This is a genomic window from Mesorhizobium sp. M0491, from assembly GCF_040321265.1.
GTDB lineage: Bacteria > Pseudomonadota > Alphaproteobacteria > Rhizobiales > Rhizobiaceae > Mesorhizobium.
Window position 1 is genome coordinate 1 of record NZ_JAMYRE010000028.1, and the last position, 54299, is coordinate 54299.

General features: G+C 61.7%; 61 protein-coding genes (1 of these 61 running past the window's edge). 11 read left to right on the forward strand and 50 right to left on the reverse strand.

The features are described from left to right. Positions 1–134 precede the first annotated feature (134 nt). The 6 genes from NKI69_RS28600 to NKI69_RS28625 form a co-directional block, all read right to left on the reverse strand. Entirely contained in the window at positions 135–500 is a 366-nt protein-coding gene (locus tag NKI69_RS28600) for a PRC-barrel domain-containing protein (protein ID WP_127294419.1), read from the reverse strand. A gap of 86 nt (positions 501–586) precedes the next feature. Next, on the reverse strand, positions 587–790 hold the full coding sequence (locus NKI69_RS28605) for a dodecin family protein (protein WP_127294417.1): 204 nt from the start codon (positions 788–790) through the stop codon (positions 587–589). A gap of 96 nt (positions 791–886) precedes the next feature. Further along, positions 887–1747, reverse strand: coding sequence for a 3-deoxy-8-phosphooctulonate synthase (kdsA, locus tag NKI69_RS28610; protein ID WP_031213495.1), 861 nt, complete (start codon positions 1745–1747; stop codon positions 887–889). After that, entirely contained in the window at positions 1744–2634 is an 891-nt protein-coding gene (locus NKI69_RS28615) for a VOC family protein (protein ID WP_352441536.1), read from the reverse strand. Before NKI69_RS28615 ends, kdsA begins: the two co-directional genes overlap by 4 nt. Positions 2635–2747: 113 nt before the next feature. Next, the gene (locus NKI69_RS28620) at positions 2748–3038 is read right to left on the reverse strand and encodes a Dabb family protein (protein WP_352441562.1); all 291 of its coding nucleotides are present in this window, start codon (positions 3036–3038) and stop codon (positions 2748–2750) included. A 91-nt stretch (positions 3039–3129) separates the two neighbouring features. Beyond that, complete coding sequence (locus NKI69_RS28625; RefSeq protein ID WP_023812051.1) at positions 3130–3264, reverse strand: hypothetical protein; 135 nt, start codon at positions 3262–3264, stop codon at positions 3130–3132. A gap of 332 nt (positions 3265–3596) precedes the next feature. Here NKI69_RS28625 and NKI69_RS28630 point away from each other — a divergent pair, with 332 nt between their 5' ends. Next, on the forward strand, positions 3597–4853 hold the full coding sequence (locus tag NKI69_RS28630; protein WP_352441537.1) for a class I SAM-dependent methyltransferase: 1257 nt from the start codon (positions 3597–3599) through the stop codon (positions 4851–4853). Between the two features lie 85 nt (positions 4854–4938). On the opposite strand, the gene NKI69_RS28635 is transcribed toward NKI69_RS28630, so the two are convergent. After that, positions 4939–6918: a bifunctional 2',3'-cyclic-nucleotide 2'-phosphodiesterase/3'-nucleotidase gene (locus NKI69_RS28635; protein ID WP_352441538.1), complete on the reverse strand. Its 1980-nt coding sequence runs from the start codon at positions 6916–6918 to the stop codon at positions 4939–4941. Between the two features lie 146 nt (positions 6919–7064). Beyond that, positions 7065–8330 (reverse strand): NAD(P)/FAD-dependent oxidoreductase, encoded by a 1266-nt coding sequence (locus NKI69_RS28640; RefSeq protein ID WP_352722994.1) that lies wholly within the window; start codon positions 8328–8330, stop codon positions 7065–7067. A gap of 163 nt (positions 8331–8493) precedes the next feature. Between NKI69_RS28640 and NKI69_RS28645 the strand changes: the two genes are divergently transcribed. Continuing rightward, complete coding sequence (locus NKI69_RS28645) at positions 8494–9147, forward strand: 5-formyltetrahydrofolate cyclo-ligase (RefSeq protein ID WP_128304443.1); 654 nt, start codon at positions 8494–8496, stop codon at positions 9145–9147. A 364-nt stretch (positions 9148–9511) separates the two neighbouring features. On the opposite strand, the gene NKI69_RS28650 is transcribed toward NKI69_RS28645, so the two are convergent. Continuing rightward, positions 9512–9985 carry an Lrp/AsnC family transcriptional regulator gene (locus NKI69_RS28650; protein WP_352722995.1) on the reverse strand — a complete coding sequence of 158 codons (474 nt, stop codon included), beginning with the start codon at positions 9983–9985 and terminating at the stop codon, positions 9512–9514. 155 nt (positions 9986–10140) lie between these two features. Here NKI69_RS28650 and ald point away from each other — a divergent pair, with 155 nt between their 5' ends. Beyond that, complete coding sequence (gene ald / locus NKI69_RS28655; RefSeq protein WP_023812057.1) at positions 10141–11256, forward strand: alanine dehydrogenase; 1116 nt, start codon at positions 10141–10143, stop codon at positions 11254–11256. 207 nt (positions 11257–11463) lie between these two features. Continuing rightward, on the forward strand, positions 11464–12771 hold the full coding sequence (locus NKI69_RS28660; RefSeq protein WP_352722996.1) for an outer membrane protein: 1308 nt from the start codon (positions 11464–11466) through the stop codon (positions 12769–12771). A 236-nt stretch (positions 12772–13007) separates the two neighbouring features. Here NKI69_RS28660 and NKI69_RS28665 read toward each other — a convergent pair whose 3' ends face one another. The 6 genes from NKI69_RS28665 to NKI69_RS28690 form a co-directional block, all read right to left on the reverse strand. Continuing rightward, the gene (locus tag NKI69_RS28665) at positions 13008–13475 is read right to left on the reverse strand and encodes a DUF1203 domain-containing protein (protein WP_352722997.1); all 468 of its coding nucleotides are present in this window, start codon (positions 13473–13475) and stop codon (positions 13008–13010) included. Between the two features lie 132 nt (positions 13476–13607). Then, complete coding sequence (locus NKI69_RS28670; protein ID WP_128305998.1) at positions 13608–14165, reverse strand: OmpA family protein; 558 nt, start codon at positions 14163–14165, stop codon at positions 13608–13610. A 111-nt stretch (positions 14166–14276) separates the two neighbouring features. Then, entirely contained in the window at positions 14277–14840 is a 564-nt protein-coding gene (locus tag NKI69_RS28675) for a GNAT family N-acetyltransferase (protein WP_023812061.1), read from the reverse strand. 5 nt (positions 14841–14845) lie between these two features. Continuing rightward, on the reverse strand, positions 14846–15697 hold the full coding sequence (sseA, locus tag NKI69_RS28680) for a 3-mercaptopyruvate sulfurtransferase (RefSeq protein WP_352722998.1): 852 nt from the start codon (positions 15695–15697) through the stop codon (positions 14846–14848). Between the two features lie 39 nt (positions 15698–15736). After that, positions 15737–16480: an alanyl-tRNA editing protein gene (locus NKI69_RS28685; protein WP_352722999.1), complete on the reverse strand. Its 744-nt coding sequence runs from the start codon at positions 16478–16480 to the stop codon at positions 15737–15739. Continuing rightward, positions 16480–17514: a cysteine synthase A gene (locus NKI69_RS28690; RefSeq protein WP_352723000.1), complete on the reverse strand. Its 1035-nt coding sequence runs from the start codon at positions 17512–17514 to the stop codon at positions 16480–16482. Before NKI69_RS28690 ends, NKI69_RS28685 begins: the two co-directional genes overlap by 1 nt. Before the next feature lie 225 nt (positions 17515–17739). Here NKI69_RS28690 and NKI69_RS28695 point away from each other — a divergent pair, with 225 nt between their 5' ends. Together NKI69_RS28695 and NKI69_RS28700 are read left to right on the forward strand one after the other, a co-directional pair. Then, on the forward strand, positions 17740–18561 hold the full coding sequence (locus NKI69_RS28695) for an SDR family oxidoreductase (RefSeq protein ID WP_023812065.1): 822 nt from the start codon (positions 17740–17742) through the stop codon (positions 18559–18561). Between the two features lie 78 nt (positions 18562–18639). After that, complete coding sequence (locus NKI69_RS28700) at positions 18640–19614, forward strand: alpha/beta hydrolase (protein ID WP_352723001.1); 975 nt, start codon at positions 18640–18642, stop codon at positions 19612–19614. A 101-nt stretch (positions 19615–19715) separates the two neighbouring features. On the opposite strand, the gene NKI69_RS28705 is transcribed toward NKI69_RS28700, so the two are convergent. After that, positions 19716–21137 carry a DEAD/DEAH box helicase gene (locus tag NKI69_RS28705; RefSeq protein WP_352441547.1) on the reverse strand — a complete coding sequence of 474 codons (1422 nt, stop codon included), beginning with the start codon at positions 21135–21137 and terminating at the stop codon, positions 19716–19718. Positions 21138–21545: 408 nt separating this feature from the next. On the opposite strand from NKI69_RS28705, the gene NKI69_RS28710 reads away from it, so the two are divergent. Then, a complete protein-coding gene (locus NKI69_RS28710) occupies positions 21546–23078 on the forward strand; it encodes an acyl-CoA carboxylase subunit beta (RefSeq protein ID WP_023812067.1) in 1533 nt (510 codons plus the stop codon). Between the two features lie 43 nt (positions 23079–23121). Here NKI69_RS28710 and NKI69_RS28715 read toward each other — a convergent pair whose 3' ends face one another. Both NKI69_RS28715 and NKI69_RS28720 read right to left on the reverse strand, forming a co-directional pair. Continuing rightward, complete coding sequence (locus NKI69_RS28715; protein WP_352723003.1) at positions 23122–25125, reverse strand: hypothetical protein; 2004 nt, start codon at positions 25123–25125, stop codon at positions 23122–23124. Continuing rightward, positions 25126–26667 carry a bifunctional ADP-dependent NAD(P)H-hydrate dehydratase/NAD(P)H-hydrate epimerase gene (locus NKI69_RS28720; RefSeq protein ID WP_023812069.1) on the reverse strand — a complete coding sequence of 514 codons (1542 nt, stop codon included), beginning with the start codon at positions 26665–26667 and terminating at the stop codon, positions 25126–25128. It abuts the gene before it with no gap. A gap of 359 nt (positions 26668–27026) precedes the next feature. Between NKI69_RS28720 and NKI69_RS28725 the strand changes: the two genes are divergently transcribed. Beyond that, positions 27027–27365, forward strand: a complete 339-nt coding sequence (locus tag NKI69_RS28725) for a P-II family nitrogen regulator (protein ID WP_006205430.1) — start codon at positions 27027–27029, stop codon at positions 27363–27365. Between the two features lie 64 nt (positions 27366–27429). Further along, the gene (gene glnA / locus NKI69_RS28730) at positions 27430–28839 is read left to right on the forward strand and encodes a type I glutamate--ammonia ligase (RefSeq protein WP_112395089.1); all 1410 of its coding nucleotides are present in this window, start codon (positions 27430–27432) and stop codon (positions 28837–28839) included. A gap of 739 nt (positions 28840–29578) precedes the next feature. Here the strand turns inward: glnA and NKI69_RS28735 are convergent. Beyond that, on the reverse strand, positions 29579–30619 hold the full coding sequence (locus NKI69_RS28735; RefSeq protein WP_023812071.1) for a glutamine synthetase beta-grasp domain-containing protein: 1041 nt from the start codon (positions 30617–30619) through the stop codon (positions 29579–29581). Between the two features lie 315 nt (positions 30620–30934). On the opposite strand from NKI69_RS28735, the gene NKI69_RS28740 reads away from it, so the two are divergent. Further along, the gene (locus tag NKI69_RS28740; protein ID WP_023812072.1) at positions 30935–31132 is read left to right on the forward strand and encodes a DUF2735 domain-containing protein; all 198 of its coding nucleotides are present in this window, start codon (positions 30935–30937) and stop codon (positions 31130–31132) included. 104 nt (positions 31133–31236) lie between these two features. Here NKI69_RS28740 and NKI69_RS28745 read toward each other — a convergent pair whose 3' ends face one another. From NKI69_RS28745 to NKI69_RS28795, 11 genes are all read right to left on the reverse strand, one after another. Then, positions 31237–33123: an MFS transporter gene (locus tag NKI69_RS28745; protein WP_023812073.1), complete on the reverse strand. Its 1887-nt coding sequence runs from the start codon at positions 33121–33123 to the stop codon at positions 31237–31239. 191 nt (positions 33124–33314) lie between these two features. After that, a complete protein-coding gene (locus tag NKI69_RS28750; protein WP_023812074.1) occupies positions 33315–34106 on the reverse strand; it encodes an ATP12 family chaperone protein in 792 nt (263 codons plus the stop codon). An 11-nt stretch (positions 34107–34117) separates the two neighbouring features. After that, positions 34118–34990 carry a DMT family transporter gene (locus NKI69_RS28755; protein WP_050592714.1) on the reverse strand — a complete coding sequence of 291 codons (873 nt, stop codon included), beginning with the start codon at positions 34988–34990 and terminating at the stop codon, positions 34118–34120. Between the two features lie 62 nt (positions 34991–35052). Further along, complete coding sequence (locus NKI69_RS28760; RefSeq protein WP_023812076.1) at positions 35053–36033, reverse strand: RluA family pseudouridine synthase; 981 nt, start codon at positions 36031–36033, stop codon at positions 35053–35055. A 62-nt stretch (positions 36034–36095) separates the two neighbouring features. Further along, positions 36096–36470, reverse strand: coding sequence for a fluoride efflux transporter CrcB (gene crcB, locus NKI69_RS28765; RefSeq protein ID WP_023812077.1), 375 nt, complete (start codon positions 36468–36470; stop codon positions 36096–36098). A 76-nt stretch (positions 36471–36546) separates the two neighbouring features. After that, positions 36547–37506: a hypothetical protein gene (locus tag NKI69_RS28770; protein ID WP_352723004.1), complete on the reverse strand. Its 960-nt coding sequence runs from the start codon at positions 37504–37506 to the stop codon at positions 36547–36549. Further along, complete coding sequence (locus NKI69_RS28775) at positions 37473–38204, reverse strand: hypothetical protein (RefSeq protein ID WP_352723005.1); 732 nt, start codon at positions 38202–38204, stop codon at positions 37473–37475. The genes NKI69_RS28770 and NKI69_RS28775 overlap by 34 nt, the downstream gene beginning before the upstream one ends. 160 nt (positions 38205–38364) lie before the next feature. Further along, the gene (locus NKI69_RS28780; protein ID WP_127295791.1) at positions 38365–39195 is read right to left on the reverse strand and encodes an aspartyl/asparaginyl beta-hydroxylase domain-containing protein; all 831 of its coding nucleotides are present in this window, start codon (positions 39193–39195) and stop codon (positions 38365–38367) included. Positions 39196–39356: 161 nt separating this feature from the next. Then, the gene (locus tag NKI69_RS28785) at positions 39357–39536 is read right to left on the reverse strand and encodes a DUF930 domain-containing protein (protein WP_502900203.1); all 180 of its coding nucleotides are present in this window, start codon (positions 39534–39536) and stop codon (positions 39357–39359) included. Between the two features lie 64 nt (positions 39537–39600). After that, the gene (locus tag NKI69_RS28790; RefSeq protein ID WP_352723006.1) at positions 39601–40908 is read right to left on the reverse strand and encodes a replication-associated recombination protein A; all 1308 of its coding nucleotides are present in this window, start codon (positions 40906–40908) and stop codon (positions 39601–39603) included. Positions 40909–40955: 47 nt separating this feature from the next. Then, complete coding sequence (locus tag NKI69_RS28795; protein ID WP_352551987.1) at positions 40956–42443, reverse strand: DegQ family serine endoprotease; 1488 nt, start codon at positions 42441–42443, stop codon at positions 40956–40958. A gap of 84 nt (positions 42444–42527) precedes the next feature. Between NKI69_RS28795 and NKI69_RS28800 the strand changes: the two genes are divergently transcribed. Further along, a complete protein-coding gene (locus tag NKI69_RS28800; protein WP_352723007.1) occupies positions 42528–43232 on the forward strand; it encodes a hypothetical protein in 705 nt (234 codons plus the stop codon). A 22-nt stretch (positions 43233–43254) separates the two neighbouring features. On the opposite strand, the gene rplQ is transcribed toward NKI69_RS28800, so the two are convergent. The 20 genes from rplQ to rpsC form a co-directional block, all read right to left on the reverse strand. After that, positions 43255–43686 carry a 50S ribosomal protein L17 gene (rplQ, locus tag NKI69_RS28805; protein ID WP_013531439.1) on the reverse strand — a complete coding sequence of 144 codons (432 nt, stop codon included), beginning with the start codon at positions 43684–43686 and terminating at the stop codon, positions 43255–43257. Between the two features lie 104 nt (positions 43687–43790). Then, positions 43791–44801 carry a DNA-directed RNA polymerase subunit alpha gene (locus NKI69_RS28810; RefSeq protein WP_023812081.1) on the reverse strand — a complete coding sequence of 337 codons (1011 nt, stop codon included), beginning with the start codon at positions 44799–44801 and terminating at the stop codon, positions 43791–43793. A gap of 102 nt (positions 44802–44903) precedes the next feature. Then, a complete protein-coding gene (gene rpsK / locus NKI69_RS28815; RefSeq protein ID WP_006205444.1) occupies positions 44904–45293 on the reverse strand; it encodes a 30S ribosomal protein S11 in 390 nt (129 codons plus the stop codon). Positions 45294–45454: 161 nt separating this feature from the next. Then, the gene (gene rpsM, locus NKI69_RS28820) at positions 45455–45823 is read right to left on the reverse strand and encodes a 30S ribosomal protein S13 (RefSeq protein WP_013531437.1); all 369 of its coding nucleotides are present in this window, start codon (positions 45821–45823) and stop codon (positions 45455–45457) included. Between the two features lie 210 nt (positions 45824–46033). Beyond that, positions 46034–46630 (reverse strand): adenylate kinase, encoded by a 597-nt coding sequence (locus NKI69_RS28825; RefSeq protein WP_023812082.1) that lies wholly within the window; start codon positions 46628–46630, stop codon positions 46034–46036. Then, positions 46627–47967 (reverse strand): preprotein translocase subunit SecY, encoded by a 1341-nt coding sequence (gene secY / locus NKI69_RS28830; protein WP_023812083.1) that lies wholly within the window; start codon positions 47965–47967, stop codon positions 46627–46629. The genes NKI69_RS28825 and secY overlap by 4 nt, the downstream gene beginning before the upstream one ends. 192 nt (positions 47968–48159) lie before the next feature. Next, the gene (rplO, locus tag NKI69_RS28835) at positions 48160–48636 is read right to left on the reverse strand and encodes a 50S ribosomal protein L15 (protein WP_013531434.1); all 477 of its coding nucleotides are present in this window, start codon (positions 48634–48636) and stop codon (positions 48160–48162) included. A 22-nt stretch (positions 48637–48658) separates the two neighbouring features. After that, positions 48659–48856, reverse strand: a complete 198-nt coding sequence (gene rpmD / locus NKI69_RS28840) for a 50S ribosomal protein L30 (protein ID WP_006205449.1) — start codon at positions 48854–48856, stop codon at positions 48659–48661. A gap of 24 nt (positions 48857–48880) precedes the next feature. Next, the gene (gene rpsE / locus NKI69_RS28845; RefSeq protein WP_006333394.1) at positions 48881–49444 is read right to left on the reverse strand and encodes a 30S ribosomal protein S5; all 564 of its coding nucleotides are present in this window, start codon (positions 49442–49444) and stop codon (positions 48881–48883) included. 131 nt (positions 49445–49575) lie between these two features. Further along, positions 49576–49935 (reverse strand): 50S ribosomal protein L18, encoded by a 360-nt coding sequence (rplR, locus tag NKI69_RS28850; RefSeq protein WP_027038735.1) that lies wholly within the window; start codon positions 49933–49935, stop codon positions 49576–49578. A 139-nt stretch (positions 49936–50074) separates the two neighbouring features. Further along, the gene (gene rplF / locus NKI69_RS28855; protein ID WP_013895694.1) at positions 50075–50608 is read right to left on the reverse strand and encodes a 50S ribosomal protein L6; all 534 of its coding nucleotides are present in this window, start codon (positions 50606–50608) and stop codon (positions 50075–50077) included. A gap of 89 nt (positions 50609–50697) precedes the next feature. Next, on the reverse strand, positions 50698–51096 hold the full coding sequence (rpsH, locus tag NKI69_RS28860) for a 30S ribosomal protein S8 (protein WP_013531431.1): 399 nt from the start codon (positions 51094–51096) through the stop codon (positions 50698–50700). 12 nt (positions 51097–51108) lie between these two features. Then, a complete protein-coding gene (rpsN, locus tag NKI69_RS28865; protein WP_013895695.1) occupies positions 51109–51414 on the reverse strand; it encodes a 30S ribosomal protein S14 in 306 nt (101 codons plus the stop codon). 27 nt (positions 51415–51441) lie between these two features. Beyond that, complete coding sequence (gene rplE, locus NKI69_RS28870) at positions 51442–52041, reverse strand: 50S ribosomal protein L5 (RefSeq protein WP_013531429.1); 600 nt, start codon at positions 52039–52041, stop codon at positions 51442–51444. Beyond that, on the reverse strand, positions 52034–52348 hold the full coding sequence (rplX, locus tag NKI69_RS28875; protein WP_013531428.1) for a 50S ribosomal protein L24: 315 nt from the start codon (positions 52346–52348) through the stop codon (positions 52034–52036). Before rplX ends, rplE begins: the two co-directional genes overlap by 8 nt. A 12-nt stretch (positions 52349–52360) precedes the next feature. Continuing rightward, positions 52361–52729 carry a 50S ribosomal protein L14 gene (rplN, locus tag NKI69_RS28880; protein WP_006205457.1) on the reverse strand — a complete coding sequence of 123 codons (369 nt, stop codon included), beginning with the start codon at positions 52727–52729 and terminating at the stop codon, positions 52361–52363. Positions 52730–52812: 83 nt separating this feature from the next. Then, positions 52813–53052, reverse strand: coding sequence for a 30S ribosomal protein S17 (rpsQ, locus tag NKI69_RS28885; protein ID WP_010909280.1), 240 nt, complete (start codon positions 53050–53052; stop codon positions 52813–52815). Between the two features lie 11 nt (positions 53053–53063). After that, the gene (rpmC, locus tag NKI69_RS28890) at positions 53064–53264 is read right to left on the reverse strand and encodes a 50S ribosomal protein L29 (RefSeq protein ID WP_006205459.1); all 201 of its coding nucleotides are present in this window, start codon (positions 53262–53264) and stop codon (positions 53064–53066) included. 13 nt (positions 53265–53277) lie between these two features. Next, entirely contained in the window at positions 53278–53691 is a 414-nt protein-coding gene (rplP, locus tag NKI69_RS28895) for a 50S ribosomal protein L16 (protein WP_013531427.1), read from the reverse strand. Between the two features lie 27 nt (positions 53692–53718). Next, a protein-coding gene (rpsC, locus tag NKI69_RS28900) for a 30S ribosomal protein S3 (RefSeq protein WP_013531426.1) crosses the window boundary here: on the reverse strand, positions 53719–54299 show its 3' portion. The gene runs 145 nt beyond the window's last position; the window shows 581 of its 726 coding nt (coding positions 146–726); the start codon falls outside the window, past its right edge — the gene reads right to left on this strand; it ends in the stop codon at positions 53719–53721.

Here is a 54299-nt window from a genome sequence, read left to right on the forward strand (position 1 = left end):
CGGCGGGCGCCTCCCCCGGCGCTGGGGCCTCCCCCGCGCGCCCCGCGCGCGGCGGCGGCCCCCCTTACCCGGCGGCCCCACCCCACCATCCACCCCCGACCCGCCCGGGGGGGGGGGCCGCTTTGTGGTTGCTGTTAATGCCAGTAAGGCGTGACCTTGTAATAATTGTAGGATTCGTCGCGGGCCGCCTCACCATCCGCCCCGGTCAATTCGTTGATCGAATAGGCAGGTGCCGCCCTGAGTTGTTCCTTGGAAAACGGCACGACATACCCGCCTTTGTCCTCATCGTAGTCGAGGCTTGCCCACGGAATGGCGTGATATTTCTCGCCGATACCGAGGAAGCCGCCAAAACCGATGACCGCGAACATGATGCCGTTCGTCATCTTGTCAAGCATCACATCCTCGATGCTGCCGATGCTCGTGCCTTCGGTATTGTAGACCGATGTGCCGATGACCCGCGAAGCGGCGATGGCTTGGGTGTGACCTGTCTGGGTTGCCATGATTGTGCTCCTCATTGTGGTTTCGAACCATACTTGGACAATGAGGGGCGCGGGCGAAGGTTCCCGACTTTTTCGGCGTCGACCGTTCACTCCGCGAGGATGAAGGTAACCTTCATATTGACGCGATAAGCAACAATCTTGCCGTCTTGGACGACGATCTTCTGGTCCTGGATCCAGGCGCCCTCGACGTTCTTCAGGGTTTTGGATGCGCGCGCAATTCCCTGTTCGATGGCGTCCTGAAAGCTCTTGTTCGACGAGGATGTGATTTCGGTGACGCGGGCGACGGACATGGCTTCCTCCTGCCAAAACGCTCTTTTGCCAGCCAAGCGTATAGCCGGCTCGTGCCTTCCACAAGCGCCGGCAGTCAGCGGAGTATGCGTCCGCCCTTAGAGGCCCTTGGCGATGCGGTCGAATGCCATCAGCCGCTCGAGCAGGGCCGGCATGTCCTTCAACGGGAGCATGTTCGGGCCGTCGGAAGAGGTCGAGTTGTCGGGATCCTGATGGGTCTCGATGAACACGCCGGCAACGCCGACAGCGACTGCCGCGCGGGCCAGCGTCTCGACAAAGCGGCGCTCGCCGCCCGAGGAACCACCCTGCCCGCCCGGTTGCTGCACCGAATGCGTGGCATCGAAGATCACCGGCGCGCCGATCTCGGCCATGATGGGCAGAGCGCGCATGTCGGACACCAGCGTGTTGTAGCCGAAGGACGCGCCGCGCTCAGTGGTCAGCACATTGGCATTGCCGGATCCGGTGATCTTGGCGACGACGTTCTTCATGTCCCAGGGGGCGAGGAACTGCCCCTTCTTCACATTGATCACCTTGCCGGTCCTGGCGGCGGCGACCAGCATGTCCGTCTGGCGCGACAGGAAAGCCGGAATCTGCAGGACATCGACATGCGGCGCGACGATCGCGCACTGCTCCTCGGTATGGACATCGGTCAGCACGGGGAGCGAAAATTCCTTGCGCAACTCGTCGAAGACGGGAAGGGCTGCGTCCATACCGGCACCGCGCGTCGCCGACAGCGAGGTGCGGTTGGCCTTGTCGTAGCTGGTCTTGTAGACGAGCCCTATGCCGAGCCTGCCGGTCAGTTCCTTCAGCGCGCCGGCCATATCGAAGGCGTGCTGGCGTGATTCAAACTGACAAGGGCCGGCGATCAGCGACAGAGCCGCCTTGTTGTCGAAGACGACATTGCCGACGGTTACCGACGAATTGGGCGCCATCGAATTGGACGCTTGCGGCTTGCTCATGGGATCTCCCGGAAGATGAAGGCCGCGCCCTGTCCGGGTGCAGGCCGCACGACGATATCATTGCCCGCTATATCGTGTTGGACGGAATTGGCTGCAAGCAGCCTCGATGTCACATCGGCGTTCCCAACCGAAAAGACCACCGCTGCGAAGCGTAGATCTGTCGGCGCGCCGGCAGGCAGGCCGAAGCGCGCGGTGAAAGCCGCGCCGTCAAGCACGCTCAAATCTGCATTCGGCAAGGGAAACCTGCCGCCCTGCCTGTCGGCGGCCGGATCGTCCACCGCCACGGAAATAAGCCCATGCTGCTTTCCGGGCGCATCGCTGATCGCCAAGATCTCGACAATTCCGGTCGCGCCGTTGGCGTGGGCCTGCAAAGCCGTACGGTCAACATCAGGCGCGTTGACGCGCTCGCAGGCAAACAGGAAGGCGTCCGTGGCTTCGGCTCCGGCCGCGAAGGCGAGCTTGAACGATGCGATGTCGCTTTTGCCGGCCGGGTCGGTGAAGGCGCGCGAAAAACCCAGCATGTCTCCCGCCGAGATGCCGGCACCGACATAGCGTGCATGGTCGGCGTCGGCATTGCCCGTGCTTAGAACAATGGCGGAAAATCCCTCGTCGCCGTTGCTGTCGCGATAGGCGCGATCACGCGTGACGAAGACATTGCCGTCTGCGATAGCCTTTGTCGCCACCTGTTCGTCGCCGACCGCGAGCGGTTCGAGATACGTGCCGTCGGCCAGGAAAACACAGCAGTTTTCCGTTCCGAAGGGATGGATGCCGGTCGGGGCCACGACGAAGCCAAGCGCGGTGAGCCGGGCTCGCGCCACATCGAGGCTGTGCGTCGGAAGCACCAGATGATCGAGCGGATGAGTGCCTGCGGCTGCGGTTTTGGTCATGCAGGCGCGATGTGCATCATTCCGCAAAGCGGTTCAAGACTTGATCGCAATACCGGCCAGTTCGCCCGTCAATTCACCGGACGTCGAAAGGCGCCCCCTGGAGCAAGGTTCGATCAGCTCCCCGCGACGACATCGGCAGAATAGCGCAGCTCACGCATTGGTTTGACCTTGCTGGTGGTCTGCGCATAGAGCGGGTGCGCTTTGTAGGCGGCCAGCGCGGCGTCGTCGGCGAACTCCGCATAGACGACCACGTCGACCTCATTGGACAGTGGATCGACCTTGGTGTTCAAGGTGACCTCGAAAAGGCTGGAATGAGGAATGTCGCCGAGCGCCAGCAAGCCGGTGCGCACAGCCTCGACATCCTCTTTTCGCCGCGCGCTGAAGAAAACGATATGCCGGATCAACCCCGCCTCCTCGATCAAAGTGCTGGGGTCTTTTGTGACGGCAGGACGTTGGCGTCAATCGACAAGGATGTCGCGGCTGCAGCCGCCGGAGCTAAACCTTGCCGGTAGCATATCGCACAATGCGGCTAAGTTCTCTCACCGTGGTGTCGAGATACCGGCCCTGATTGTACATGCCATCCCAGATCAGGAAAAACGCGATGGCGGCAATGACGATTACATAACGCATGGCTAAATCTATCGCACAAGGAATTCTGCGGCCATAGGCGTTTTTTGACGCGCTGCGCCTTGGCTGTCCAAAGGCACAGATGCCCGCCGGCGCGAGCAATCTGCTTGGCACAGCCCCGCTTGCAGCCTGCCCCTTGAAGTTTCCCCGCATGACGTGGAAGATTGTCGCACGGATTCACCGGGAAGCGCTGAAGCTCTGGTAGGGGGCGCGCACTTCATTCGAGCCCGCTCGCCGACGAACCGGTCGCGGCGGCGTTCGAAGCTGGCGAATGGTCCAAGAGAACCGTGGCTCGGCAATCTGCCCCGACACCGCGGAAATCCAGGGGGCATGAGATGGCACAAAAGGAACTTTTTGGTGCAGCATTGAGCGACGCGGTCAGGCTCGATGAGTTCAATTTCGCCGAGATCGTCAAAGGTCTGCCGGCGAAAGCGCGCATGGTGCTGTCGGCGGCGATGAACCTGCCGCGCGGTTCGCTCAAGGTCAGGCTGCCGGACGGCCGTGCCGTCCTCGTCGGCGGCAAGGGACCTGGCCCAGATGCCGAACTGGTGTTGAAGAATTGGCGCTTGCCGGGCCGCGCCTTTTCCGGCGGCACGATCGGCGTTGCCGAATCCTATATGGACGGCGATTGGGAAAGCCCTGATGTGACCAGCTTCCTGGAGCTGTTCGTGGTCAATTCGGTCATCGGCGAGCGTATCGCGGGCGGCACCAGTTGGCTGATCAACACCGTCCAGCGCATCCGCCACTGGTTCAACCAGAACACGCGCACCGGTTCGAAACGCAATATCTCGGCGCATTACGACCTCGGCAACGCCTTCTACAAGGAATGGCTCGATCCGAGCATGACCTATTCTTCGGCGCTCTACACGACCGGTGCCAACGACCTGGAAGGCGCCCAGGCCGCCAAATATCGCGCTCTGGCGAAGGATACAGGGATCGGTCCGAAGGACCATGTGCTGGAAATCGGCTGCGGCTGGGGCGGCTTCGCCGAATTCGCGGCGCGCGAGATCGGCTGCCGCGTGACCGGGCTGACGATCAGCCGCGAGCAGCACGATTTTGCCACGGCTCGCATCGCCAAGGCTGGCCTTGCCGACAAGGTCGACATCAAGCTGCAGGATTATCGCGACGAAGCCGGCACCTATGACCGCATCGCCTCGATCGAGATGTTCGAGGCGGTCGGCGAGAAATACTGGCCGGTGTTTTTCGGCAAGATGAAGGCCTGCCTGAGGCCTGGGGGCACTGCCGGCCTGCAGATCATCACCATCAACGAAGCCGCCTACGACACCTATCGCGCAAGGCCGGATTTCATCCAGCGCTACGTCTTCCCAGGCGGCATGCTGCCGACACCGTCGATCCTGAAGGCACTGGGCAAGGATCATGGCCTCGCCCACCTGCGCGAGCGCGTCTTTCCCGACGACTACGCGCGCACGCTCGCCGAATGGCGCCACCGGTTCCGGGCGTCATGGGAGAAGATCGTTCCGCTCGGCTTCGACGACCGCTTCAAGAAGCTCTGGGAGTTCTACCTGCACTATTGCGAAGCCGGCTTCCGCGCCAGCTACATCGACGTGCGCCAGGTGGTCTACAAGGCGTAAATCGACACGCTCTTCGATTTTCATTGCCGCTGACCAAGCGATGTCGAGCACGATCTCGACATGGCCGCGCGGTCGCCGTCACCCTTCAAAGCAGGATGCGGTATTTCGCGAATCCTGCCTCGCCCTCGCCCGCCGGCTCGATCTTCGGCGATTTCACCTGCGCAATAAAATCCTTGGCCTTGGGGCCGGTTTCGAACACGGCGCTGGCTCCAGGCAGCGGTGCGAACGACCAGTTGTCGTCCGCCGACGGATTGATCGTGCCCTCGCTGACGATATAGCGGACGATGACATCGCGATTGGTGTCCGGTGCTTCGTAGATGATCTTCGAGGCATTGATGTCGGGGAAATTGCCGCCGCCACCAGCCCGGTAATTGTTGGTCGCGATGACGAATTTCTGTTTGGGATCAATTGGTTTTCCATCGAAACTCAGGTCGACGATGCGATTGGCGCCAGCGTTGGCCAGCCCGCCCTTGGCATCGTATTTCGACGGCTGCGACAGATCGATCTTGTAGGTGACGCCGTCGATGACGTCGAAATTGTAGGACGGAAAATCGGTGTTGATGAGGGCCTGGTCGGCCTTCCCAGGCTCGATCCGGTTGAAGATGCCAGCCGACATTTCCAGCCATTCCTTGACCTGCGCACCGGTGATTTCGACCGCACGCACGGTGTTGGGATAGAGGTAGAGGTCGGCAACATTCTTGATGGCGATGTCGCCTGCCGGCACGTCGGTATAGTAGTCGGCGCCGTTGCGCCCGCCGGCCTTGAAGGGAGCGGCGGCCGACAGCAGCGGCACGTCCTTCCATTGCGTGTTCTTGAGAATTTCCTTGAGGTACCAGGTCTGCGCCTGGCTGACGACCTGCACCGACGGATCGTCGGCGACCAGCGCGAAATAGGAATAGAGCGGCGCGGAGGTCTTGCCGACAGGGCGGCGCACATAGGCCAGTGTCGCCTGGTGGTCCTGTTCGAGGGCCGCGATGATGCGCTTGTCGTCCGGGACAGTCGGCTTGTTCTGGTTGTCGACGCGTTCGAAGATCGGCCGCGCCTCGGAAGTGGCTGAAACGATCTTCCATTTCGATCCGTCGCGTTCCAGCATCAAGTCGATCAACCCCATATGCGAGCCCCAGAAGCCGCCCATGACGGCGGGCTTGCCCTGCAGCGTGCCTTTCTGCGTGTCGACACCATCGAGCGACTGGAAATCCTTCTTGCCGGGGAACACCAGATGCTGGTGACCGGTGAACACCGCATCGATGCCGTCGACACCGGCGACGAAGAACGAGGCGTTCTCCATCATCTCGCCCTGCTTCACGTCGATACCGGAATGCGACAGCGCAATGACGATGTCGGCGCCCTCCTCCTTCATCTGCGGCACCCAGGCCTTGGCCGCCTCGACGATGTCGCGCGTCTTGACGTTGCCCTCGAGGTTCTTGAGATCCCAGACCATGATCTGCGGCGGCACGAAGCCGATGATGCCGATCCTGATCGGCTGCTCGGCGCCCGAACCGTCCTTGATCTTCTTGTCGAGGATGACATAGGGCTTGAGATAGAGCTTGTCGTCGCGCGGGTTAGCGGCAAGCTCGGTCCCGCGGATCAAATTGGCGCAGACGAAGGGAAAATTGGCACCGGCCAGCACCTTGTCCAGGAACGACAGGCCGTAGTTGAACTCGTGGTTGCCCAGTGTCGAGCACTCGTAGCCGAGCAGGTTCATGCCTTTCATGATCGGATGCAGGTCGCCGTCCTTCAGCCCCTTCTCATAGGCGATGTAGTCGCCCATCGGATTGCCCTGCAGCAGGTCGCCATTGTCGATCAGCATCGAATTCACGGCTTCCTTGCGCACAGCATCGATGAGAGACGCCGTGCGCGACAGGCCCAGCGTGTCGTTCGCTTTGTCGGCGTAGTAGTCGTAAGGCAGCACGTTCACATGGATGTCGGTGGTCTCCATGATCCGGAGATGCGCTTGGTTACCTTGAGCCCTGGCTGAGAACGGATGCAGCATGATCAGTGCCCCTGCGGCGGCGGCACCCGCAAGGAGATCGCGGCGGGATACGGGATGGAGCAGTTGCGACATGTTTTCTCCTCGACGACCTGACAAGCCCTGCCCCGAAGCGAACTTCGCTCTGAAACCTGCTTAAGTCCATTCAACAAGTCGCGCGCATGAAGCCGCCACTCGATCAGCAACAGATGACGTGCGGATGAACGATCCCGGCGAAGAAATCAGCCCTTGTCGTCGTCGCCCTGGGTGATCAGCCGCGCGCTACGTTGCCCCGTCGCGTAGATCCATAGCCAGCTCAGCGAAACCGCAAGCCGGTTGCGAAAGCCGATCAGGAAATAGATGTGCGCCACTCCCCACAGCCACCAGGCGAGCCAGCCGGTGAGCTTGATCCAGCCGAAATCGATGGCAGCGGCGCGTTTGCCGATCGTCGCCAGATCGCCGGCATGCCTGTAGTGGAAAGGACGCGCGGTCGTGTCGCCGCCGAGCCTGGCCTTGATGGTGGCCGCAACATGTCGGCCCTCCTGTTTGGCGGAAGGCGCCACGCCGGGAACCGGCCGCCCGTCCGGCCGCAGCACATGAGCGGCGTCGCCGATGACAAAGATCTCCGGGCTGCCGGGCACGCTGAGGTCAGGCTCGACCAGCACCCTGCCCGCGCGGTCCGCCTTCGCTCCCAGCCATTCAGCGGCTGGCGAAGCGGCAACGCCGGCTGCCCACAGGATCGTTCGGGCTGCCAGTTGCTTATCGCCAAACACAACACCTTCGGCGTCGCAGCGCGTGACGGCCCGGCCGAGCTCGACCGTCACGCCGAGCCGCTCGAGCGCTTTGCTGGCATAGTCGGAAAGTTTCAGTGCGAAATTGGCCAGAATGCGGTCGCCGGCCTCGATCAGCACCACGCGCGTCTGCCGCGTGTCGATGTTGCGGAATTCGCCGCGCAGCGTGTCATGCGCCAACTCGACGATGGTGCCGGCAAGCTCGACGCCGGTCGGCCCGCCGCCGACGATCGCAATGGTCAGCAACGCCTGGCGTTCGGCGGGATCGGTCTCCCGCTCGGCCTGCTCGAAGGCCAGGAGAATTCGCCGCCGAATGCTGGTGGCGTCCTCCAGCGTCTTCAGGCCAGGCGCGAACGGCTCCCATTCGTCATGGCCGAAATAGGCGTGGCGGGCACCGGTGGCGAGCACCAGCGTGTCGTAGGCGACCGCGCTGCCGTCATCGAGCAGCACGCGCTTGCCGGCGCGGTCGACACCGGTGACATTGGCGAGCAGCGTCGTCACATCCTTGCGCTTGCGCAGGAGGTGGCGGATCGGCCAGGCAATTTCGGAGGTGGCCAGCGCCGTCGTCGCCACCTGGTAGAGCAGCGGCTGGAAGAGGTGATGGTTGCGCTTGTCGATCATGGTGATACGGACCGGCGCGCCAGCAAGTGCACGGGTGAATTCGAGGCCGCCGAAACCCGCGCCGACAACGACGACATGATGCCTGGCTTCGTTCATTTCGTTCACCCCGATAGCAAGATTGCCTGTCCTGGATGTAGGTATTTTTGTGCAATGCAACAACAGATGGACAATACCCGAGACTCGTCGTTCCATGTCGTGAATGCACATGTTGTATCGTATCGCGAGGTATAGCGTCATCGAACACGCGATGAGGTGAGGCATGGCCAACGATCGTGACGACGATGCTCCGGCGCAATATTCTTCGCCGCCCTGTTTCATGCACGAACTCGATCCGCAATTCCGTGCGCCTTCGAGCGACTGGACCGATGTGAGACGCTGGCGCAAAGCCGAGCGCGAACGCCTGATCGCCGCGCGTCTTGCTGTTTCGGCCGACGCCCGAACGGTAATGTCGCAAAGCATTGCGGAAAGCCTCGACGCGATGATCGGCGAGATCGCCGGGCGCATGGTCAGTCTCTATTGGCCGTTTCGTGGCGAGCCGGATTTGCGGCCTTGGATGGCGTCCATAAACGAACGCGGCGGCCGCACCGCCCTGCCCATCGTCATCGAGAAGGGGCAGCCGCTGATCTTCCGCGTCTACAAAGCGGGCGACCGGCTGGAGAAAGGTGTCTGGAACATCCCGATCCCGGCCGAGGGCGATCCGGTGCTGCCGGACATCGTCATCTCGCCGATCGTCGGCATCGATCCCCAGAACTACCGTCTGGGTTATGGCGGCGGTTTCTTCGACCGTACGCTGGCAGCGATGCCGTTCAAGCCGCTGGTCATCGGCGTCGGCTACGAATTGCAGCGCATCGCGACCATCTACCCGCAGCCGCACGATATCCCGATGGATCGGGTGGTAACGGCGGTCAGCTAGCCCAGGCCCCACAGGGTGGTTAGCGGCCTGTCAGCAGCCAGGTTGTCATGGTTCGTCTCGATGGATCGCAGAGGCATTCGGGATTGACCCAAGGCACCCACCTTCGTCATCCACGGGCGAAGCAGGAGCGAAGCTCCGTCGCGGAGACCCGAGGATCCATGCCGTGACCTTGACCAAGGAATGCAGCCGAGCAGAACTCTGCACCGTAGTGACGCTTTGAAGTCGCGGCATGGATCCTCGGGTCTGCGCTGCGTCGCTACACTCCTTGCTCCGCCCGTGGATGACGAAGTGACGCCCGTTTCCGCAAATCGAAGGCAGGTGGTTTGTCTATGCAGCGACCCGTCAGAACTTCTGTGTCGAGGAACTAGGCCATCTCCGGCTTCATGCCCATGGCCGTACGGTCGACGATCTCACGCAAGGCGAACGACGAATTGATCTTGGTCACATGCGGCATCGCCGACAGCCATTCCTTGTGGATTCGCTCATAGTCGACGAGATCCTTGGCCGCGATCCTCAGGATGTAGTCATATTCGCCCGACATCAGATGGCAGGACAGCACGTTCGGGCAGCGTTTGATCGCCGCCTCGAAATCCGACAGAGTCTTCTCGAACTGTCCCGACAGCGATATGTGCACGATCGCCGTCATCTGGTGGCCAAGTGCTGTATTGGAAAGCCGGGCATGATAGCCACGGATGGTTCCGGATTTCTCCAGATTGTCGAGCCGGCGCGAACAGGCCGACTGCGATAGGCCGACCTTTTCGGCAAGTGCCGCGTTGGGTATCCTGCCATCCTTCTGCAATGCCTCAAGAATGGCGATATCAATCCTGTCGAGCGGCATTATTCGTGAATCCTGCGAATATCTTGTTATTTCGCGCAACGATTATCGAAACCGGCCGGTTGGCGCAAGCGCATTCGCAAACACCTGCGCAACGATTCGTGGTTCACTCCATTCATACAGGGAACGAGCCCAAAGGGCCGGATCAGGAGAAGAAAATGCGCGTCGGCTGCCCCAAGGAAATCAAGAACCACGAATACCGCGTAGGCCTTACCCCCGGCTCTGTCCGCGAATATGTCGCCCATGGCCACGAAGTGCTGGTCGAGACCGGGGCCGGGGCCGGCATCGGCGCCGATGACAACGCCTATCGCGCCGCCGGCGCCACGATTGCCAAGACGGCCGCCGAGGTGTTCGCCAGGTCGGACATGATCGTCAAGGTCAAGGAGCCGCAGCCCAGCGAATGGGCGCAGCTTCGCGAAGGCCAGATCCTGTACACCTACCTCCACCTGGCGCCGGATCCGGAGCAGACCAAGGGCCTGCTTGCGTCCGGCGTCACGGCAATCGCCTACGAGACCGTGACCGACGACCGTGGCGGCCTGCCGCTGCTGGCGCCGATGTCGGAAGTTGCCGGACGCCTGTCGATCCAGGCCGGCGCCACGGCGCTGCAGAAGGCCAATGGCGGCCGCGGTGTGCTGCTGGGTGGCGTGCCTGGCGTGCTGCCCGGCAAGGTCACCGTGCTCGGTGGTGGCGTCGTCGGCCTGCACGCAGCCAGGATGGCGGCCGGCCTTGGCGCCGACGTCACCATCATCGACCGCTCGATCCCGCGCCTGCGCCAGCTCGACGACCTCTTCGCCGGCCGCGTCCACACCCGTTACTCGACTGTCGAGGCGCTGGAAGAAGAGTGTTTTTCAGCCGACATCGTCGTCGGCGCGGTGCTGATCCCGGGTGCCGCGGCACCAAAACTGGTTTCGCGCGAAATGCTCTCGGGCATGAAGAAGGGCTCGGTGCTGGTCGACGTCGCCATCGACCAGGGCGGCTGCTTCGAGACCTCGCACGCCACCACTCATGCCGAGCCGACCTATGAGGTCGACGGCGTCATCCATTATTGCGTCGCCAATATGCCGGGTGCCGTGCCAGTCACTTCGGCCCACGCGCTCAACAACGCGACGCTGCACTATGGCCTGCAGCTTGCCGACAAGGGCCTCAAAGCGCTGGTCGACGATCATCATCTGCGCAACGGCCTCAATGTCCATAAAGGCAAGATCACCAACCGGGCAGTCGCCGAGGCGCTCGGCTACGAACTGGTCGAGCCGAAAGCCGTTCTCGCCGCCTGATTTTTCGCGAAAACAGCTCCTTTCAATCCAGCCCGCCGGTTCCATGCCGGCGGGTTTTTTCTTGCGAGCCTGTTTTTCAGGCAAAGCATGGCGTGGAAAAATGTGACGCTACGGCACTTTGCTCATCATTGTTGCATATTTGTCATTCCCGTGCCGGCCGACTCCCTGCTAGAGACATTCTGGGTTTACTCATTGGGGTACGGGCATATGTTCATTCGCACATCCGCGAAATCTTTTCTTCTTGGTGCTGTTTCTGCTGTAGCTTTGATGTCTGCTGCTCATGCAGCTGACGTCGTGCAACCAGTAGAAGAAGCTGCCGGCTTTAACTGGAGCGGCCTCTACGTTGGTTTTGGCGTCGGTGCCGGTGCCAACGTACACAAGCTCGGCAGCGATTTTATTCCAATCTCGCTGAACGGCATTGGTGGCGAAGGCGTCTATGGTGAGCTGACGGTTGGCTATGATTATATGGTCTCGCCCCGGTTCCTCATCGGAGGTCTGCTGGACGCTCACGTCGGCAACATCGGGACCACGCTGGACATTACGGGGTTCGACGCTTCGATCAAGGAAACCTACGGTTTCGACGCTGGCCTGCGTCTCGGCTACCTCTTGACGCCGAACACTCTGGGTTACGTGCTGGGTGGCTATTCCTGGCAGAAGTACAAGCTCGATACGAACGCCGGCTTCGACTTTGATTGGGATCAGAGCGGGTATTTTGTCGGAGGTGGCATCGAAACGGCCATCAACAGCAATTGGACGATCAAGACTGAGTATCGCTATACGCGCTTCGGGACCAAGGACGATCTTCTTTCCGACGCTGGCCTTGTCGGAGTTCCGGACGGTCTCCTCAATCTTGACACCTCGCGCCATACTTTCCAGATCGCAGCCAATTACCGCTTCGGTGCGCAGAACGGCGGCGGTGCTGCCTTCGAGACGCCAGCCTACAACTGGACCGGCTTCTACATCGGCGGCGCTGGTGGCGCCGGTGCGTCCGTGCATCAGATCAACGTTCCGCCGCTCGGCGACCTGGAATTCAATGGTCTCGGTGGCGAAGGTGCCTTTGGTGAACTGAACGTCGGCTACGATCATGACTTCGGTAGCTGGGTCGCAGGCGTCATGGTCGATGCACGCTACTCCGGCATGACTTCCGAGCTGGAGCTCGGCGGCGGATCGATCAACGTCGATACCGACTATGGGTTCGATGTGTTGGGCCGCGTCGGCATGAAGATGAACGAATCGACCCTTGCCTATGCGCTTGCCGGCTATAGCTGGCAGCATTTCGATCTGAACGCTTCCGACCCGATCGGCGACATCCTCGACTGGGGTTCCAGCGGCTTCTCGGTCGGTGGCGGACTGGAAACAGCTCTGTCCAGCAACGTCACCCTTGGTCTCGAATATCGCTATTCGCAGTTCGCCGAGAAGGATTTCTCTTCGGAGTTGGCGCTGCCTGACGACACCATCACCTCCAAGTCTTCCTTCCATACGGTGCGTCTCGGCGCAAAGTACAAGTTCAACTAAGCTAAGCCCTCCAGGCAAACAGTCTGAGCCCGTCGGCCATGCCGGCGGGCTTTTTTGTTGCGCGGAATACCTCGGCGCAAAGCCCAGGCAACAAAAAAGCGGAGCCAAAGCCCCGCTTCCTCGATGTCGAGATTTACCGCCGGTTCATCCGCGGTCGGCAAATCGATCGACAATGGCTTTCTATCGCGAATATGCGACGGGAGTACGACAACCGTTTCCAGCGGCTAATCTCAGCCTCAAGCGCGCTCGATGCGGCACTGGTAGCAATTGTTGCGCGCCGAACGGACATGGACGTAGGCAATCTCGTCGCATTCCAGCAAGGTCTTGGCCCGCGCGGTGATGTCTCCGGTCGGGATGACGCCGCCGCTGCCATAGACGATACGATCATCCCTGCCATAGCCGCGCACGATGTAGTCAGGGCTATCGAGAACCTCGGGCAGCGCCTCGCTCTCAGCGGCACCATCGCATTCCTCGGCATGCAGGAAGATCGGCCCCGTTTCGGCGTAGGGCTGAAGGCTAGGGAATGGCCTGTATGCCAGAACAAGGTAGGCATCGCCGGCTCCTATATTCTTCAAGCAATGCCGGCAAGGCATGCCGTCACCGTCGGAGATCTTTCGCTCGGGCATTTGGCCATAAGCATCGATCCCGCCGCGCTGCAACGTCCTGACATCTTCGGTCGGCAAAGCTTTGAACTGGATGGTCATCGAAAAATCTCCGGTGTCGTGACTGGAAATTATGTCCTTGAACCCTCGCCGCCCACCCGATTCCTGCCAAATGTCGAAGAGCCGGTCGCCCCTCGGCGATCGGCTCTCATCAAGTCCCGTCGGAGCTGCGGCTCAACGGATGAAATCGTCGAAGCGGCGCAGCGTCACCCGGCGATTCTGCCAGTTTTCGGTCTGCGTCCGCACGAGCAAAAACTCCTCGCCGTAACCAACAGTTTCCAGGGCATGGCCGGGCACGCCGAATTCGCGCACCAATGTGCGCTTCAGCGAAGCGGCGCGCTGTTCGGACAGAGCCTGATTCGACTGGAAGGAGCCGACGGCGTCGGTATGGCCCTCGATCAGCACGCGGGCGCCGCGATCGCGGCGCAGGATGCGCCGTAGCGCGTCGGCAATGGTCTCGATCTTGTCGTATTGCGAACTGGAAATGGCCGCCGAACCGAAGGCGAAGTTGATCGACTGGATATCGATCGAGCGGGCCATGCGGCGCAAATCCGGGCGCCGCTTGAATTCGCGGATGGTGACGCGCTCGTTCGGCCGCAATTTCACACGCGGCGCCGCCTCGAGCTTCCGCTCGATCGTCGCGGCCGAAGGCGTTGTCGCCTGGGCTGCGGCCAGGCTTGGCATGGCAATTGCCGCGATCAGCGCGGCGGCAAGTGTACGGCGGGTCAGCATGTCTTCGTCTCCTTCGGCCTTGGCCGCATTGATGGTGCCGGCAACATGCCAAAAACAGCCTGAAGGGCCGATGAACGACGGGTTCAGATTCGAGCTGGTATTAGCTTCCGGCTAGGGCCGCATGACGCTGGCCGCGCGCTCGGTGAAAGGCAGCGGATGGACGATTTCCCTCTTTTGCGCCACCGGTGCGAAGCCGAGCTTCTGGTAAAGCGGCAGAGCCGCCGGATGATCGAGCGTGCAGGTCTGCACCGTCACCCGCTTCGGCCCATGCGACCATGCGGCAGCGATCGCGGAGCCCAGGAACCAGCGGCCGATGCCTTGCCCGGTCGCATGTTCCATCATGCCGAAATAGGCAAGCTCGACTTCCTCCGGCAGATGCGGCTTGAGGTCGAAGAAACCGGCGGGGGCGCCATCGAGGTAGAGCACCCTGATGTCACGGTCCTCGCGATGGATGCCGGCCGAAAGCTCGTCGTCATCCAGCCTCAGCACATTGACCCAGTGCCATTTGCGCCCCACCCGGTCCATCAGATAGCGGTAGAAATGCAGCGGAATGTCCTTGGTCTTCAGCAGCGCGACCTGACGGTTATACGGCACAGGCGGCGAATAGGCCGGCGGCACATGCATCTCGAGGAACGTCACCGTGACGTCAATGTCTTCCAGCGTGCCGTTTTCCATCGTCTTCATTCCTTGCCGGTCACCACAGGCGTGTCGGAAAGCCCGCCCCACTCCGTCCAGGAGCCGTCGTAAAGCCTGTTGTTCGTATGGCCAAGCGTTTCCAGCGCCAGCGTCACCACCGCCGCGGTAATACCGGAGCCACATGAAGTGACGACAGGTTTCGACAGATCGATGCCGGCCCCCTCGATCGCCTTGCGCAGGCGGTCCTTCGACAACAGCTCGCCATTTTCCGACAGCGCCGAATAGGGCAGATTGCGCGCGCCAGGCATATGGCCGGAGCGGATACCCGCGCGCGGCTCAGGTTCAGTGCCGATGAACCGGCCCGGCCCCCGGGCGTCGGCGATCTGGCTTGCCCCGGTGTCGACGATCCGGCGCATGTCGGCGAGGCTGGCGACGCGCCCGGGGTCGAAATCGGCATGAAACACGCTTGGCGCGATCTTGGTCGGCTCAGCCGTCACCGGCCTGCCGGCGGCTTTCCAGCCATCGAAGCCGCCATCCAGAATATAGGTCTGGAAGACGCCCATCACCCGGAACATCCACCACGCCCGGGGCGCCGAGAAGAAACCCGGACCATCATAGACGACGATGGTGTCATCGGCCGAAACACCCATGGCGCCGACATACTGGGCAAAATGCTGCGGCGACGGCAAGGTATGCGGCAGGGGCGAATCCGGGTCCGAAACGGCATCCTGATCGAGAAATCGTGCGCCCGGGATGTGGGCCGACTCATACTCGCCGCGCGCATCGCGCTTCTGCGCCGGGAGATACCAGGATGCGTCGATGATCGTCAGGCCCGGCTCGCCGAGTCGTTGCTGCAGCCAGTCTGCGTCGACGGTGAAGGGGCTGTCCTCGGCCATTTTGTTCTCCTGCTCGCTTTTTGGCGATCACTGTCCTGTTCAGTTTGCCGTCATCGGCCCAAAGCGGATGCGGAAGCGCCGGTTCTCGCGGCCCTTCTTCTCGATCTTGCCGATGTGGATTTCGCCGACTTCGCCGGTGCTCTTCACATGGGTGCCGCCGCAGGGCTGGCTGTCCACCGAGGCGTTGTCGCCGATACAGACCAGGCGGATCTTGCCGGTGCCCACCGGCGGCCGGACGTTCTTGGATTTCACCAGGCCGGGATTGGCAGCCAGATCCTCGTCACTGATCAGCCTGACAAAGATCGGATGATCGGCCCGCACCAGCTCCATCAGCCCGGCAGTGACGTCCTCCTTGGTGAAGCCGGCATCCGGAGCGTCGAAATCGACACGGCTGTCGTCCTCGGAAACCGAGGCACCGGTGATCGGGAACGGGCAGACGACGGTAAGCAGGTGGCAAGCCGCGTGCATGCGCATCAGGAGATGCCGCCGCTCCCAGTCGATCGCCAGCCTCAGCGCCTCGCCGGGCTGCGGAACCGCCTGCTCCGGCGCTGGCACGTGGATGATCTCGTCCTTGGTCTCACCGGTGAGGGTGGCGGCAATGGCGATGCGGCTGCCATCGCCGCGTTCGAGATACCCGGTATCGCCCGGTTGGCCGCCCGAAGTGGCGTAGAAGATCGTCCGGTCGAGGATGATACCGCCGCGATCATTGACGGCAACGACCGTTGCGTCCGCCGTCCGCAGGTAGGCATCGTCGCGAAACAGGGCGTCCGTCCTGTTTGCCATCACGCGACCTTTTCGAACGGCACCGGAATTGTGCTCTTCAGCTCCATCCAGCTTGGCACCGGCAGCTGCTTCTCGCGCAGGAATTCCGGGTTGAACAGTTTTGATTGATAGCGCGTGCCATAATCACAAAGAATGGTCACGATGGTGTGGCCGGGACCCAATTCCCTGGCCAGACGGATCGCGCCGGCTATGTTGATGCCGGTCGAGCCGCCGACGCAAAGGCCCTCTTCCTGGATCAGGTCGAAGACGATCGGCAGCGCATCCTCATCGGGGATCTGGAATGAAAAATCCGGCGTGAACCCTTCGAGGTTGGCGGTGATGCGCCCCTGCCCGATGCCTTCGGTGATCGAGCTGCCTTCGGACTTCAGCTCGCCGCTGGTGTAGAAAGAATAGAGCGCGGCCCCCAGCGGATCGGCGAGCGCGATCTTCACATCCCGGCTTTTGGCTTTCAGTCCGGAGGCGACGCCGGCCAGCGTGCCGCCCGAACCGACCGCCGAGACAAAGCCGTCGACCTTGCCGCCGGTCTGGTTCCAGATTTCCTCCGCCGTGGTGCGGATATGGCCGTCACGGTTGGCGACATTGTCGAACTGGTTGGCCCAGATGGCGCCGTTCGGTTCTGTCTTTGCCAGTTGCTCGGCCAACCGCCCCGACAGTTTCACGTAATTGTTGGGATTCCTGTAGGGCACGGCCGGCACTTCGATCAGTTCGGCGCCGAGCAGTTTGATCGTGTCCTTCTTCTCCTGGCTCTGTGTGTCCGGGATGACGATGACGGTGCGATAGCCGAGCGCCTTGGCGACCAACGTCAGCCCGATGCCGGTATTGCCCGCCGTTCCCTCGACGATCACACCGCCGGGCTTCAGCAGCCCGCGCTTCTCGGCGTCGCAGATGATGAACAGGCCCGCGCGATCCTTGACCGACTGGCCCGGATTCATGAATTCGGCCTTGCCCAGGATCTCGCAACCGGTTTGTTCCGAAGCTTTGTTGAGGCGGATCAGAGGCGTGTTGCCGATCGCGTCGATCACAGAACGGGGCATTCAGGATTCCTTGTGTGCGTGCGCCGAAACCCTAGAAACCCGAAGCTTCGGTTTCAAGGCAAGAATTTGCCTGGCCCAGTCGCATTTGCGGCACTGTTGTTGCGTCGGCGCTTCCCGAGGCTGGCCTCATGCGCCACTGTTCATTTCAGGCTGACGTTGAAAAGCAGCTTTTCATTCGATTTCTTCACCGCTAGAGCAAAGCACCAACATTTCGCAGGGCGCAGCATGACACTCTACCGGGCCAACCCGAAGCACGGCGTCGCCTGGATCACGGGCGGCTCAAGCGGCATCGGCCGAGCGCTGGCCAGGGATCTTGCGTCCCAGGGCTATGCCGTCGCGGTGACGGCGCTTGACGACGATCCGATCGACACGCTTGTCGTCGAGACCGCGCAGATGCCGGGCAGTGTCACGGCCTTTCCTTGCGATGTCACCGACGAGCCGCGCATGGCAAGAACCGTCGCCGCGATCGAGAAGGAACTCGGTCCCATCGTGCTCGCCATCTTCAATGCCGGGAACTACATTTCGACGCCGGGGGAGAATCTTGTCGTCAACGACTTTCGGCGGTCCTTCGAGGTCAATTATTTCGGCATCATCAACGGCCTCGTGCCCGCGGTCGAACGCATGCGTGTGCGGGCGCGCGGCCATGTCGTGCTGGTCGGCTCGGTGACATCCTATTTCGGCTGGCCGACAACGGCCGCCTATGGCGGCACCAAGGCGGCCATCAACATTCTGGCCGAGTCGCTGAAGTATGATTTCGACAAGATGAACGTGCGTATCCAGGTGTTCAATCCCGGCTTCATCGACACCCCGCTGACCGAGAAGAACATGCTGCCCATGCCGGGACTGATGCCGGTCAGCCGCGCATCGCGCCGCATGGCGCGGGGCATCAAGTCCGGCGGCTTCGAAGTCCATTTCCCGCGCCGGACAAGCTGGCCCCTGAAACTGCTCGGCCTGCTGCCGAGGCCGCTGTGCAGAGGGTTTATCAGCCTGATGACCAGTTGGAAGGCGCGGCCTCTGCATTACGACCGCAAGCCGCCGATCGAATAGGACGCCTGCGAAATTGGCAGGCTCCCCGTTTCGGGCCGCCATCGCCATGGTTGAGACAAGTGCCGCGTGGAGTCTGCGATGGGGCGACGGATCGTGCTTGCTGTGCTGGGCCTTATCGCCATTCTCGCACTGGCCTTCGTGCTCGGCACGCGCGTTCGCGTCGACACCACGATCCGTTTCGATCCCTCGCTCATCGCTGACGATCCGCAGGCCTATGTGGCAAAGGCGGAAGCCGCCATCCCCGGAATCCGTGACGGGCTGGAAAAAGAGATCGTCTGGGCCGATCCGTTGGTGCATGCCACGACCCCGCTGTCGATCGTCTACATCCACGGCTTTTCCGCATCGAAGGGCGAAATCCGCCCGCTGCCCGATGAAGTGGCGGAACAGCTTGACGCCAATCTCTTCTACACACGCCTTACCGGTCACGGGCAGGATGGCGCGGCGATGACGCAAGGCAGCATCAACGCCTGGATCAACGACTATGAGGAAGCACTCGCCATTGGCCGGGCGATCGGCGACAAGGTGATCGTCATCTCGACTTCGACCGGCGGCTCGCTGGCGGTCTGGGCGGCAACGCAGTCCGGTGCATCGGACGGGGTGGCGGCGATCGCGTTCATCTCGCCGAATTTCGGCGTCAAGGCTTCGGGCGCCGAGATCCTGACCATGCCGTGGGGCAAACAGATCGCCAGGCTGGTCGCCGGCAAGGAACACAGCTTCGTGCCGCGCAACGCGCTGCATGAAAAATTCTGGACCACCCGCTATCCGATCGAAGCAACCTTGCCGATGCAGGCGCTGACCGAGCTTGCCTATGGCGCGCCGGTGGAGAAGGCGACCATCCCTGCTTTGTTCATCTTTTCTGATTCGGACAAAGTGGTGTGGGCCGACCGCACCCGCGAGATTGCCGGGCGCTGGGGTGCGCCGCATGAACTGGTTCCGGTCGACGACACCGGCGACCCGGACAATCACGTCATTGCCGGCGACGCGCTGTCGCCATCGACCACGGCGTTTCTGGCGCAAAGGATCGCCGTCTGGATCGAAGCGGTGGTGAAGTAGGCGGACGAAAAAGGCGACCGAAGCATCGCTTCAGCCGCCCTTTCCTTGGTCTGTCCCGGCAATCAGCCAGCCTGAGCTTGACTGACTACAACGCTGGCTACTTACGCAGCCCGCGCCGCCGGGCGCTTGCCGCCGAAGCGGCGCTTGTTGTTGCCCTTGAAGGCCGGCTTGGCGCCATCCGGCTTGCGCTCGCCGGCGAAGGCCGGCTTGTCGCCGAAGCGCTTCTTGCCAAAGCCGTTGCCCTTGTTCTCGCCACCGGGCCGCCTGCCGTCGCGACGCCCATTGCGGTCGTTGCGGTCATTGGCCGGCTCGAAGCGCTCGTTCTTTTCAGCCGGATTGCGCAGCGGATCGGGGCTGCCGAGATGGTCGGCAACGATCGGCAGCTTGGTACGGATGATGCGCTCGACTTGGCGCAGCTTGCTGTTTTCCGAAGGATCGCAAAGCGTGATCGCGATGCCGTCCATGCCGTTGCGGCCGGTACGGCCGATGCGGTGGACGTAGCTCTCGGCTTCATCAGGCAGGTCGAAATTCACGACATGGCTGATGCCGGGCACGTCGATGCCGCGCGCCGCGATGTCGGTCGCCACCAGAATGCGCACCGAACCGTCGCGGAAATCGTTCAGCGCTTTCTGGCGGGCGTTCTGCGACTTGTTGCCGTGGATGACGGCGGCCTTGAAGCCGTCGCGCTCGAGGTCCTTGGTCACCCTGTCGGCACCATGCTTGGTGCGCGAAAAGATGATGACAGACTTCATCGCCTCGTCGGCGAGCATCGTCGACAACACCTGGCGCTTCTGCTTGGTGCGGGCAAAGACGACGCCCTGCACGATCTCGGCCGCCGCCGTGCTTTGCGGCGCGACTTCGACACGAATCGGGTTCTTCAGCAGGCCCTTGGCCAGTTCGGCGATTTCATTGGGCATGGTCGCCGAGAACAGCACCGTCTGACGGTCGGGCGCGGTCGCCTTGGCGATGCGCTTGACGTCGTTGATGAAGCCCATGTCGAGCATGCGGTCGCCTTCGTCCAGCACTAGCCATTTGGTGTCGGCAAGCACGAGGTCGCCCTCACGCACCAGGTCGGTCAACCGGCCGGGCGTGGCGATCAGGATGTCGACGCCGGGAGCAACCTTCTTCACCTGGCTGAAGCGGGACACGCCGCCGAGCACGAGCGCGGTCGAGACATGCGCGCCCTTGGCGAGGATCTTGATCGTGTCTTCGATCTGCACGGCGAGTTCGCGCGTCGGCGCCAGAATCAGCGCACGTGCCGTCTTCGGCCGGCGCTTGGTGCCAAGCGCAATGATCTTCGACAGAATCGGCAGCGCGAAGGCCGCAGTCTTGCCGGAGCCGGTCTGGGCGATGCCGAAAATGTCACGGCCTTCCATCTGCGGCGGGATCGCCTGTGCCTGGATCGGCTTCGGCTCGGCGAAGCCGGCGTTGTGGGTGGCCTTGAGCAGCGCGCCCGTAATACCCAGTGCCGCGAAACCCGTGAGTTCCGCAGCGCTACCGGGCAAAGTGTTTTCGTTGGTCAAAATAATCTTCTTTCACGCGGCTTCTGGCCGCAAACATCGATGGCGGCAGGGCGCAACCTGCCGTCGAAAAATCTGTGATGAACGACAAGGCGGGCGGACGGGTTCGTCCACTCGGCTGCGCTGTCGTGCCCGCAGGCATCATGCCACGGGGCTTTTTCGCCGCTTTGTGATTTACCGGAAAAAGGGCCGATATACCGGAAAGAGGGAAAACAGACGCAACCAGTCTCATTCGTCGAGAAGGCCGGATTCGTTCCCGGCCCAAGCGCCTATGGGCTGCATATGGCTGAGTTCGCCCTCAATTGCAAGGGGCTTCATGTTGCAGCGCAGCAAAGCCCGTGGCGCAAGCGCCGCTTGCGCTCGCTTGCCGGCACGATTACGACGAAATGCCGCTGGCTTGGGAGGTAATCGATGAAAGACGTTCTCAAGGAACTCGAGCGCCGCCGCGAGATCGCCCGCATGGGCGGCGGCCAGGTCCGCATCGATGCCCAGCACAAGAAGGGCAAGCTCACCGCGCGCGAACGCATCGAGGTGTTTCTCGACGAGGGCTCGTTCGAGGAATTCGACATGTATGTCGAGCACCGCTCGACCGACTTCGGCATGGAGAACACCAAGATCGCCGGCGACGGCGTCGTCACCGGCTGGGGCACCGTCAACGGCCGCCCGGTCTACCTCTTCGCCAAGGACTTTACCGTATTCGGCGGCTCGCTGTCGGAAGCGCATGCCGAGAAGGTCATCAAGGTGCAGGAGATGGCGCTCCGCAACCGGGCGCCGATCATCGGCCTCTACGATGCTGGCGGCGCGCGCATCCAGGAAGGCGTGGCAGCACTCGGCGGCTATGCCGAGATTTTTCAGCGCAACGTGCTGGCCTCAGGCGTCATTCCGCAGATTTCCGTCATCATGGGACCGTGCGCCGGCGGCGACGTCTATTCGCCTGCCATGACCGACTTCATCTTCATGGTGCGCGACACTTCCTACATGTTCGTTACTGGGCCGGATGTGGTGAAGACCGTGACCAACGAGACGGTGACCGCCGAGAGCCTCGGCGGCGCCTCCGTCCACACGACGAAATCCTCGATCGCCGACGGCGCCTATGACAATGACGTCGAGGCGCTGTTGCAGATGCGCCGGCTGGTCGACCTGTTGCCGGCCTCCAACACGTCGGAGCTTCCCGAGATCGAATGCTACCAGTCGGTCACCGACCATGATTTGTCGCTCGACCGGCTGATTCCCGACAACGCCAACAAGCCCTACGACATCAAGGAACTGATCCTGAAGGTCGCCGACGAAGGCGACTTCTTCGAGATCCAGCAGAACTTCGCCAAGAACATCGTCACCGGGTTCGGGCGCGTCGAGGGCCGCACCGTCGGCTTCGTCGCCAACCAGCCGATGGTATTGGCCGGCGTGCTCGATTCCGACGCCAGCCGCAAGGCGGCCCGTTTCGTGCGCTTCTGCGATTGTTTTTCGATCCCGATCGTCACCTTCGTCGATGTCCCCGGCTTCCTGCCCGGCACCGCGCAGGAATATGGCGGGCTGATCAAGCATGGCGCGAAACTCCTGTTCGCCTATGCCGAGGCCACCGTGCCGAAGATCACCGTCATCACCCGCAAAGCCTATGGCGGCGCCTATGACGTGATGGCGTCAAAGCATCTTCGCGGCGACATGAACTACGCCTGGCCGACCGCGCAGATCGCGGTGATGGGAGCCAGGGGAGCGGTCGAGATCATCTACCGCAAGGACATCGGTGACGCCGAAAAGATCGCAGCCCACACAAAGGCTTACGAGGATCGCTTCCTGTCGCCCTTCGTCGCCGCCGAGCGCGGCTATGTCGACGAGGTGATCATGCCGCACTCGACCCGCCGCCGCATCGCGCGCGCGCTGCGCATGCTGCGCAACAAGGACATGCAGAACCCCTGGAAGAAGCACGACAACATCCCGCTGTGAGGCGTGGCTGGGCATCTATCCGAGGAGGTAACCGTCGGGCAGCTCACTCCTCTTCCGCCGCACCAAACCCCGCTCCCATCGTGGCACGGACAGGGCTGCCCCATGGCGTTGCGTGGTTGTCGATGCGCATCTGGAAGATGAAATAGGTCGGCGAGCAGAAGCCGATGCCTTTCACCTTGCCGATGCCCGGCGTGTCCGGCGGCAGCGACTGGCACATATAGTCCTCGCGGCAGAAATGATCGGCCGAACAGGCCGGCCGGTTGCCGCGATTGACAGCGCCGCCAAGACATTGGTCGAAATTGTTGGTGGCCACGCAGATGTCGAATTTCTTGCCGCCGACCAGCCCGCAGATTTCATTCGGCATCGGCTTGCCGGCTTTGAAGGCCGCGAAAGCACGGTCCTTGTCGTCGCAGCCGCGATAGGCGATGCCTCCAGGCACGCCGATCTTCGGCGGACGGCAGGTGTAGGCGGTACGGGAAATGTCCGGGGCGAAGGCCGCGAACTGGCCCGATCTGCTGTAGCGGTCGTTGAAGGGCTGCGCCGCGTTGCTGGCGATCGAGCCGGTCAGGCAGGGATGGCCGGAAAACATTTTTTCGCTGTCCTTGGGCAGCAGGCATTGCGCCAGTTTCGTGTGCACGCCCGAAGCGGTGGCCAGCGGCGTGCAGATGGTATCACTGCTGCACTGCCAGGTCGCGCCGAAGCGGGTCGCATCTTCCTGCATCAGGCACGGCATGGCCATCTCCGCCGGCGCGTAATCGACCGCGCCGGCGTTCGTCCAGACCGCCGGCGGCGCAAAGGAGAGCGGACGGAAGCGGTTCGGCTGCTTGCCTTCGGCCGTGGCGGCCAGCCACGCCTGGCGCCGCGGGATCTCGGCATGAAGATGCGGCGAAACCCCGACCTCGATGCGGTTCAACGGCGATGTCGTCTTGTCGTCTAGCCCGATGAAATGGAAACCGGCGGTCGAACCGGCCTGATGACAACCCTGGCAGGCGCCATTGTCCAGCCGCTCGACCAGCGCTTCCGGCGTGCGCACCAGTTTCAGCGCGGAATAATCGAGCGGTGCGAATTCCTTGGGGTGGAATAATTGCGTAAACGGATGATTGGCCTGCCGCGCGCTGCCGAAGGTCGACCATGAAATAATCTTTCTGGCCAGGAACTCGTCGGGAATTTCATAAACGCCTTCATCGACCGCCGGCAGATTGGCGTCGACATAGGCGGCAAGCCGTGCTTTCAGCGCCGCGTCCTGCGAGAGCCGTGCGGTGTCGGGCGTGTTCTCCAGCGGCTTCTCGCTGATAGCAGCGCCATCGATGCCGAATACCCGCATGAGATAGGCGGCTTGGCCACCGAACTCGGTTTCCTGTCCGGAGGGGAAGCGCACCACCTGCGCGTTGAGCTCCAGCTGCTTGAAGGTCAGCCCGGCCTTCTCCAGCGGCCCGCCGGTCAGCCAGCCGGCATCGACGCTCTCGTCAAGCTGTGGCGTCCAGCGTCCGGCAGTGCCGACGCAGCCGCCGTCGGCATCGGGCGCGGCGCTGTAGACGGCATTGAAATTGAACGGCAGGCGCGATGCCAGCAGCTTGCCGTTCTTGCGAAAACTGTAGGCCAGGCGGTAGACGAAGCGCACCTCGCCGCAGTTCCTGTCGCCTTGCAGCAGCGTGAAATCGCGACGGTCGAGCCGGTTGACGATGCCGACCAACCGGAGGCGCGCGGCATCGGTCTTCAGCCAGCGCATGTCCATGATGCGGCCGACATTGCCGTCGGTTATCTCGTAGAGCGGCCGCCCGCCGGCCTTCATCTCGGCCCTCAGGGCCGCGACATCAGAAGCAACCGTTTCGACGATGGCGTGATAGGCCGGCGCCTCGTCGTAAAGCGTCTTCAGGCCGTCCTCGCCGTCGACCCCGAAAACATCGGCGAAACCGAAACCCTTGGCATCGAGCGCGGCGAGCACCGCCGGATTGTCGACGACGGTCACAGGACCTTCGGCGCGCGCCGTCGGCGCCATGAAGACAGCGATTAGGGTGGCAAGCAACAGAGCGAGCGCACGGCTCATTCAGGCAGCCTTTCGCGCGTCGAAGAGTTCACGCAACACCGGCAGCAGCGCCAGCGGCAGATCCTCGGCGATCAAGCCGGGTCCGAACCGGCTGCCGGCTTCGGCATGCAGCCACACCGCCGCGCAGGTGCCCTCGAAGGGCGGCATGCCTTGTGCGAGCAAACCGGCAATGATGCCCGACAGCACGTCGCCTGACCCGGCTGTGGCCAGCCACGGTGCACCGTTGGAGTTGATCGCCGCTTTGCCATCGGGCGCTGCTATGACCGTGTCGGCGCCCTTGTAGACGATGACGGCATTGGCCCGCGCTGCGGCCGCCCGCGCCTTGTCCAATTTCGACATGGTTTTGTCCCCGGCGATATCTGGGAACAAGCGGCCGAATTCACCCTCATGCGGCGTGATCACCAACGCTGGCGCGTTCAGGTGACGGGCGGCTTCGAACAGCGACTGCGGCTGATGGGCCATAGATGTAATGGCGTCAGCATCAAGCACGATCGCTCCTCCGTGGTTTGCGGTTTGCGATGCGCGTGCACCCTCCGCCAAGGTCTTGATCAGTTGCAGGGCGAAATCGCCGACCTTGGGCTTTGGCCCGAGCCCCGGTCCAAACACCAGCGCCTCGGGATGGCGCGCCGTCAGAAATTCCTGCACCTCCTCGAGTGACCCCGCCTCTCGCAGCATGATCGAGGTGAGGTGTGTCGCGTTCACCTGCAGGGCATTGCCAGGCGACAGCACGGTGACCGCCCCTGCCCCGCTTCTCGCGGCGGCCATCGCCGACAGCCGCGCCGCGCCGGTAGCACTCGGGCCGCCGGAAAAGACGCCGACATGGCCGCGCTTGTATTTATGCGCGTCCACCGCCGGCACCGGAAATTCCTGCAACCACAGGTCCGGCACATTTTCGAAGGTCGAGACAGCGAGTTGGGCGATGATGCCGTCATCGATGCCGATATCGGCGAGCACGATTTCACCGCATTGCCCGCGCCCCGGCAGCAGCAGGTGGCCGGGCTTTTTCCGGGCGAAGGTAACGGTGAGTTCGGCGCGAAACGCCCTGCTCAATATTTCGCCGCTGGCACCTGAGACGCCCGACGGCAGGTCGATCGCGACCACAGGCAGGCGCAGGGCTGTCACGGTATCGACAGCTTTCGCGGCATCGCCGGACAGCGGCTTGGACAGCCCTGCCCCATAGAGCGCGTCGATCACGATCGAGCCGAACTCGGCGTCGAAATCAGACAGCGGCCGGGACTTGATCAGGGATTCCGCGGCGGCGAGCGCCGCATCGCTTTCCGGCCTCGGCGCTCCGGATGACCAGATCGTTGTGCCGACGCCGCTGCCGGCCAGGAGGCGTGCGACGACATAGCCATCGCCGCCATTGTTGCCGGGCCCGCACAGCACATGGATGTGCTTTGCCGAGGGATAGCGCTTGAGAACCTCGGCCGCGACCGCTTCGCCCGCGCGCCGCATCAGGCTGATTCCATCGGCCGGACCGGCCGCGATCGTCAGCCGGTCGGCCGCAGTCATTTCGGCGGGGACAAGAAGTTCGTTGCTCATGGATTGCCGATCCGCATGCTATCAAGCATTGTCCAATTTCGATCCTAAGCAAACAAGGGGGAGTTGCCGAGATCTGCGGCCACAACGTCGGTACGAAGGCATCGCGGGCAGAAAATTGCCTGCGGGATAGGCGATGTGCCTGATTTTTGTGCGGACGCGGGTGCTGGCGCTGTGTAGGCTCTGGCAGCCCATGCCGCATCCGGTGCAGCGAATGACGCGAATTTGCATCCCGGTGCGGCGCGGCTTTGAAATCTTATGAGACCGCTTAGAATCCGCTGAATTGGCACAGTTCGTGCTTGATGGAGGCGCAAGCGGGGGGTCACAACCCGTTTTTTTTGGCAGTGGAGGCCACTTTTTACATGAAAAAGATCGAAGCGATCATCAAGCCATTCAAGCTGGACGAAGTGAAGGAAGCGCTTCAGGAAGCCGGACTGCAAGGCATCACTGTCACCGAGGCAAAAGGCTTCGGTCGTCAGAAGGGCCACACCGAACTCTATCGCGGCGCCGAATATGTCGTCGATTTCCTGCCCAAGGTGAAGATCGAGGTCGTGCTTGGCGACGACGCGGTCGAAGGCGCCATTGAGGCCATCCGCAAGGCGGCCCAGACGGGCCGCATCGGTGACGGCAAGATCTTCGTTTCCAACATCGAGGAAGTCGTGCGGATACGCACCGGCGAAACGGGCATGGACGCGGTCTGACCTGACCGGCCCTCCTCCTGAAAACGTCATCATCAAAAAACGTCATCACACAGGGATACATGACATGACGACAGCCAAAGACATCATGAAGCAGATCAAGGACAACGACGTGAAATTCGTCGACCTGCGCTTCACAGACCCGAAGGGCAAGCTGCAGCACGTGACGATGGATGTCATCGAGGTCGAGGAAGACATGTTCGCCGATGGCGTGATGTTCGACGGCTCTTCGATTGCCGGCTGGAAGGCCATCAACGAGTCCGACATGGTGCTGATGCCCGATCCGGACACGGTTCATATGGACCCGTTCTTCGCCCAGTCGACCATGGTCATCCTGTGCGACATCCTCGATCCGGTTTCGGGTGAATCCTACAACCGCGATCCGCGCGGCACGGCCAAGAAGGCCGAGGCCTACATGAAGGCCGAAGGCATCGGCGACACCATCTATGTCGGCCCGGAAGCCGAATTCTTCGTCTTCGACGACGTGAAGTACAAGGCCGACCCCTACAACACCGGTTTCAAGCTCGACTCCACGGAACTGCCGTCGAACGACGACACCGACTACGAGACCGGCAATCTCGGCCACCGCCCGCGCGTCAAGGGCGGCTACTTCCCGGTGCCGCCGATCGACAGCGCGCAGGACATGCGCTCGGAAATGCTGACCGTGCTCGCCGAGATGGGCGTGCGCGTCGAAAAGCATCACCATGAGGTGGCGGCGGCCCAGCACGAACTCGGCATCAAGTTCGACGCACTGGTGCGCAACGCCGACAAGATGCTGATCTACAAATATGTCGTCCACCAGGTCGCCAACGCCTATGGCAAGACGGCCACCTTCATGCCGAAGCCGATCTTCGGCGACAACGGCTCGGGCATGCACGTCCACATGTCGATCTGGAAGAACGGCAAGCCGACCTTCGCCGGCAATGAATATGCCGGTCTGTCGGAAAGCTGCCTGTTCTTCATCGGCGGCGTCATCAAGCATGCCAAGGCGATCAACGCCTTCACCAACCCGCTGACCAATTCCTACAAGCGTCTGGTGCCAGGCTATGAAGCGCCGGTGCTGCTCGCCTATTCGGCGCGCAACCGCTCGGCGTCCTGCCGTATCCCGTTCGGCTCGTCGCCGAAGGCCAAGCGCGTCGAGGTCCGCTTCCCCGATCCGGGCGCGAACCCCTACCTCGCCTTCTCCGCGCTGCTGATGGCCGGCCTCGACGGTATCAAGAACAAGATCCATCCCGGCCAGCCGATGGACAAGGATCTCTACGACCTGCCGCCGAAGGAGTTGAAGAAGATCCCGACCGTCTGCGGTTCGCTGCGCGAAGCCCTGCAGAGCCTCGACAAGGACCGTGGCTTCCTGAAGGCTGGCGGCGTCTTCGACGACGACCAGATCGACAGCTACATCGAGCTGAAGATGGCCGAAGTGATGCGCTTCGAAATGACCCCGCATCCGGTCGAATACGACATGTACTACTCGGTCTGAGATTCAATCTCAGTCCAGATTAGCTATAATGCTCAAGCCCTTGAAAGACTTCGCTCTTTCAAGGGCTTTTTGCTGCGCTCCAATAGGAATTGCCAGCCGACCGGCATGTCTCGCCTGCGCGGCAGCCGCATGCGCACCCGTATCCGCCTTTCGTCTTCGGCGATCGCACGATGCCCGGATTCTTGGACCTACGGTCCATCGGAGCGGCCGGCTTGAGCGTCGGTCCGGTGACTTCAATCACTACTCGGCGATGTCCAGTGAAGATCAAGGCGGCCGCTCGGTCGCCAACGTTGGAGCCAGGAGCGAGCGGAGCACTGTCTCAGGCTACAGTGACCGCTCGTCCGGCGCCCACGCCAATGCCGCCGTTCAGAAAACCCCGCCCGTCCGAACAGCATTGCGTGACGTAACCCCAAGGCCTGCGAATACACGCATGCCGTAGCGTGATCTGTCAACGTCGCAAGCTGGGCCGCGAATGGCCGATTCTGCTGTATGAACAGATGCTTATGGAAGGCCCTTTGCCCCGGATAAGGGCTGGAAAAGGCGCTTTTCCGGGCTTTATAGCGAGTGATCGCCGGAGGCTCACATGGCTGCGGCAAGAACTCCCGGGCGATTTGCGATCGCGTGAATTCCCTGACTTTTTCTGGGTATGTTTTCCCAGGAATGCCGTCAGCCGGGTAACGGCCAAAAAAGAACCCCGGCGCGAAACGCCGGGGTCTTCTTGTCATGCAGTCCGAAACGCTTACGCGGCGGCCGAAACCTGGGCGCTTGCCGGAACCGAGGCGATCGTCTTCAGGATCTGCGAGGCGATCTGGTAGGGGTCGCCCTGCGAGTTCGGACGGCGGTCTTCCAGATAACCCTTGTAGTCGCTTTTGATGAAGGAATGCGGCACGCGGATCGAGGCGCCACGGTCGGCAATGCCATAGCTGAACCGGTTCCACGGCGCGGTCTCGTGCTTGCCGGTCAAACGCTTGTCGTTGTCCGGGCCGTAGACGGCGATGTGATCCATCAGGTTCTTGTCGAAGGCCGCCATCAGCGCTTCGAAATAGGCCTTGCCGCCGACTTCGCGCATATAGGCGGTCGAGAAGTTGGCGTGCATGCCAGAGCCGTTCCAGTCGGTGTCGCCAAGCGGCTTGCAGTGGTATTCGATGTCGATGCCGTACTTCTCGGTCAGGCGCTGCATGAGGTAGCGGGCCATCCACATCTGGTCGGCGGCTTTCTTGGAGCCCTTGCCGAAAATCTGGAATTCCCACTGGCCCTTGGCAACTTCGGCGTTGATGCCTTCGTGGTTGATGCCGGCGGCGAGGCAGAGGTCGAGATGCTCCTCGACGATCTGGCGCGCAATGGAGCCGACATTGGAATAGCCGACGCCGGTGTAGTACGGGCCCTGGGGTGCGGGATAGCCGCTCTCGGGGAAGCCGAGCGGCCGGCCGTCCTTGTAGAAGAAATATTCCTGCTCGAAGCCGAACCAGGCGCCCTCGTCATCGAGGATGGTGGCGCGCTTGTTGGATGCGTGCGGCGTCACGCCATCGGGCATCATGACTTCGCACATGACCAGCACGCCGTTGGTGCGGGCGGGATCCGGATAGACCGCAACCGGCTTCAGCACGCAATCGGAGCTGTGCCCTTCGGCCTGCTGGGTCGAGGAACCATCGAAGCCCCACAGCGGCAGCTGCTCAAGATCAGGGAATTCGGCGAATTCCTTGATCTGCGTCTTGCCGCGAAGGTTGGGGACCGGGGTATATCCATCGAGCCAGATATACTCGAGCTTGTATTTCGTCATTCTAGCCTCTCGTTGCTTGATCACCGAACACTGAACGGCGTCGACATGCGTCTGCCGTCAGCAGACGGCCTGCCGCACACTTAAAATGCAATTCGTGTGCCATTCTTGGTCCGGAGGGTGCGGCAAAATTGACGCGGCATCCGCTCGAAAGTCGGTGAGCGCCTAAGCAATGCGCCCGGATCCATCACAATCGTTATTTGCACAAATAGTGTGCAAATACTGATCTTTTCATAGGCATATTGCCTAACTTGATTGCAGACCTTATCTTTGGACCAAGTTGAATCGAAAAGGTTCGGCGGAAGAAAGGAATCCGGCATGGAAATCATTTCCACACGACCGTCGGCCAAAATTCTGATGTTCCCGGCGGCAGCGCGCCTCTCTGCCTCAAATTTGAGCGGAAGGGCTAAGTTTGCGGCAGAGCTTGCCTCGCTGCGTGGTGCCCGCGCAGACTTCGGCGACGGCTGGTACCATGAGGCAGCCATCGAGGATGAGGCCCGGGGCCGCAAGAGCTGACACAGAGGGGCAGCAGCCCTCGTCAACGGATAATTGGCCTGAAAAGAGGAAGCCCGGCGCGATTGCTCGCGCCGGGCTTTATCTTTGTATGCTGGAGCTGTCAGCTACTGCTTGTCGTGCAGGTTGGTTCCCAGCGTATCCCTGACGAAGATCATGCCGATGATCAGCGACATCGCCGCGATCACCACCGGATACCAGAGGCCGTAGTAGATATCGCCCTTGGAGGCGCTGAGCGCGAACACGATCGCCGGCAGCAGGCCGCCGAACCAGCCATTCCCGATGTGATAGGGCAGCGACATGCCGGTATAGCGGATGCGGGTCGGGAACATCTCGACCAGGATCGCCGCGATCGGCCCGTAGACCATGGTCACGTAGAGGACCAGGATGAACAGGATGCCGATGACCTTTGCCCAGTTGACCGCCGCCGGGTCGGCAAACATCGCGAACGCACCGGCCGCCGGAACACTGTAGACGGTCACGTCCGTGGCGCCGGCAGCCTCATCGGCCGTCAGCAGCTTGTCCTTGACCGCCTGGGCGAGCGGGACAGTGGCCTTTTCACCGGCGCGAATGGCTGCCGCGTCGAGCTTCAGTTCGGGATTGGCCGCGACAAAGGCGTCGAGCTTTTGGTCAGCAACCTTGGCGGCAGCACGCTTCAGCGGGTAACCGCCGTCCTGAAGCGCCAGGTTGATCGCCTTCTTGAAAGCCGCATCGCTTGGAGCAGCCTTATCAGCGGCCGCCACGGCGTCGTAAGACGTCACGGTCTCGGCGCCGATCTTGACGCTGGCCGCTGTTCCCGCTGCCGCTGTCGTGACGATATCATAGGGCACCGAGCTTTTGGCCAGGAAGTCCGTCGCAATATCGCACGAGGTGAGAGGCTTGCGTGTTCCGGTTGGATTGAACTGGAACTTGCAGTCCCCCGGAGCAGCGGTCACCGTCGCACGCGTGTTCTGCTGGGCGGTGGCGAGCGCCGGGTTGGCGGCCCATGTCAGCGCCTTGAACAGCGGGAAGGTGGTGACGATCGCCAGCGCGAGACCGGCCATGATGATCGGCTTGCGGCCGATCTTGTCGGATAGCCAGCCGAACACGACGAAGAAGACCGCGCCGAGCGCCAGCGCAATCGCGATCATGATGTTGACCGACTGTGGGTCGACCTTGAGCACATTCGCCAGGAAGAACAGCGCGTAGAACTGGCCGTTGTACCAGACCACAGCCTGGCCGGCGGTGAGGCCGAACAACGCGAGCAACGCGATCTTGGCATTCTTCCACTGGCCGAAGGCTTCCGTCAGCGGCGCCTTGGAGCCCTTGCCCTCGTCCTTCATGCGCTGGAAAGTCGGCGATTCGGCAAGCGACAGGCGGATCCAGACCGATATGCCGAGCAGTATGGCCGAGAGCAGGAACGGAATACGCCAGCCCCAAGCCGCGAAATCCTCCTTGCTCAGCGAATTCTGCACGACCAGGATGACGATCAGCGACAGGAACAGGCCGAGCGTCGCCGTCGTCTGAATCCACGACGTATAGAAGCCGCGGCGATCGTCGGGAGCATGCTCGGCGACATAGGTCGCCGCACCACCATACTCACCGCCGAGCGCCAGGCCCTGCAGCATGCGCAGCCCGACCAGGATGATGGGCGCCGCAATGCCCCAGTTCGCCGAGCCGGGAAGCAGGCCGACCAGGAAGGTCGACAGGCCCATGATCAGGATGGTGACAAGAAATGTGTATTTGCGGCCGACGAGATCGCCAATGCGACCGAACACCAGCGCGCCGAACGGGCGCACCAGGAAGCCGGCGGCGAAAACCAGCAGCGTGAAGATGTTGCGAGTCGCCTCTGGATAGGAGGCGAAGAATGCCGCGCCGATCGCTCCGGCCAATGCGCCGTAGAGATAGAAATCATACCATTCGAAAACGGTGCCGAGCGAGGAAGCGAAGATGACTTTCTTCTCCTCCCGCGTCATGCCGCGGCTTGCTCCGCCGGCGGTCGATGCGATTGCCATTGCGTTATCCTCCCGTGAGACCCGTTCTCGATGCTGCGCGACACCGTCCGCGTTCTCCTCCGAGCACGGACTCAACGACAGCCATTCGGAAAAATGACAGAAAGCGCCTGCCAAAGGCAGCGCGTCTTTGGGATTATGACTTTGGTATTAGGTGCACTGCGGGATGAATCCGGGCGAGCTGGGAAAACTCCTTAGCGCTTGAGCGCTTCCAGCAGGCCGACAGCAGCCATCATGTCGCGCTTGCGAGCCGCGCGGCGGGCAACGGCCTCCGCATCCTGCCCCCAATGCTCGATCTGCCAGTCCTCGTCGACATGGGCAGCGGCCCAGGCAGGATCGGCATCGAGTTCGCCGAAATCGACAGCCAGCGCCAGCAGAGCCGAACCGGTCAGCGACGTCATCACATGGATGGCGGCGAGCCGCAGCGGCTCTGTTCGCTGGGCAAGATGGCTGCCCAGCACGGCGATGGTCTCGCGCGGCTGCTCGACATGGATGATGCCCTCGGCGAGATTGAAGCGGACCCCGAGTGTTCCCCTCACCCAGTCTATCACCGGGTCCCAATGCTGGCTCTGCCGCTCCACCAGCCCTTGCGGTGCGTCGGCGCGATAGCAGAGCAGATCGGATGAGGCAAAGCGCAGGATATCCTCCAGCACCGCCTGGGGGTCGCTGGCGACACCGTCGATGGCGGTGTTGACGAGACGCATCACCGGCATGGTCACCGGATCGATGGTCTCGCTTTGGGCGGCGAATTCGTCGGCGACAAGCACTGCTGCTGCCTCGGTAGGCAGCGCCAGCAGCGCCTTGCTCGGGGTGCGCACCGGCTTGCCGTCGAGATGCACGGCAAACCCATTGTCGACAGGTGCGACAGAGGCGGCCTTGTAGAAGCGCTTCGGCAGATGCGTCTTCATCTGGATCTGGGCGCGACGCACCGGATCGGGATGGGAAAGATATTTGCCCGCTTCGAGGTCGTTGAGGATATCACGCATGAAGGTCTCTCTTACACCGGCGTCAGCTTGCGCGCCGGCCGGTTGACGATGATCAGGCCGGCGGCAATTAGGCCAAGTGCCAGGAAAATGCGCATGGTCAGCGGCTCATTCAAGAACATGGCGCCGCACAGCACGCCGAAAACCGGCGACAGGAAGGTGAAACTGGACAGGCCTGATGCCGGATAGCGCCGCAGCAGCCAGAACCACAGCACATAGGTGAAGGCGACGATGTAGACAGCCTGGAAAAGCAGCGCCAAAGTCGGCAGCACGGTCGGATCGCGAACGGGCGGGCCGGCGAGAGGCAGCACCAAGACGCCTACGATCGCTGCCCCGGCGAGCTGGTAAAGCAGAAGCTTTTCGGCGCTCGCCTCGACCAGCTTCGACCGCTTGATGAGGATGTTGGTCAAAGCCCAGAAGAATCCGGAGCCGAGGCTCAGGAGATCGCCGAACAGCATGTCTCCGCCGCCGCCGAGCTTGTCGGAAAACACCGCGGCAAGACCGGCAAAGGCCAGCAGCAGGCCAAGGAATTTTCTCAACGTGATCTGCTCGCCAAGCAGGAAATGGCCGCCGAGCAGCATCCAGAACGGCATCGTGTTGACCAGCAGCGTGTTGCGGGCAACGGTCGTATGCTCCAGGCCGACATAAAGGCAAAGGAACTCGATGCCGAAAAGCGCGCCAACCGCGATGCCGGCGAGCAAGGTCCCGTCGCGCGTGAAAAGCGCGATGCCGCGCCACCGGCACCAGGCAAAGACACACAGGCCGCCGATGATCGAGCGCGCGATCGATAGGAAAACCGGATCATAGCCAGCGTAGGAGATCTTGGCGGCGACGTAATTCAGCCCCCAGGAAAAGGTCAGCCCGACCATGATGGCGGCGGCGGCCATGTCGACCGTGTCGCGACGATCAAGCGTATCGGTGGCGAGCCCGTCGGTGGCGCCGCTCACGATCAGTCCTCCGCGCTGGCGTCGTCGAAGCCGATCAGGTTCCAGCTCTGTCGCATGTGCGGCGGCATTGGCGCGGTGACATCGATGACGCCCTTGTCGGGATGCGGAATGATGATGCGGCGCGCATGCAGATGCAGGCGGTTTTGAATGCCGCCGGGAAAGTCCCAGTTGGTGTCGGCCTCGAAATATTTCGGATCGCCCAGGATCGGACAGCCGATGTGGGCGGCATGAACGCGAAGCTGGTGGGTGCGGCCGGTATAAGGCTCCATCTCCAGCCAGGTCATCGTCTGCGCCGCCTGCTCGATGATGCGGTAGTAGGACACAGCGTGGTCGGCGCCCTTTTCACCATGCGCGGCGACCCGCACGCGGTCACCGTCCGGCGTCGGCTCCTTGATCAGCCAGGTCGAGATCTTGTCCTCGCGCTTGGGCGGCACGCCCTTAACCAGCGCCCAATAGGTCTTCTTGGTCTCGCGGGCGCGAAACGCTTCCGAGAGCTTCATGGCGGCCAGCCGGCTACGGGCGACGACCAGAACACCCGAAGTGTCGCGGTCGAGCCTGTGAACCAATCTGGGCTTCTCGCCCTTCTGGTTGCGCCAGGCTTCCAGCATGTCGTCGACATTGCGGGTGACGCCCGAGCCGCCCTGCACCGCAAGGCCCGCCGGCTTGTTGAAGACGAAAACCTTAGGGTCCTCATGGATCAGCATCTTGGCGAGAACATCGGCATCGCCCTGGTTGCGGATCGAGTGGCCGGTCAGCGCACTCTCGCCCTTCTTGTCGACCTCGAGCGGTGGGACGCGAACCATCTGGCCGGGCTCGACACGGGTGTCGGCCTTGACCCGGCCGCCGTCGACACGGATCTGGCCGGAGCGCAGAAGCTTCTGCAAATGGCCGAAACCAAGGCCCGGGAAATGGGTCTTGAACCAGCGGTCGAGCCGCATGCCCGCCTCGCCGGCCTCCACCGTGATCTGTTCAACGCCTGCCATGTTTTTTGTCGCTTATCCGTTTCCCGAGCGAAGCTCGGCCTGTTCTTGGCGCGGCAATAGCACTAAGGCAGGCTTCTTGCGAGCCAAAGTCCCAGAAACAGGGCGATAATGGCGCCAACGACGCTGGCAAGGGCATAAGCCAGTGCAGGCAGCGTGGCTCCCCGCTCCCACAGCGTCGCGAAATCGAGCGAAAAGGCGGAGAAGGTGGTGAAGCCGCCAAGAATGCCGGTAGCAACGAACAGCCTGACCTCGTTCGATCCGCCACGGCGCATCATGGAGGCGATGAACAGCCCCATGGCGAAGGAGCCGATGACGTTGATGGCCATCGTGCCCCAGGGATAGTTTGGGCCGACAAGGCGCAATGCGCCGATGTTGGTGAGGTGACGAATTCCGGCACCGATGCCGCCACCGACGACGACGAGAAGCAGATTGAACATGACCGTTTACTGCCCCCGCACGGCTGCCCGGTCAATCCCTTGTTGCGCGCGCAACCGCACGGATCGGCCGAGTTCGTCACCACTCAGGCGTTGCCCATCTCGGATATTTTTTCCTGAACTCGTTATAGAGGTCATCGATCTCCGCTTTGCCGATTGGGCGCACCTGTTCGTAGAGGTAGCCCTTGACGTCGCCGGACAGCTGGTACGCCGCGATGCGCCTGTATGCTGCGGCGATGCCTTTGCCCTCGACAATGTATTGGTCCGGTATCGAGACACAGAGCTGCGCGCCCGGCTGCAGATGGATAACGGGCGGGTCGGTCACGACAACGTATTTGGACTTCAACGTCGCCGGTCTGAATCGATCGCGACTATCGACCTGACAAGCCCACTCGATGCGAGGGTAAAGGTCCTTGTCCATTTCATACAGCAATGAATCGCTCATCATCCCGCTGGATGCAAACACCGACAACCGGTCCTCAGGTCCCATCTTTCCAAGAAGGTCATCGATAAGGCGCCTGTATTCTGGAAGATTGTCGAGGTGCAGCGGGAGCGTGGCTTCGCTGGCAAAGACGTAGCTGATCGGTGACAGCACCTGGCGGCCAGTCGGGAAAAAAGTACCGAAAAACGCCAGCCCGGCGGCAACGGCTATCGCGGCGTTCGACCATAGCGATCTCAGTGCCGGCATCGAAAACGATCGCAACGATTGCCTGGGCGTAGGCAGGAAAGAGCCAAAGAAATACTGGCACCGAATGATGGCGATCCGGGTCCTGCATGCGGGTGAAGAGGACGAAGGTGAGTGCCGAAGCAACGGCACAGAACAGGGAAAATCTGTTTTTCGGCGTATGATGGAGATGTAAAGGCCAAATACGATCAACAGCCAGTTCACATAGCTGAGCCGCGATCCTACCTGGCCAAGCTGTGAACCGAAGTTTGTCTTGTATCCGCTGTAAAGGTCGCCATAGCTGGTTCCCAGTATCTTGAGGATCAGGGGTTGCTGGAAGGTCAGCGCGGCTCCGATACCACGAGGATCGCACACAGGCTCCCGACGGCGGCATTGCGGAGTGCCGGAAAGTCCCGGTCTTTCGCCTGCAGAAAACAGAAGAAGGCTGCGGAAATTCCGACCCCGATGACGGGATAGGCGTACCAGCGGCGCAGCACGAATGCCAACCACAGGCATACGCCGACACGTATTCCGCTGATCACCGGTTCATGGGTCAGGAACCTCGATTTCCAGAGAAAATAGGTTGCCGCGCAAAGCGCGAAACAGCCGGCAATGTCAGGCAACCCACGGAGCGTCGCCGCCCAGAAGGGCGTGTAGAGAAAGGCCGCAATCCATACGGTGAGCCAGCTTCGGCATGAAGATGTTCCGGTCGCCGCCTCCAGATAGCTTATTCTGCCGATGAGAAGAGCGGTCGGGACCAGATAAACAGCGACTGTTCCGGCGATGTAGGAAAACCTCGAATCGCCAAAAATGATGTGAAACGGCATCAGCGGCACCAGGATCGCCGCACTGTAGTCATCCGTGGCTATCGAGGTTCTCAGGTGGCTGAGCCATTCGAGAGGGCTCTGAACCAAGAGCGTGCCTTGCTGGCTGAACGTGTCGAAATAGGCAGCGAAGTCCCAGTAATAGACAGGCTGTTCAAGCCCTACATAGGTGAGAGCAAGAGCAACTCCCAGCAGAGCGGTGCACACATAGGTCGTTGCCCAAAATCCGAGAGATCTGTTCTTCGTCACTTGAAGCCGCCAGGAGGGGAGAGGCAGAACTGTCAAAGTCAGCCCGGGGCCGCCGTTCATGCAGCCAGGAGCCGTTCCGGCGCATGAGCGGCCACAAGGATGGGCCAAATCTCACATGCGGAGCACCCAAATGCCGCCGGCAGCGCCGGTTCTCTAAAGCTCAGGTCGTCCCGGCATTTTTCGGCTTGGTCGAGCCGATCATCTTCCAGTTCTTGTAGAACATGGAATTGATGCGCTCGACGCTGACCGAGACGATGGCGAGCATGCCCGCGATGAGACGGGGAACCGGAGACGGCCTGATAATGTCCATGAACACGCAGTAGCGGCGGCCGTCATACTCGTTGACCGAGCGATGCAGCAGCGTGTCGTCGAAGATGAACAGCGGATTGTCGTACCAGTAATTCTTGACGTTGCCGCACTCGACGAAAATCTCCGACTTCACCGGGATCAGATTGTAGAGGATGCGCAGGCTGAGCCGCAGCGGGCCGAAATGCCAGGACGTCGATTCGCGCTTGCTGAAGACGGAAACGGCTATGGTCTTGATATATTTGAAATCCTTGTTGAACTCGGCGACATTATCGATCCTGTGCTTGCCGTACCACTGGTAGACATACATGCCGCGCCGGCCGGCGCCGAAATTGGCGTCGATGTCGGCAATGATCTCATCCTTGCGCGCTTTGAAGATGTCCAGGACCTCGTTGACCTCGCGCTGATAGTCGGCGGGAAACTGCTCCAGCTTCCAGACGCCCGGATTTCTGTAGCACAAGAGGTCGACCAGCAGATTGAACGGCGAAAGCAGCCAGGTGAACAGGCCGTTGCCGAGAAAATAGCCTGAGAACAGCGACAGATCCTTGCGGTCGTTGCGCAGCACGTCGATCAGGCCGCAGATGATGAAGATCGTCGTCAGGATGGGAATGAAATAGAAGCCAAGGGCGAGAAGCGGGATGGCAATGGCGAATTTGCGAAGAGACTTGCGAAGGGTTTTTGTCATTTTTCCACGCGCGAAGCGCGATCCTGTTGCGAATGAAGTGCCCAAATCACGGCAACGACCACCGCCCGGTCGTGCGCCTTGATAAGGTTTTTTGGGTTACCACACAACGGCCCTGCTATCGTGGCCGGCTGGCTGCCTGGTGAAAACCTTCCGGTATCAGGTCAATGCACCGCCGGCAGGCCAAGCTCGTCCCATTTTTCCCTGGGAACCAGATCGCCAACCAGGAATTCGAAGCCGACGACGCTTTCGCCGTCCCCAGCCAGTTGGCATCTGAACTTTAGACCATACCAGTTTCTGCGGCTGCGGAAAGCCGCGCCATTCGCGCCCGCAGCAAAAGACACGACCCGCGCCGGCTGAAAATCCGGATGCCATCGGCGGATCTGGTCACGGCCTCACGCAAACCCGCTATTCCCGCTCCTTGCGCAGCTTCGCCCAATAGTCGAGCCGCTTCCTGATGTCGCGCTCGAAGCCGCGCTCGGGCGGATCATAGAAGGTCTGGCGGCCCATCTTCTCCGGAAAATAATCCTGCCCGGAAAAGGCATCCGGCTCGTCATGGTCGTAACGATAGCCGGCGCCGTAATCCTCCGCTTTCATCAGCTTGGTCGGCGCGTTGAGGATGTGCTTGGGCGGCAGCAGCGAGCCGTGTTCCTTGGCGGCCCGTGTGGCGGCCTTGAAAGCGTTGTAGACGGCGTTGGATTTGGGCGCGGTGGCGAGATAGACGGTGGCCTCGGCAAAAGCCAGCTCGCCCTCGGGCGAGCCAAGATAGTCGTAGGCATCCTTGGCGGCATTGGCGACGACAAGCGCCTGCGGGTCGGCAAGGCCGATGTCTTCCATGGCCATGCGCACCAGCCGGCGGCCTAGATAGAGCGGATCCTCGCCCGCATCGAACATGCGTGCGAGATAGTAGAGAGCCGCGTCAGGGTCTGAACCGCGTACCGATTTGTGCAGCGCCGAGATCAGATTGTAATGGCCGTCCTGGCCCTTGTCGTAGATCGGCGCGCGGCGCTGGACGATGCGCTGCAGTCCCTCGGGATCGAAGACCTCGCCGGGTTTGGCTGCCCGCCAGACTTCTTCCGCGAGCGTCAGCGAGGCCCGGCCGTCGCCATCGCTCATGCGGATGAGCATGGTCCGCGCCTCGTCATCGAGCGGCAGCGCCCTGCCCTCGGTCTCCTCCGCCCGCGTCATCAGCTTGGAGATGCTCTCCTCGCCAAGCGAATGGAAGACCAGAACGCGCGCGCGTGACAACAAAGCGGCATTCAGTTCGAAGGACGGGTTTTCGGTCGTAGCGCCAACCAGCACGACTGTCCCGTCCTCCATGACCGGGAGAAAGCTGTCTTGCTGGGCACGGTTGAAGCGATGTATCTCGTCGACGAACAGCAAGGTCTGGCGGCCATTGGTGCGGCGCAATTTGGCCGCTTCGAACACCTTTTTCAGGTCGGCGACGCCGGAAAAGACAGCCGATATCTGCTCGAAGGCCAGGCTGGTTTCGCCGGCAAGCAGGCGCGCCACGGTGGTCTTGCCGGTGCCGGGCGGCCCCCAGAAGATCATCGAGCCGAGCGAGCCGGAACCGATCAACCGGGTCAGCGCGCCGTCAGGGCCGGTCAGATGCTCCTGGCCGACGACCTCGCCAAGGTTTCTCGGCCGCAGCCTGTCGGCCAGCGGCCGCCCAGGCGGGGTCTTTTCCGGTTCATCGACGCTGAACAGATCGGCCATGCACTTCTTTTTCGTTGGAGCATGAGCCCGAATGCACGGAACCAGCCCTAATAACGCAACACCTGACGCATTATCTGCCCGCCACGCTCGACGGTAAAGCGCCACCAGCGCGTATCCGTCTTGGCCGCCAGCTCCAGGGTCGCCGCGGTATCGATGGTGGTGCCGTTCACCTCACGCACGATGTCGCCCGGCTGGAAGCCGAAATCGGCGGCCGGAGAATCGCGGTTGATGTCGACCACGGTGACGCCCTTGATGTCCGTGCGCAGGCCAAGCCGCTGCGCGAGCCGGGGCGACAGCTCCGCGACCTTGGCGCCCGAAAACGGGCTGCGGCCATGCAGCGTCACCTCGGCAGCCTTCATGCCTTCCGGAGCACGCTCCAGCGCTATATCCATCGCCGCTTGCTGGCCCTTGGTCAAAACCGCGAAATTGGCGGTGGTGCCGATCGACAGCGTCGCCATCCGGTAGTCCAGCGCTTCGATGCTCTCGACCGGCTTGCCGTTGAGCTGCAGCACCACGTCGCCGGGCTTGAGCCCTGCCTTGGCGGCCGGACCGGTCGCTTCGACCGACGAGACCAGCGCACCGGTCGGCTTCTCCATGCCGAGCGATTCGGCGATCTGCGGCGTCACCGCTTCGAACTCGGCGCCGACATAGGGCCGCTCGAAGAAGTCGAGCCCGGCCTTGGCCGCGTCGGCAAAAGCGCGAACCATGTTCGAGGGAATGGCAAAGCCGATGCCGATCGAACCACCGCTGCGGCTGTAGATGGCGGTGTTGATGCCCACCAGCTGGCCGCCCATGTTGATCAGCGCACCGCCGGAATTGCCCGGATTGATGGCGGCGTCGGTCTGGATGAAGAAACTGGAATCCGACACGCCGATATGGCTGCGGGCCAGTGCCGAGACGATGCCGCTGGTGGTGGTTTGGCCGACGCCGAAGGGGTTGCCGATGGCCAGCAGCAGGTCGCCGACCTCAAGCGCGTCGGAATCGCCGATGGCGATGACCGGAAACGGCTTGTCCGAGGTGATCTTGAGCACGGCTAGGTCGAGTGTCTCGTCCTTGAGCAGCACCTTGCTGTCGAACTCGCGTCCGTCCGCCGTCGCCACCTTGACCCGGTCGGCATCCTTGATGACGTGGTAATTGGTGACCACGACGCCGGTCGGATCGACCAGCACGCCGGAGCCCAGCGAAGACTGCGCACGCGGCTGCGAGCGGCCGAAGAATTCCTCGAAGAACGGATCGCCGTCGAAAGGCGACGTGACCTTGGCGGTCTGCGAGGCATAGACGTTGACCACCGCCGGCGCTGTCTGCTTGACCAGCGGCGCAAAGGACAATTGCACCTCCTCGCGGCCGAACGGCACACGCTTGTCGGGACCAGCCGTGGCGTTTTCGCCTTCGACGCCATGCAGCAGGTCGGTCAGCACATCGGACAGGCCGGGATCGGTCTTGGTCTCCTCGGCCAATGCCTGCCTGACCACCGGTGCGGCCGCAAACGCCATGACGGCGAAAAGCAGAACAAAGGGCAGTCTTCTGGCGCGCATTCGCGAATCCTCCAAGGCAAGTTCGGGGGCATTGTCCCGACGATTGTGCAAAATGAAAGGCTAAGCCGCTGAAATCCGATTATTTTGGGCAGCAAAACAGCTACAGCTGACCTTGAAACCGAAAACCTCGTGGCCCTGATGAAAAAACAACTCCTGTCTTTCCGTGACTTTTTGAAGACCGGCAGCTTGGGGCCGATCTCCCCCGACATGACAATGGCCGAGATTGTCGAAGTGCTCGGCACGCCTGAGCATGTCGATCCAGATTACTGGACGTTCGGAAAGCTCGAAATTTCCTTTGATATCACGCCGCCTCGCCAGATGAACTGGTTTCAAATTGAGCAGGCCAGTTACCTCAAAGGCGATTTGGAGGCTCTCACCACTCGCTTTGCAGTCTCCCTGGACGGGTTCAGCGGAAAGACAAAGCCATCAGAGTTCCTGGGTGCCGGCCTTTGGACTCCAGATCAGGCCAAGGTTTTCTACGCAACGTCCGGCCATGACATCGGAATGAACATCTGCGCCGGACCGATTCAGATACATTTTCATGTGGCTGCCGACTTCATCGGCAACCAAGACGCCGAAACCTATTTGAACGTCTCCTCCCCATCGCAATCGATGGCGAAAATCGATTCTCAAGCCGTCCTCGACAGTATCTATTCATACCCCTACCCGAAGACTGAAGAGGTACCGGGTGCATTCAATTGGAAGCTGTTGAGCGGAAGCCAGTACCTGGCGCTGGCCGATGGACAGCAAACATCGGCAAACAAAAAAGGGGCCCGCAGGCCCCTTTGAAGTCATTTGGGAAAACCGAGCCTTATGCGGCTGCGGCGTCCGCGTCAGCGCTTTCGGCTTCGATGCGAGCGCGGTCGCCTGCGCCCTTGGCCGAGACGTCGCGATCGACGAACTCGATGACAGCCATGGCGGCGTTGTCACCGTGACGGAAGCCCGCCTTCATGATGCGCAGATAGCCGCCATTGCGGTTGGCGTAGCGCGGCGCGATGGTATCGAACAGACGCTTGACGACGCCTTCATTGCCGATCTGCGCAATGACCTGGCGGCGGGCGTGCAGGTCGCCGCGCTTGCCGAGCGTCACCAGCTTCTCGACGATCGGACGCAGGTCCTTCGCCTTCGGCAAGGTCGTGACGATCTGCTCGTGCTCGAGCAGCGACACGGCGAGGTTGGCGAACATCGACTTGCGATGGCTAATGCTTCGGGCGAAGCGACGGCCTTTGAAACCGTGGCGCATGGCTCTTTTCCTTCTTCAGTTGTTCAAGAGGCCGTGGCCTCTGATGGTTTTCCGCATGACCGTCGGATCGAGCGGCCCACGCCGCCGATCCTTGGAATTCATGCTCAATATTGGTCTTCGTAACGCTTAGCGAGGTCTTCGATATTTTCCGGCGGCCAGTCCGGCACTTCCATGCCGAGGTGCAGGCCCATCGCCGCCAGGACTTCCTTGATCTCGTTCAGCGACTTGCGGCCGAAGTTCGGGGTGCGGAGCATCTCGGCTTCGGTCTTCTGGATCAGGTCGCCGATATAGACGATGTTGTCGTTCTTCAGGCAGTTGGCCGAACGCACCGAAAGCTCGAGTTCGTCGACCTTCTTGAGCAGCGCCGGGTTGAAGGCGAGCTCGGTGACGGCCTCGGCGGCGACTTCCTTCTGCGGCTCGTCGAAGTTGACGAACAGGCCGAGCTGGTCCTGCAGGATGCGGGCGGCGAAAGCCACCGCGTCCTCGCCGGTGATCGAACCGTCGGTGTCGATCGTCATGGTCAGCTTGTCATAGTCGAGAACCTGACCCTCGCGGGTGTTCTCGACCTTGTAGGAGACCTTCTTGACCGGCGAATAAAGGCTGTCGACTGGGATCAAGCCGATCGGCGCGTCTTCGGCGCGGTTGCGGTCGGCCGGCACGTAACCCTTGCCGGTGTCGACGGTGAATTCCATGCGGATTTCAGCGCCTTCGTCCAGCGTGCAGATGACGTGGTCGGGGTTGAGGATCTCGACGTCGCCAACCGTCTGGATGTCACCGGCAAGAACAGCACCCGGTCCCTGCTTGCGAACGACCATGCGCTTGGGACCATCGCCTTCCATGCGGATGGCGATTTCCTTGATATTCAAGACGATGTCGGTCACGTCCTCGCGCACACCGGCGATGGACGAGAATTCATGCAGAACGCCGTCGATCTGCACGGCGGTAACAGCCGCACCGCGCAGCGAAGACAGAAGCACGCGGCGCAGCGCGTTGCCCAGCGTCAGGCCAAAGCCACGCTCGAGAGGCTCCGCGACCAGCGTGGTCAGCGTCTTCTTCTTCGACGAGAACTCGATCTTGTTCGGCTTGATCAGTTCCTGCCAATTTTTCTGGATCATGATGCTTTCCTTCCGTTGACCCGCCACCATCCAATCGTGGCGGGCGACCTGGAATGCCGCGGAGGAGCGCCCAAGGGCGCTCGCGCGGCGTTCGATAAATGCTTAGACGCGACGCTTCTTGCGCGGGCGGCAGCCATTGTGCGGGATCGGCGTCACATCACGGATCGACGTGATGGTGAAGCCGGCGGCCTGCAGGGCGCGCAATGCCGATTCACGACCGGAGCCGGGCCCGCAGACCTCGACTTCGAGCATGCGCATGCCGTGTTCCTGGGCCTTCTTGGCAACATCCTCGGCAGCCATCTGGGCAGCGAACGGGGTCGACTTGCGCGAACCCTTGAAGCCCTGGGCACCGGCCGACGACCAGGCAATCGAATTGCCCTGCGCGTCGGTGATGGTGATCATCGTGTTGTTGAAGGTCGAATTGACGTGGGCAACGCCCGACGAGATATTCTTGCGTTCGCGACGGCGAACACGAGCGGCTTCCTTGGCCATGATAGTCCTTTCAGTTGATCTCTACACCGCCGTAATGCCAGCGGCTCCACCTTCGTAAGGGAGTAGGGGAATAGGGCAGTAAGGGAGTAGGGAAAAGTGCGGCCCGATTGATGGGCATTCCCTACTGCCTTACTCCCCTACTCCCTTTTTCCCCTAACAAATTACTTCTTCTTGCCGGCGATCGACTTGGCCGGGCCCTTGCGGGTGCGCGCATTGGTATGCGTGCGCTGGCCGCGGACCGGCAGCGAGCGGCGGTGACGCAGGCCGCGGTAGCAGCCGAGGTCCATGAGCCGCTTGATGTTCATAGAGACTTCGCGGCGCAGGTCGCCTTCAACCTGGTAATCGCGGTCGATGGTTTCGCGGATCTGCAGCACTTCCGCGTCGGTCAGCTGGTTGACGCGGCGCTCGGCCGGGATGCCGACCTTGTCGACGATCTCCTGGGCGAACCGCTTGCCAATGCCGTGAATGTACTGAAGCGCAATGACAACGCGCTTGTTGGTCGGAATGTTGACGCCGGCTATACGAGCCATGTTCTTCCCTTCTCCATGTGGGCCGGCCAATCCTCAAAAACGAGGCGGGCACGGCGCTGTCTTAAGTTGCCCCGCGTCCGGTGGAGGCCGGCCCATGCGGGAGTTTCCAGTTCAATGCGGCTGCCTTGCCCTTGCGGACAAGCAAAGCTCATGCCTGATAGGAAGACGGGCCGCCATACCGCAGCGAACCGCCTCCGTCAAGTGCAATCGTTAATTTCCCCGCACTGCGTCCTTGAGCACCGCTTCGATCTGTTCCGTCACCGCGTCGATATCGGCCATGCCGTCGACACTGCGGAGCTTGCCCTTGGCATAGTAGTAGCCAATCAGCGGCGACGTCTTCTTGTAATATTCCCTCAGGCGCTCTTCGAACACGGTCGGGTTGTCGTCCTTGCGAACGGGAAGGCCGGCTGCCTGCGCCTCGTCGGCGCGCTTGACGATCCGGCCAACCAGAGCCTTGTCGTCGACCACGAGCTCAATGACGGCGTCGAGGGCCTGGGAGCGATCCAACAGCATCTGCTCGACCGCATCCGCCTGCACCAGGGTCCGCGGATAGCCGTCGAGGATGAACCCCTTGGCGCAGTCGGGCTGATCGATACGCTCGGCGACGATCGCGTTGACGATCGCATCGGACACCAGTTCACCGGCATCCATCACCGCCTTGGCGCGCTTGCCGACTTCGGTGCCTGCCTGGACGGCAGCACGCAGCATGTCGCCCGTCGAGAGCTGGGGTATGCCGTGTTTTTCTACCAGTCTTTGTGCTTGCGTCCCCTTGCCCGCTCCTGGCGGCCCAAGCAATATCAACCTCATCTGGCTTTCTTCCCCCCGCGCAGCTTCGACTTCTTGATCAGGCCTTCATACTGGTGCGCAATCAGGTGGCCCTGAATCTGCGCAACCGTATCGAGCGTGACACTGACCACGATCAGAAGCGATGTGCCACCAAGGTAGAATGGTACGCCAGTCGCCGAGATCAGGAACTCCGGCAGCAGGCACACCAGCACCAGATAGATGGCGCCGACGACGGTGATGCGGGTGAGAACGTAATCGATGTAATCGGCGGTGCGCTCGCCCGGACGATAACCCGGGATGAAGCCTGAATGCTTCTTGAGCTGGTCGGCGGTGTCCTTCGGGTTGAAGACAATCGCAGTGTAGAAGAAAGCGAAGAACGCGATCATCGCCGCATAGAATGCCATGTAGAGCGGCTGGCCATGTCCGAGTGCAGCCAGAATGGTGCTTGCCCAGGCCGGCATGTTGGTCGTCTGCGAGAAACCCGCGACGGTGGCCGGCAGCAACAGCAGCGACGAGGCGAAGATCGGCGGAATGACACCCGACGTGTTGAGCTTCAGCGGCAGATGCGAGGTATCGCCCTGGAACATGCGGTTGCCGACCTGGCGCTTCGGATACTGGATCAGCAAGCGGCGCTGGGCGCGCTCGAAGAACACGATGAGTGCGATGACGACGACGGCCAGCACGATGATCGCCAGGATCAGGCCGGTCGACAGCGCGCCGGTGCGGCCAAGCTCCAGCGTGCCGGAGATGGCGTGCGGCAGGCCGGCGACGATGCCGGAGAAGATGATCAGCGAAATGCCGTTGCCGATGCCGCGCGCGGTTATCTGCTCGCCCAGCCACATCAGGAACATGGTGCCGCCGACCAGCGTGACAACGGTCGAGATGCGGAAGAACATGCCGGGATCGCTGACGATGCCGTTGCCGCCTTCCAGACCGACAGAAATGCCATAGGCCTGAACCAGCGCAAGCAGCACGGTGCCGTAGCGCGTGTATTGGTTGATGACCTTGCGGCCCTGTTCGCCTTCCTTCTTCAGCGCTTCCAGTGACGGGATGACCGAGGTCATCAGCTGCATGATGATGGACGCGGAGATGTAAGGCATGATGCCGAGCGCAAAGATCGCCATGCGCTGCACGGCGCCGCCGGCGAACATGTTGAACATGCCAAGCACGCCCTTGCTCTGCGAAGAGAATGCCTGGGCGAAGGCGTCGGGATTGATACCAGGAAGCGGGATGTAGGTGCCGAGGCGATAGACGAGCAGCGCGCCGATCGTGAACCAGATGCGCTTCTTCAAATCCTCCGCCTTGGCGAAGGCCGAGAAATTCAGATTCGAGGCTAATTGTTCAGCAGCCGAAGCCATGCCTGATTCTCCGCTTGGTAACGCTTGATGGCCCTGAGGTCAGGCGGCGCGTTTCACCGAAGCTCACGAGATAAGCTCCGGGCTCTAAACATGCAAGCGGCCGCGTTGACGCGGCCGCCTCGTTGAGCAGATCAAAGCGCAATCGTGAGCAAAAACGGATCCCACTCTTGCCGATCGCGCTTCAAATTGCCGTTACTCGGCGGCTGCCTTTTCCTGCGGCAGCTTGACCGAACCGCCGGCCTTTTCGATCTTTTCGATCGCGGCCTTGGAGGCGCCGGCGACGTCAAAGGCGAGCTTCGCCTTGATCTCGCCGTCCGAGAGGATGCGCACGCCGTCCTTGACGCGGCGGATGACGCCGGCGGCAACCAGCGATTCAGCCGTCACGGTCGCCTTGGCATCGAGCTTCTTGGCGTCGATGGCCACCTGAATGCGGGCCAGCGACACGACGGTGAAGCTCTTGGCGAAGATGTTGTTGAAGCCACGCTTCGGCAGGCGCCGGTAGAGCGGCATCTGGCCGCCTTCGAAGCCGTTGATGGCGACGCCGGAGCGCGCCTTTTGGCCCTTGACGCCGCGACCGCCGGTCTTGCCGGAGCCGGAGCCGATACCACGGCCGAGACGCTTCTTGGAGTGCGTCGCGCCGTCCTTGTCACGCAGATCGTTGAGTTTCATCTGAGTTCTCCTGCGCTCTGGCTCAGCCCTCGTCCACGACGCGGACGAGATGCTGGACGGCAGCGATCATGCCGCGCACGGAGGGCGTATCTTCCAGCGTGCGCTGCTTGTGCATCTTGTTGAGGCCGAGGCCGACCAGCGTTGCGCGCTGTTCCTTCGGACGGCGGATCGGCGAACCGATCTGCTCAACGGTGATGGTCTTGGTTGCTTTCTTGGCCATGGTCAAAATCCCTGGTCAGATCGACTATTCTTCAGCCGCAACGGCGGTGCCGCGGCGGGCCTGAAGGGTCGAATACTTGATGCCGCGAGCAGCAGCCACATCCTTGGGATGCATCTGGCTCTTCAGCGCGTCGAAGGTGGCGCGAACCATGTTGTAGGGGTTCGACGAACCCATCGACTTGGCGACCACGTCATGCATGCCGAGCGTCTCGAAGACAGCGCGCATCGGGCCACCGGCGATGATGCCGGTACCTTGCTTGGCGGCGCGCAGCAGCACGCGTCCGGCGCCCCAGCGTCCTTCGACGTCATGGTGCAGCGTACGGCCCGAGCGCAGCGGCACGAAGATCATGTCGCGCTTGGCCGATTCAGTTGCCTTGCGGATGGCTTCCGGCACTTCGCGCGCCTTGCCGTGACCAAAGCCGACGCGGCCCTTCTGGTCGCCGACGACGACGAGTGCTGCAAAACCGAAGCGACGGCCGCCCTTGACGACCTTGGCGACGCGGTTGATGTGGACGAGCTTGTCCACCATGCCGTCATCGCGTTCTTCACGATCGCGGCCGCGGCCGCCATCCCTACGTTCCTGTGCCATATCCTGTTCCTTGTTTTTTTCCGGAAGCACGGTTGCTGATAAGATCCGGTGCCTCTGTGGGTCACCGGGGGCGAAATCAATTTCTTCGCATAATCCCTATCCGAAAAGTCTGCAACTTTTCGGGACTATGCTTAGAAGCTCAAGCCACCTTCACGGGCAGCCTCGGCGAGCGCCTTGACGCGGCCGTGATAAATGTAGGCGCCGCGGTCGAAGACGACTTCCTTGACGCCGGCCTTGGTGGCGCGCTCAGCGATCAGCTTGCCGATCGCGGCGGCGGCGGCGGTGTCGGCGCCGGTCTTGAGCGAACCCTTGAGGTCCTTCTCGAGCGTCGAAGCGGCAGCGATGGTGTGGCCCTTGGCGTCGTCGATGACCTGCACGTAGATGTTCTTCGACGTGCGGTGGACCGACAGACGCGGGCGCTCGCCGGCGACCTTCTTGATCTGACGGCGGACGCGCTGCGCGCGGCGCTGCGTGGATTCCTTGGTACCCATGATGGTCTTCCTTGCCTTCAAAAAACGGGGGCCGCCATATGCGGTAGGCGAAAGCGCCTCCCGCGACCGCTCCCCGCGGCGTTACACTTCCCAGCTTGGCCTTTTCCGAAAAGTCTTGGACTTTTCGAGGCCAGGCCCACTACTTCTTCTTGCCTTCCTTGCGGACGATCTTCTCGCCAGCATAGCGGACGCCCTTGCCCTTATAGGGCTCCGGACCACGATACTCGCGGATCTCGGCCGCAACCTGGCCGACCTGCTGCTTGTCGATGCCGGCCACGGTGATTTCGGTCGGCTTCGGCACCGTGATGGTGATGCCGGCCGGCGTCTCATAGACGACGTCATGGCTGAAGCCAAGCGCCAGCTGCAGGTTCTTGCCCTGAAGTGCCGCGCGATAGCCGACGCCGGTGATCTCGAGCTTCTTCTCGAAACCGTCCTTGACGCCCTGCAGGATGTTGACGATCTGCGTGCGCGACATGCCCCACTTGGAGCGGGCGGTCTTGGTCTGGTCGCGCGGCTGGACAGCGATCTCGCTGCCTTCCATCTTGACCAGCACTTCGTCGTTCACCACGAACTTCAGCTCACCCTTGGGGCCCTTCGCCGTCACGGTCTGGCCGTTGACGGTCGCGGTCACGCCCTGCGGCAGCGAAACGGGTTTCTTTCCAATACGAGACATTTTGTTGTCCTCGTCACTTCTCTTGTTTCAGGTCTCTGTCTTCGGGAACGATCCGAAGACCGGATTCCACTTTGCGGTCAACTGCCAGATCAGAAGATCTGGCAGAGGATCTCACCGCCGACGTTCTGTTCACGTGCTTCATGGTCGGCCATCACGCCCTTCGGTGTCGAAAGGATGGCGATGCCGAGGCCGTTGGCGACCTGCGGGATCGACTTGGCCGAAACATAGACGCGGCGGCCTGGCTTCGAGACGCGGGCGATTTCGCGCACGACCGGCGCGCCGTCGAAATACTTCAGCTCGATCTCGATTTCGGACTTGCCGTTGTCGAAGTCGGTCTGGCTGTAATCGCGGATATAGCCTTCAGCCTTCAGCACGTCGAGGACGCGGGTGCGCAGACGCGAAGCCGGCGTCGAAACGCTCGACTTCTTGCGGCCATACGCGTTGCGGATGCGGGTCAGCATATCGCCGAGAGGATCGCTCAATGACATGTTATGTCCTCCTTACCAGCTCGACTTGACCAGGCCCGGGATCTGGCCGTTATTGCCGAGATCACGAAGCGCGATGCGCGATACTTTGAGCTTGCGATAGTAGGCGCGCGGACGGCCGGTGACTTCGCAGCGGTTGCGGATGCGGATCTTGGCCGAGTTGCGCGGCATGGCGGCAAGCTTCAGCTGAGCGCGGAAACGCTCTTCCATCGGCTTGGACTGATCCATGATGATCGCCTTGAGCGCAGCCCGCTTGGGACCGTACTGGTCGGCAAGCTTGCGGCGCCTGTTGTTCTTCTCGACTGAGCTGGTCTTTGCCATTTCAGATTTTTCCTTTTCTCGCTGCCGTTACTGGCGGAAGGGGAAGTTGAAGGCCTTGAGCAATGCCCTGGCTTCGTCGTCCGTCTTCGCAGTCGTACAAACGATGACGTCCATGCCCCAGATCTGATCAACCTTGTCGTAGTTGATCTCCGGGAACACGATGTGTTCCTTGATGCCCATGGCGTAGTTGCCACGGCCATCGAAGCTCTTCGGATTCAGTCCGCGAAAGTCGCGGACACGCGGCAGTGCGATGTTCACGAGGCGGTCGAGGAACTCGTACATGCGTTCCTTGCGCAGCGTGACCTTGGCACCGATCGGCATCTTCTCGCGGACCTTGAAGCCGGCGATCGAGTTGCGGGCGCGGGTGACGACGGCCTTCTGGCCGGCGATCATCGCCAGGTCTTCGGCCGCGATCGAAGGCTTCTTCGAATCGGCGGTCGCTTCGCCAACGCCCATGTTCAGCACGATCTTGTCGATGCGCGGAACCTGCATCTCGTTGTCGTAGCCGAACTGTTCCTGCAGCGCCTTGCGGATGGTCTCGTTGTAGACCTGCTTGAGGCGCGGCGTGTTCTGAGCCTTGGACTGTTTGCTTTCAGCCTTGGGCTTCGTGGTTTGAGCCTTAGCCATTGATGACTTCTCCCGAGCGCTTGGCGACGCGCACCTTCTTGCCGTCCTTCTGGAAGATGAAGCCGACGCGGGTCGGCTTGCCATCCTTGGGGTCGGCCAGCGCGATGTTCGACAGCTGGATCGGCGCTTCCTTGGTGATGATCCCGCCCTCTTGGGACTGGGACTGCTTCTGGTGACGGCGGATCATGTTGACGCCGCGCACCAGCGCGGTGTCTTCCTTCGGCTGCACCGAGAGGACTTCGCCCGAACGGCCCTTGTCCTTGCCGGCCAGCACGACGACCTTGTCGCCTTTTCTAATCTTTTGCATTGGTCCGGCTCCTTACAGCACTTCAGGCGCGAGCGAGATGATCTTCATGTGGTTCTTGGCGCGGAGTTCGCGCGGAACCGGTCCGAAGATACGCGTGCCGATCGGCTCTTTCTTGTTGTCGACGAGAACGGCCGCGTTCTTGTCGAAACGGATCACGCTGCCGTCCGGGCGGCGGATGTCCTTGGCCGTGCGAACCACGACCGCCTTCATCACATCGCCCTTCTTCACGCGGCCGCGCGGAATGGCTTCCTTGATCGACACCACGATGATGTCGCCCACGGAAGCATATTTCCGCTTCGAGCCGCCCAGCACCTTGATGCACATGACACGACGGGCGCCGGAATTATCCGCGACGTCGAGGTTTGTTTGCATCTGAATCATGACTGGCCGCCTTCTTCTCTTCTAACGGGATGGGCTCAAAGCCCCTCCCCGGTCTGTCCAAAATTCGTTGTTTACGCCCGAGGTCAGGCTTGGTCCGAAGACACGACGATCCAGCGCTTGTCCTTGGAGATCGGCTTCGATTCCTGGATGAACACCTGATCGCCTACCTTGTGGGCGTTGTTCTCGTCGTGCGCCTTGTACTTCTTGGTCATGCGCACGGTCTTCTTCATCACGGGATGCGTGAAGCGCCGTTCGACCTTGACGACAACCGTCTTCTCGTTCTTGTCGCTGACGACGGTGCCCTGCAGAATGCGCTTTGGCATGGTTTTCGTCCTTAAGCCTTCTTAGCCGCGGACTTTTCCGCAGCGATGGTCTTGATACGCGCAATATCCTTACGGACCTGTCTCACGCGCGCGGTCTTCTCGAGCTGGCCGGTGGCCTTCTGGAAGCGCAGGTTGAACTGCTCCTTCTTCAGGCTGGCCAGGTCGTCGGTCAGCTGGTCCTGGGTCTTGGTCCGGATGTCTTCGGCTTTCATGATCAGCCCGTCCTTATTCTGCGATGCGCTGCACGAAGCGCGTCTTGACCGAGAGCTTGGCCGCGCCGAGACGCAGTGCCTCACGGGCGGTTTCTTCATTGACGCCGTCGATCTCGAACATGATACGGCCCGGCTTGACGCGCGCCGCCCAGTAGTCGACCGCACCCTTGCCCTTACCCATGCGGACTTCGGTCGGCTTCGAAGTGACCGGCACGTCCGGGAAAATACGGATCCAGACGCGACCAGCGCGCTTCATTTCACGCGTGATCGCGCGGCGGGCCGCCTCGATCTCACGTGCGGTGACGCGGTTCGGCTCAAGCGCCTTCAGCCCGAAACCACCGAAATCCAGGTTGGTGCCGCCCTTTGCGGTACCATGGATACGGCCCTTGAACTGCTTGCGGAACTTTGTGCGCTTTGGCTGCAGCATCGTTCTAACTCCAAATTCCTAAATGTCTCAGGCGTTTTCGCGACGACGACCGCGTTCGCGATCACCACCACCGCCATGCGCTGCATCGCTTTCGCTGGCCCGACGCTCCGAAGCCATCGGGTCATGCTCAAGGATTTCGCCCTTGAACACCCAGACCTTGACGCCGCAGATGCCATAAGCCGTGTGCGCTTCGGCCGTACCGTAGTCGACGTCCGCACGCAGCGTATGCAGCGGCACGCGGCCTTCGCGATACCATTCCATGCGCGCGATCTCGGCGCCGCCGAGGCGGCCGGCGCAGTTGATGCGGATGCCTTCGGCACCGAGGCGCATCGCCGATTGAACGGCACGCTTCATGGCGCGGCGGAACGCGATACGACGCTCGAGCTGCTGGGCGATCGACTGGGCGACCAGGGTCGCGTCGATTTCCGGCTTGCGCACTTCAACGATGTTGAGGTGCGTCTCGGACTTCGTCATCTCCATCAGCTTCTTGCGAAGCTTCTCGATGTCGGCGCCCTTCTTGCCGATGATCAGACCCGGGCGCGCGGCGTGGATGGTGACGCGGCACTTCTTGTGCGGACGCTCGATCACGACCTTCGAGATGGCAGCCT

What these genes read in the sequence shown, in the direction of transcription:
- NKI69_RS28600 (WP_127294419.1), bottom strand. Translation starts at nt 500, where the DNA reads ATGGCAACCCAGACAGGTCACACCCAAGCCATCGCCGCTTCGCGGGTC.
- NKI69_RS28605 (WP_127294417.1), bottom strand. Translation starts at nt 790, where the DNA reads ATGTCCGTCGCCCGCGTCACCGAAATCACATCCTCGTCGAACAAGAGC.
- kdsA (WP_031213495.1), bottom strand. Translation starts at nt 1,747, where the DNA reads ATGAGCAAGCCGCAAGCGTCCAATTCGATGGCGCCCAATTCGTCGGTA.
- NKI69_RS28615 (WP_352441536.1), bottom strand. Translation starts at nt 2,634, where the DNA reads ATGACCAAAACCGCAGCCGCAGGCACTCATCCGCTCGATCATCTGGTG.
- NKI69_RS28625 (WP_023812051.1), bottom strand. Translation starts at nt 3,264, where the DNA reads ATGCGTTATGTAATCGTCATTGCCGCCATCGCGTTTTTCCTGATCTGG.
- NKI69_RS28630 (WP_352441537.1), top strand. Translation starts at nt 3,597, where the DNA reads ATGGCACAAAAGGAACTTTTTGGTGCAGCATTGAGCGACGCGGTCAGG.
- NKI69_RS28635 (WP_352441538.1), bottom strand. Translation starts at nt 6,918, where the DNA reads ATGTCGCAACTGCTCCATCCCGTATCCCGCCGCGATCTCCTTGCGGGT.
- NKI69_RS28640 (WP_352722994.1), bottom strand. Translation starts at nt 8,330, where the DNA reads ATGAACGAAGCCAGGCATCATGTCGTCGTTGTCGGCGCGGGTTTCGGC.
- NKI69_RS28645 (WP_128304443.1), top strand. Translation starts at nt 8,494, where the DNA reads ATGGCCAACGATCGTGACGACGATGCTCCGGCGCAATATTCTTCGCCG.
- NKI69_RS28650 (WP_352722995.1), bottom strand. Translation starts at nt 9,985, where the DNA reads ATGCCGCTCGACAGGATTGATATCGCCATTCTTGAGGCATTGCAGAAG.
- ald (WP_023812057.1), top strand. Translation starts at nt 10,141, where the DNA reads ATGCGCGTCGGCTGCCCCAAGGAAATCAAGAACCACGAATACCGCGTA.
- NKI69_RS28660 (WP_352722996.1), top strand. Translation starts at nt 11,464, where the DNA reads ATGTTCATTCGCACATCCGCGAAATCTTTTCTTCTTGGTGCTGTTTCT.
- NKI69_RS28665 (WP_352722997.1), bottom strand. Translation starts at nt 13,475, where the DNA reads ATGACCATCCAGTTCAAAGCTTTGCCGACCGAAGATGTCAGGACGTTG.
- NKI69_RS28670 (WP_128305998.1), bottom strand. Translation starts at nt 14,165, where the DNA reads ATGCTGACCCGCCGTACACTTGCCGCCGCGCTGATCGCGGCAATTGCC.
- NKI69_RS28675 (WP_023812061.1), bottom strand. Translation starts at nt 14,840, where the DNA reads ATGGAAAACGGCACGCTGGAAGACATTGACGTCACGGTGACGTTCCTC.
- sseA (WP_352722998.1), bottom strand. Translation starts at nt 15,697, where the DNA reads ATGGCCGAGGACAGCCCCTTCACCGTCGACGCAGACTGGCTGCAGCAA.
- NKI69_RS28685 (WP_352722999.1), bottom strand. Translation starts at nt 16,480, where the DNA reads ATGGCAAACAGGACGGACGCCCTGTTTCGCGACGATGCCTACCTGCGG.
- NKI69_RS28690 (WP_352723000.1), bottom strand. Translation starts at nt 17,514, where the DNA reads ATGCCCCGTTCTGTGATCGACGCGATCGGCAACACGCCTCTGATCCGC.
- NKI69_RS28695 (WP_023812065.1), top strand. Translation starts at nt 17,740, where the DNA reads ATGACACTCTACCGGGCCAACCCGAAGCACGGCGTCGCCTGGATCACG.
- NKI69_RS28700 (WP_352723001.1), top strand. Translation starts at nt 18,640, where the DNA reads ATGGGGCGACGGATCGTGCTTGCTGTGCTGGGCCTTATCGCCATTCTC.
- NKI69_RS28710 (WP_023812067.1), top strand. Translation starts at nt 21,546, where the DNA reads ATGAAAGACGTTCTCAAGGAACTCGAGCGCCGCCGCGAGATCGCCCGC.
- NKI69_RS28715 (WP_352723003.1), bottom strand. Translation starts at nt 25,125, where the DNA reads ATGAGCCGTGCGCTCGCTCTGTTGCTTGCCACCCTAATCGCTGTCTTC.
- NKI69_RS28720 (WP_023812069.1), bottom strand. Translation starts at nt 26,667, where the DNA reads ATGAGCAACGAACTTCTTGTCCCCGCCGAAATGACTGCGGCCGACCGG.
- NKI69_RS28725 (WP_006205430.1), top strand. Translation starts at nt 27,027, where the DNA reads ATGAAAAAGATCGAAGCGATCATCAAGCCATTCAAGCTGGACGAAGTG.
- glnA (WP_112395089.1), top strand. Translation starts at nt 27,430, where the DNA reads ATGACGACAGCCAAAGACATCATGAAGCAGATCAAGGACAACGACGTG.
- NKI69_RS28735 (WP_023812071.1), bottom strand. Translation starts at nt 30,619, where the DNA reads ATGACGAAATACAAGCTCGAGTATATCTGGCTCGATGGATATACCCCG.
- NKI69_RS28740 (WP_023812072.1), top strand. Translation starts at nt 30,935, where the DNA reads ATGGAAATCATTTCCACACGACCGTCGGCCAAAATTCTGATGTTCCCG.
- NKI69_RS28745 (WP_023812073.1), bottom strand. Translation starts at nt 33,123, where the DNA reads ATGGCAATCGCATCGACCGCCGGCGGAGCAAGCCGCGGCATGACGCGG.
- NKI69_RS28750 (WP_023812074.1), bottom strand. Translation starts at nt 34,106, where the DNA reads ATGCGTGATATCCTCAACGACCTCGAAGCGGGCAAATATCTTTCCCAT.
- NKI69_RS28755 (WP_050592714.1), bottom strand. Translation starts at nt 34,990, where the DNA reads ATGGCCGCCGCCGCCATCATGGTCGGGCTGACCTTTTCCTGGGGGCTG.
- NKI69_RS28760 (WP_023812076.1), bottom strand. Translation starts at nt 36,033, where the DNA reads ATGGCAGGCGTTGAACAGATCACGGTGGAGGCCGGCGAGGCGGGCATG.
- crcB (WP_023812077.1), bottom strand. Translation starts at nt 36,470, where the DNA reads ATGTTCAATCTGCTTCTCGTCGTCGTCGGTGGCGGCATCGGTGCCGGA.
- NKI69_RS28780 (WP_127295791.1), bottom strand. Translation starts at nt 39,195, where the DNA reads ATGACAAAAACCCTTCGCAAGTCTCTTCGCAAATTCGCCATTGCCATC.
- NKI69_RS28790 (WP_352723006.1), bottom strand. Translation starts at nt 40,908, where the DNA reads ATGGCCGATCTGTTCAGCGTCGATGAACCGGAAAAGACCCCGCCTGGG.
- NKI69_RS28795 (WP_352551987.1), bottom strand. Translation starts at nt 42,443, where the DNA reads ATGCGCGCCAGAAGACTGCCCTTTGTTCTGCTTTTCGCCGTCATGGCG.
- rplQ (WP_013531439.1), bottom strand. Translation starts at nt 43,686, where the DNA reads ATGCGCCACGGTTTCAAAGGCCGTCGCTTCGCCCGAAGCATTAGCCAT.
- NKI69_RS28810 (WP_023812081.1), bottom strand. Translation starts at nt 44,801, where the DNA reads ATGATCCAGAAAAATTGGCAGGAACTGATCAAGCCGAACAAGATCGAG.
- rpsK (WP_006205444.1), bottom strand. Translation starts at nt 45,293, where the DNA reads ATGGCCAAGGAAGCCGCTCGTGTTCGCCGTCGCGAACGCAAGAATATC.
- rpsM (WP_013531437.1), bottom strand. Translation starts at nt 45,823, where the DNA reads ATGGCTCGTATAGCCGGCGTCAACATTCCGACCAACAAGCGCGTTGTC.
- NKI69_RS28825 (WP_023812082.1), bottom strand. Translation starts at nt 46,630, where the DNA reads ATGAGGTTGATATTGCTTGGGCCGCCAGGAGCGGGCAAGGGGACGCAA.
- secY (WP_023812083.1), bottom strand. Translation starts at nt 47,967, where the DNA reads ATGGCTTCGGCTGCTGAACAATTAGCCTCGAATCTGAATTTCTCGGCC.
- rplO (WP_013531434.1), bottom strand. Translation starts at nt 48,636, where the DNA reads ATGAAACTCAACGATCTGCGTGACAAGGACGGCGCGACGCACTCCAAG.
- rpmD (WP_006205449.1), bottom strand. Translation starts at nt 48,856, where the DNA reads ATGGCCAAGAAAGCAACCAAGACCATCACCGTTGAGCAGATCGGTTCG.
- rpsE (WP_006333394.1), bottom strand. Translation starts at nt 49,444, where the DNA reads ATGGCACAGGAACGTAGGGATGGCGGCCGCGGCCGCGATCGTGAAGAA.
- rplR (WP_027038735.1), bottom strand. Translation starts at nt 49,935, where the DNA reads ATGGGTACCAAGGAATCCACGCAGCGCCGCGCGCAGCGCGTCCGCCGT.
- rplF (WP_013895694.1), bottom strand. Translation starts at nt 50,608, where the DNA reads ATGTCTCGTATTGGAAAGAAACCCGTTTCGCTGCCGCAGGGCGTGACC.
- rpsH (WP_013531431.1), bottom strand. Translation starts at nt 51,096, where the DNA reads ATGTCATTGAGCGATCCTCTCGGCGATATGCTGACCCGCATCCGCAAC.
- rpsN (WP_013895695.1), bottom strand. Translation starts at nt 51,414, where the DNA reads ATGGCAAAGACCAGCTCAGTCGAGAAGAACAACAGGCGCCGCAAGCTT.
- rplE (WP_013531429.1), bottom strand. Translation starts at nt 52,041, where the DNA reads ATGGCTAAGGCTCAAACCACGAAGCCCAAGGCTGAAAGCAAACAGTCC.
- rplX (WP_013531428.1), bottom strand. Translation starts at nt 52,348, where the DNA reads ATGCAAAAGATTAGAAAAGGCGACAAGGTCGTCGTGCTGGCCGGCAAG.
- rplN (WP_006205457.1), bottom strand. Translation starts at nt 52,729, where the DNA reads ATGATTCAGATGCAAACAAACCTCGACGTCGCGGATAATTCCGGCGCC.
- rpsQ (WP_010909280.1), bottom strand. Translation starts at nt 53,052, where the DNA reads ATGCCAAAGCGCATTCTGCAGGGCACCGTCGTCAGCGACAAGAACGAG.
- rpmC (WP_006205459.1), bottom strand. Translation starts at nt 53,264, where the DNA reads ATGAAAGCCGAAGACATCCGGACCAAGACCCAGGACCAGCTGACCGAC.
- rplP (WP_013531427.1), bottom strand. Translation starts at nt 53,691, where the DNA reads ATGCTGCAGCCAAAGCGCACAAAGTTCCGCAAGCAGTTCAAGGGCCGT.